Annotated in this window: 47 protein-coding genes, 1 pseudogene and 1 riboswitch (1 of these 49 running past the window's edge); of the genes and pseudogenes, 20 read left to right on the top strand and 28 right to left on the bottom strand. The window is 66.8% G+C overall.

The features are described from left to right. Positions 1-1,701 carry the 3' portion of a carbon starvation CstA family protein gene (locus V3B64_RS07935; RefSeq protein ID WP_329913913.1) on the top strand. It extends 381 nt beyond the left edge of the window, so 1,701 of the gene's 2,082 nt are visible here — the last part of the coding sequence; its start codon lies beyond the left edge, outside the window; its stop codon occupies positions 1,699-1,701. Beyond that, positions 1,701-1,925: a CstA-like transporter-associated (seleno)protein gene (locus V3B64_RS07930; protein WP_005410613.1), complete on the top strand. Its 225-nt coding sequence runs from the start codon at positions 1,701-1,703 to the stop codon at positions 1,923-1,925. Before V3B64_RS07935 ends, V3B64_RS07930 begins: the two co-directional genes overlap by 1 nt. A 204-nt stretch (positions 1,926-2,129) precedes the next feature. Here the strand turns inward: V3B64_RS07930 and V3B64_RS07925 are convergent, their stop codons facing one another. Further along, positions 2,130-3,380 carry a DUF819 family protein gene (locus V3B64_RS07925; protein ID WP_049421249.1) on the bottom strand — a complete coding sequence of 417 codons (1,251 nt, stop codon included), beginning with the start codon at positions 3,378-3,380 and terminating at the stop codon, positions 2,130-2,132. Between the two features lie 133 nt (positions 3,381-3,513). Between V3B64_RS07925 and V3B64_RS07920 the strand changes: the two genes are divergently transcribed. Beyond that, the gene (locus V3B64_RS07920; RefSeq protein WP_049401346.1) at positions 3,514-3,903 is read left to right on the top strand and encodes a VOC family protein; all 390 of its coding nucleotides are present in this window, start codon (positions 3,514-3,516) and stop codon (positions 3,901-3,903) included. 86 nt (positions 3,904-3,989) lie between these two features. On the opposite strand, the gene V3B64_RS07915 is transcribed toward V3B64_RS07920, so the two are convergent. Then, a complete protein-coding gene (locus V3B64_RS07915; RefSeq protein WP_329913912.1) occupies positions 3,990-5,276 on the bottom strand; it encodes a HAMP domain-containing sensor histidine kinase in 1,287 nt (428 codons plus the stop codon). After that, complete coding sequence (locus V3B64_RS07910) at positions 5,263-5,976, bottom strand: response regulator transcription factor (RefSeq protein WP_032129861.1); 714 nt, start codon at positions 5,974-5,976, stop codon at positions 5,263-5,265. The genes V3B64_RS07915 and V3B64_RS07910 overlap by 14 nt, the downstream gene beginning before the upstream one ends. Before the next feature lie 130 nt (positions 5,977-6,106). On the opposite strand from V3B64_RS07910, the gene V3B64_RS07905 reads away from it, so the two are divergent. The 4 genes from V3B64_RS07905 to V3B64_RS07890 all read left to right on the top strand — a co-directional run bounded on the left by V3B64_RS07905 (position 6,107) and on the right by V3B64_RS07890 (position 12,900). Next, positions 6,107-7,810, top strand: a complete 1,704-nt coding sequence (locus V3B64_RS07905) for a glycosyltransferase family 39 protein (RefSeq protein ID WP_121504620.1) — start codon at positions 6,107-6,109, stop codon at positions 7,808-7,810. Positions 7,811-7,921: 111 nt separating this feature from the next. After that, positions 7,922-8,689, top strand: coding sequence for a phosphatase PAP2 family protein (locus V3B64_RS07900; RefSeq protein ID WP_032129863.1), 768 nt, complete (start codon positions 7,922-7,924; stop codon positions 8,687-8,689). After that, positions 8,686-10,335, top strand: coding sequence for a phosphoethanolamine--lipid A transferase (locus V3B64_RS07895; protein ID WP_329894304.1), 1,650 nt, complete (start codon positions 8,686-8,688; stop codon positions 10,333-10,335). Before V3B64_RS07900 ends, V3B64_RS07895 begins: the two co-directional genes overlap by 4 nt. A gap of 600 nt (positions 10,336-10,935) precedes the next feature. Further along, positions 10,936-12,900, top strand: a complete 1,965-nt coding sequence (locus V3B64_RS07890; RefSeq protein ID WP_329913911.1) for a M2 family metallopeptidase — start codon at positions 10,936-10,938, stop codon at positions 12,898-12,900. A gap of 119 nt (positions 12,901-13,019) precedes the next feature. On the opposite strand, the gene V3B64_RS07885 is transcribed toward V3B64_RS07890, so the two are convergent. From V3B64_RS07885 to V3B64_RS07875, 3 genes are all read right to left on the bottom strand, one after another. Then, the gene (locus tag V3B64_RS07885) at positions 13,020-13,412 is read right to left on the bottom strand and encodes a hypothetical protein (protein ID WP_019338658.1); all 393 of its coding nucleotides are present in this window, start codon (positions 13,410-13,412) and stop codon (positions 13,020-13,022) included. An 83-nt stretch (positions 13,413-13,495) separates the two neighbouring features. Next, the gene (locus tag V3B64_RS07880; protein ID WP_329913910.1) at positions 13,496-14,392 is read right to left on the bottom strand and encodes a siderophore-interacting protein; all 897 of its coding nucleotides are present in this window, start codon (positions 14,390-14,392) and stop codon (positions 13,496-13,498) included. 141 nt (positions 14,393-14,533) lie between these two features. Next, positions 14,534-15,760, bottom strand: a complete 1,227-nt coding sequence (locus tag V3B64_RS07875; RefSeq protein ID WP_126928402.1) for a multidrug effflux MFS transporter — start codon at positions 15,758-15,760, stop codon at positions 14,534-14,536. A 300-nt stretch (positions 15,761-16,060) separates the two neighbouring features. Further along, positions 16,061-16,163, top strand: a riboswitch (glycine riboswitch). Positions 16,164-16,225: 62 nt separating this feature from the next. Between V3B64_RS07875 and gcvP the strand changes: the two genes are divergently transcribed. Further along, positions 16,226-19,093 carry an aminomethyl-transferring glycine dehydrogenase gene (gene gcvP, locus V3B64_RS07870; RefSeq protein WP_188485579.1) on the top strand — a complete coding sequence of 956 codons (2,868 nt, stop codon included), beginning with the start codon at positions 16,226-16,228 and terminating at the stop codon, positions 19,091-19,093. A 92-nt stretch (positions 19,094-19,185) separates the two neighbouring features. Here the strand turns inward: gcvP and V3B64_RS07865 are convergent, their stop codons facing one another. The 3 genes from V3B64_RS07865 to V3B64_RS07855 form a co-directional block, all read right to left on the bottom strand. Then, positions 19,186-19,596: a VOC family protein gene (locus V3B64_RS07865; RefSeq protein ID WP_329913908.1), complete on the bottom strand. Its 411-nt coding sequence runs from the start codon at positions 19,594-19,596 to the stop codon at positions 19,186-19,188. 103 nt (positions 19,597-19,699) lie between these two features. Further along, positions 19,700-21,067, bottom strand: a complete 1,368-nt coding sequence (locus tag V3B64_RS07860; RefSeq protein ID WP_121504626.1) for an amino acid permease — start codon at positions 21,065-21,067, stop codon at positions 19,700-19,702. 81 nt (positions 21,068-21,148) lie between these two features. Beyond that, a complete protein-coding gene (locus tag V3B64_RS07855; RefSeq protein ID WP_164162805.1) occupies positions 21,149-21,871 on the bottom strand; it encodes an AraC family transcriptional regulator in 723 nt (240 codons plus the stop codon). A 107-nt stretch (positions 21,872-21,978) separates the two neighbouring features. Here V3B64_RS07855 and V3B64_RS07850 point away from each other — a divergent pair, with 107 nt between their 5' ends. Both V3B64_RS07850 and V3B64_RS07845 read left to right on the top strand, forming a co-directional pair. Next, positions 21,979-22,281, top strand: coding sequence for a hypothetical protein (locus V3B64_RS07850; RefSeq protein WP_329913907.1), 303 nt, complete (start codon positions 21,979-21,981; stop codon positions 22,279-22,281). A 77-nt stretch (positions 22,282-22,358) separates the two neighbouring features. Further along, on the top strand, positions 22,359-23,156 hold the full coding sequence (locus V3B64_RS07845) for a hypothetical protein (RefSeq protein ID WP_132810610.1): 798 nt from the start codon (positions 22,359-22,361) through the stop codon (positions 23,154-23,156). A gap of 63 nt (positions 23,157-23,219) precedes the next feature. On the opposite strand, the pseudogene V3B64_RS07840 reads toward V3B64_RS07845, so the two are convergent. After that, positions 23,220-25,343, bottom strand: a pseudogene (locus V3B64_RS07840) (methyl-accepting chemotaxis protein). Between the two features lie 235 nt (positions 25,344-25,578). Between V3B64_RS07840 and V3B64_RS07835 the strand changes: the two are divergent. Beyond that, on the top strand, positions 25,579-26,541 hold the full coding sequence (locus V3B64_RS07835; RefSeq protein WP_329913906.1) for a L,D-transpeptidase family protein: 963 nt from the start codon (positions 25,579-25,581) through the stop codon (positions 26,539-26,541). Positions 26,542-26,545: 4 nt separating this feature from the next. Next, a complete protein-coding gene (locus tag V3B64_RS07830) occupies positions 26,546-27,220 on the top strand; it encodes a M23 family metallopeptidase (protein WP_329913905.1) in 675 nt (224 codons plus the stop codon). Here the strand turns inward: V3B64_RS07830 and V3B64_RS07825 are convergent. From V3B64_RS07825 to hflK, 5 genes are all read right to left on the bottom strand, one after another. Beyond that, on the bottom strand, positions 27,156-27,824 hold the full coding sequence (locus tag V3B64_RS07825) for a hypothetical protein (RefSeq protein WP_329913904.1): 669 nt from the start codon (positions 27,822-27,824) through the stop codon (positions 27,156-27,158). The genes V3B64_RS07830 and V3B64_RS07825 overlap by 65 nt on opposite strands. Positions 27,825-27,941: 117 nt before the next feature. Further along, entirely contained in the window at positions 27,942-29,234 is a 1,293-nt protein-coding gene (locus V3B64_RS07820; protein ID WP_006463282.1) for an adenylosuccinate synthase, read from the bottom strand. Between the two features lie 538 nt (positions 29,235-29,772). Then, positions 29,773-29,958 carry a DUF2065 family protein gene (locus V3B64_RS07815; protein WP_005410640.1) on the bottom strand — a complete coding sequence of 62 codons (186 nt, stop codon included), beginning with the start codon at positions 29,956-29,958 and terminating at the stop codon, positions 29,773-29,775. 67 nt (positions 29,959-30,025) lie between these two features. Then, the gene (locus V3B64_RS07810; RefSeq protein ID WP_010482785.1) at positions 30,026-30,889 is read right to left on the bottom strand and encodes a protease modulator HflC; all 864 of its coding nucleotides are present in this window, start codon (positions 30,887-30,889) and stop codon (positions 30,026-30,028) included. Continuing rightward, a complete protein-coding gene (gene hflK / locus V3B64_RS07805) occupies positions 30,886-32,019 on the bottom strand; it encodes an FtsH protease activity modulator HflK (protein WP_329913903.1) in 1,134 nt (377 codons plus the stop codon). The genes V3B64_RS07810 and hflK overlap by 4 nt, the downstream gene beginning before the upstream one ends. 153 nt (positions 32,020-32,172) lie before the next feature. On the opposite strand from hflK, the gene V3B64_RS07800 reads away from it, so the two are divergent. After that, positions 32,173-33,168 carry a YhdH/YhfP family quinone oxidoreductase gene (locus tag V3B64_RS07800; protein ID WP_329913902.1) on the top strand — a complete coding sequence of 332 codons (996 nt, stop codon included), beginning with the start codon at positions 32,173-32,175 and terminating at the stop codon, positions 33,166-33,168. Between the two features lie 88 nt (positions 33,169-33,256). Further along, complete coding sequence (gene pilH, locus V3B64_RS07795; RefSeq protein ID WP_005410644.1) at positions 33,257-33,628, top strand: twitching motility response regulator PilH; 372 nt, start codon at positions 33,257-33,259, stop codon at positions 33,626-33,628. Between the two features lie 172 nt (positions 33,629-33,800). Here the strand turns inward: pilH and V3B64_RS07790 are convergent, their stop codons facing one another. Then, positions 33,801-34,694, bottom strand: a complete 894-nt coding sequence (locus tag V3B64_RS07790) for a DnaJ C-terminal domain-containing protein (protein ID WP_106468840.1) — start codon at positions 34,692-34,694, stop codon at positions 33,801-33,803. 260 nt (positions 34,695-34,954) lie between these two features. On the opposite strand from V3B64_RS07790, the gene V3B64_RS07785 reads away from it, so the two are divergent. Then, a complete protein-coding gene (locus tag V3B64_RS07785) occupies positions 34,955-35,437 on the top strand; it encodes a peroxiredoxin (RefSeq protein ID WP_032127816.1) in 483 nt (160 codons plus the stop codon). Between the two features lie 29 nt (positions 35,438-35,466). Then, positions 35,467-36,042: a ferritin-like domain-containing protein gene (locus V3B64_RS07780; RefSeq protein ID WP_329913900.1), complete on the top strand. Its 576-nt coding sequence runs from the start codon at positions 35,467-35,469 to the stop codon at positions 36,040-36,042. 114 nt (positions 36,043-36,156) lie between these two features. On the opposite strand, the gene pbpC is transcribed toward V3B64_RS07780, so the two are convergent. The 9 genes from pbpC to prpB form a co-directional block, all read right to left on the bottom strand. Further along, positions 36,157-38,538: a penicillin-binding protein 1C gene (gene pbpC, locus V3B64_RS07775; protein WP_329913899.1), complete on the bottom strand. Its 2,382-nt coding sequence runs from the start codon at positions 38,536-38,538 to the stop codon at positions 36,157-36,159. 64 nt (positions 38,539-38,602) lie between these two features. Next, positions 38,603-43,510: an alpha-2-macroglobulin gene (locus tag V3B64_RS07770; RefSeq protein ID WP_329913898.1), complete on the bottom strand. Its 4,908-nt coding sequence runs from the start codon at positions 43,508-43,510 to the stop codon at positions 38,603-38,605. Positions 43,511-43,737: 227 nt separating this feature from the next. Next, complete coding sequence (locus V3B64_RS07765; protein WP_121504635.1) at positions 43,738-45,198, bottom strand: bifunctional 2-methylcitrate dehydratase/aconitate hydratase; 1,461 nt, start codon at positions 45,196-45,198, stop codon at positions 43,738-43,740. 124 nt (positions 45,199-45,322) lie between these two features. Continuing rightward, positions 45,323-46,501: a 2-methylaconitate cis-trans isomerase PrpF gene (gene prpF / locus V3B64_RS07760; protein WP_121504636.1), complete on the bottom strand. Its 1,179-nt coding sequence runs from the start codon at positions 46,499-46,501 to the stop codon at positions 45,323-45,325. Positions 46,502-46,674: 173 nt separating this feature from the next. Further along, positions 46,675-46,851, bottom strand: coding sequence for a type II toxin-antitoxin system RelE/ParE family toxin (locus V3B64_RS07755; protein ID WP_329913896.1), 177 nt, complete (start codon positions 46,849-46,851; stop codon positions 46,675-46,677). Then, positions 46,838-47,095: a type II toxin-antitoxin system ParD family antitoxin gene (locus V3B64_RS07750; protein WP_006384133.1), complete on the bottom strand. Its 258-nt coding sequence runs from the start codon at positions 47,093-47,095 to the stop codon at positions 46,838-46,840. Before V3B64_RS07750 ends, V3B64_RS07755 begins: the two co-directional genes overlap by 14 nt. 100 nt (positions 47,096-47,195) lie before the next feature. Next, positions 47,196-49,814: a Fe/S-dependent 2-methylisocitrate dehydratase AcnD gene (gene acnD / locus V3B64_RS07745; RefSeq protein WP_121504638.1), complete on the bottom strand. Its 2,619-nt coding sequence runs from the start codon at positions 49,812-49,814 to the stop codon at positions 47,196-47,198. Between the two features lie 97 nt (positions 49,815-49,911). Beyond that, positions 49,912-51,069, bottom strand: coding sequence for a 2-methylcitrate synthase (gene prpC / locus V3B64_RS07740; protein WP_014038133.1), 1,158 nt, complete (start codon positions 51,067-51,069; stop codon positions 49,912-49,914). Between the two features lie 36 nt (positions 51,070-51,105). Then, complete coding sequence (gene prpB, locus V3B64_RS07735; protein ID WP_005418360.1) at positions 51,106-51,999, bottom strand: methylisocitrate lyase; 894 nt, start codon at positions 51,997-51,999, stop codon at positions 51,106-51,108. A gap of 153 nt (positions 52,000-52,152) precedes the next feature. On the opposite strand from prpB, the gene prpR reads away from it, so the two are divergent. Further along, a complete protein-coding gene (prpR, locus tag V3B64_RS07730) occupies positions 52,153-53,736 on the top strand; it encodes a propionate catabolism operon regulatory protein PrpR (protein ID WP_329913895.1) in 1,584 nt (527 codons plus the stop codon). A gap of 78 nt (positions 53,737-53,814) precedes the next feature. Here the strand turns inward: prpR and V3B64_RS07725 are convergent, their stop codons facing one another. Together V3B64_RS07725 and pdxH are read right to left on the bottom strand one after the other, a co-directional pair. Continuing rightward, positions 53,815-54,162 carry a hypothetical protein gene (locus tag V3B64_RS07725; RefSeq protein WP_125895329.1) on the bottom strand — a complete coding sequence of 116 codons (348 nt, stop codon included), beginning with the start codon at positions 54,160-54,162 and terminating at the stop codon, positions 53,815-53,817. Positions 54,163-54,171: 9 nt separating this feature from the next. Next, a complete protein-coding gene (gene pdxH, locus V3B64_RS07720) occupies positions 54,172-54,771 on the bottom strand; it encodes a pyridoxamine 5'-phosphate oxidase (RefSeq protein ID WP_049401396.1) in 600 nt (199 codons plus the stop codon). Between the two features lie 40 nt (positions 54,772-54,811). Here pdxH and V3B64_RS07715 point away from each other — a divergent pair, with 40 nt between their 5' ends. Beyond that, positions 54,812-55,639, top strand: a complete 828-nt coding sequence (locus V3B64_RS07715) for a kinase (protein WP_329913894.1) — start codon at positions 54,812-54,814, stop codon at positions 55,637-55,639. A 6-nt stretch (positions 55,640-55,645) separates the two neighbouring features. On the opposite strand, the gene V3B64_RS07710 is transcribed toward V3B64_RS07715, so the two are convergent. Then, the gene (locus V3B64_RS07710) at positions 55,646-55,849 is read right to left on the bottom strand and encodes a dodecin family protein (protein ID WP_005410663.1); all 204 of its coding nucleotides are present in this window, start codon (positions 55,847-55,849) and stop codon (positions 55,646-55,648) included. A gap of 98 nt (positions 55,850-55,947) precedes the next feature. Between V3B64_RS07710 and V3B64_RS07705 the strand changes: the two genes are divergently transcribed. Beyond that, positions 55,948-56,490 carry a shikimate kinase gene (locus V3B64_RS07705; protein WP_032127802.1) on the top strand — a complete coding sequence of 181 codons (543 nt, stop codon included), beginning with the start codon at positions 55,948-55,950 and terminating at the stop codon, positions 56,488-56,490. Beyond that, the gene (gene aroB / locus V3B64_RS07700; protein ID WP_329913893.1) at positions 56,487-57,599 is read left to right on the top strand and encodes a 3-dehydroquinate synthase; all 1,113 of its coding nucleotides are present in this window, start codon (positions 56,487-56,489) and stop codon (positions 57,597-57,599) included. The genes V3B64_RS07705 and aroB overlap by 4 nt, the downstream gene beginning before the upstream one ends. Positions 57,600-57,671 lie beyond the last annotated feature (72 nt).

Below are 57,671 nucleotides of genomic sequence, written 5' to 3'. Positions count from 1 at the left end.
GCGGTGCAGGACTTCATGGTCCTGTTCCTGTCCAGCCGCCGCAATGGCCGCTCGCTGGGTGACCTGGTAAGAGAAGAGATGGGCCAGGTGCCCGGCACCATCGCGCTGTTCGGTGCGTTCCTGATCATGATCATCATCCTGGCAGTGCTGGCGATGGTGGTGGTCAAGGCGCTGGCCGAAAGCCCGTGGGGCATGTTCACGGTGATTGCGACGATGCCCATCGCGATCCTGATGGGCGTGTACATGCGCTACATCCGCCCCGGCAAGATCGGCGAGATCTCGGTGGTTGGCCTGATCCTGCTGCTCGCCGCGATCTGGTACGGCGGCAAGGTCGCCGCCGACCCGGTCTGGGGCCCGGCGTTCACCTTCACCGGCACCCAGATCACCTGGATGCTGATCGGCTACGGCTTCGTCGCCTCGGTGCTGCCGGTGTGGCTGCTGCTGGCCCCGCGTGATTACCTGTCGACCTTCCTCAAGATCGGCACCATCATCGCGCTGGCCATCGGCATCCTGGTGGTGATGCCGGAACTGAAGATGCCGGCGCTGACCCAGTTCGCCGCCAGCGGCGACGGCCCGGTGTGGAAGGGCGGCATGTTCCCGTTCCTGTTCATCACCATCGCCTGTGGCGCGGTCTCCGGTTTCCATGCACTGATTTCCTCCGGCACCACGCCGAAGCTGCTGGCCAATGAAGCGCACATGCGCTACATCGGCTACGGCGGCATGCTGATGGAATCGTTCGTCGCGGTGATGGCGCTGGTGGCGGCCTCGATCATCGATCCGGGCATCTATTTCGCGATGAACAGCCCGGCGGCGGTGATCGGTGCCGATGCGGCCTCGGCCGCGCACTACATCACCAACACCTGGGGCTTCACCATCACCCCCGAGCAGCTGACCGCGACTGCGGCGGCGATCGGTGAACCGACCATCCTGCATCGTGCAGGTGGCGCGCCAACACTTGCTGTAGGCATCGCGCAGATCCTGCACGAAGCGATTCCCAGTGGCAGCGACGCGATGATGGCGTTCTGGTACCACTTCGCGATCCTGTTCGAAGCGCTGTTCATCCTCACCGCGGTGGACGCCGGTACCCGTGCGGGCCGCTTCATGCTGCAGGACCTGCTGGGCAACTTCGTGCCGGCCCTGAAGAAGACCGAATCGTGGACCGCCAACATCATCGGCACCGCGGGTTGCGTGGCGCTGTGGGGCTACCTGCTGTACACCGGCGTGGTGGATCCGTTCGGCGGCATCCAGACGCTGTGGCCGCTGTTCGGCATCTCCAACCAGATGCTGGCCGGCATCGCGTTGATGCTGGGCACGGTGGTGCTGTTCAAGATGAAGCGTGACCGCTATGCATGGGTGACTGCGGTACCGGCGGTGTGGCTGCTGATCTGCACCACCTACGCCGGCTTCATCAAGATCTTCGACAGCAATCCGGCACAGGGCTTCCTGGCACAGGCACACAAGTTCCAGGCCGCGCTCGCCAGCGACACCATCACTGCACCGGCCAAGTCGGTGGAGCAGATGAAGCAGATCGTGGTCAACGCCTACGTCAACACCGGCCTGACCGCGCTGTTCCTGCTGGTGGTGGGCGCGGTGCTGGTGTATTCGATCAAGACCATCCTGGCGGCCCGCCGAAATCCGCAGCGTACCGACCGCGAGACCCCGTACGTGGCGCTGAAGCCGCATGAAATGGTGGATCTGTGATGAGTACCCAACTGGTTCCCGCCGGCCAGTACCAGGCGCACCGCCGCATCTGGCGGCGCCTGGTGCAGACCGCACGACTGTGCTGTGGCATTCCTGATTACGACAACTACGTCCGGCACATGCTGGAAAAGCATCCGGACCAGGAGCCGATGGACTACAAGACGTTCTTCCGCGAGCGCCAGGAAGCACGTTATGGCGGACGCAACGGTGGCCGCTGCTGTTGAGGGTCCGGTTCAACAGCGCTCGAGTGACGTTGAGTAGATCCACGCCATGCGTGGATGAAACCTGGCAAATATCGAGTTGAGTCCGGGGTCAGATCCGTTTCCTCCGGGAAACAGATCTGACCCCTTCCTTGTTCATGGATACCCATGAAATGCATCCACGCGTGGCGTGGATCTACGGAAGCATGACGCCAGGGCGGTCCGAACTCAGCCGGTGGCCATCCACTTCAGGATCAGGCCGGTGACGTAGGCCAGGCCCGTGCCGGTGGCATAACCCACCGTACCCAGCAGCACGCCCACCGGCGCCAGCGTCGGATGGAACGCCGCCGCCACCACAGGGGCCGAAGCGGCTGCGCCGATGTTGCCCTGCGAACCAATGGCGAAGAAGAACAGCGGCGCGCGCAGCAGCTTGGCCACCACCCACAGCACCAGCACGTGCGTGGCCATCCAGATCGCGCCGAGCAGGAACAGCCACGGCCGATCCAGCAGCGACAGCAGGTTCATCTGCATGCCGATGCAGGCGATCAGGAAGTACAGGAACACCGTGCCCAGCCGCGAAGCGCCAGCCGCTTCCAGCCGGCGGGCACGGGTGAAGCTCAGGCCCAGGCCCATCGCCGTGGACAGCAGGATCACCCAGACGAACTGGCTGTCCAGGCTGAACTGGCTGGCCCAGCTGACATTGGCCTTGAACCAGCCTGCCAGCGGCGCGGCGATGGCATGGGCCAGGCCAACGCCGCCCAGTGCCACGCCAACGATCACCATCAGGTCGGTCATGCTGGGAATGCGTGCGTTCTGTGCCTCGTAGGCACTGATGCGCGCCTTCATCTCGTCGATGGCACGGGTGTCGGCACCATTGCGGGTGTCGATCTGCTGTGCGCGGTTGGCCAGGAACAGCAGGATCGCCATCCACAGACTGGCACAGGCCACGTCAACCACCGCGAACTGGCCGAAGGTGGTGGCATCGGTGCCGAACACCTCGCGCATGGCGACCATGTTGGCGCCGCCACCGATCCAGCTGCCGGCCAACGCCGCCATGCCGGCCCAGGTATCACCGGCCACGGTTTCCGGATGGATCAGCTTCATCAGCTGGAACGAAACGATGGCGCCGAGCATGATGCCGGCGGTACCGGCACAGAACACGATCAGCAGTTTCGGACCAAGCTTGATGACGCCTTTCAGGTCGATCGACAGGGTCAGCAGGACCAGCGCGGCCGGCAGCAGCACGTCACGCGCGACCGGGTTGTACAGCGAGGTGTTGTGGCCATCGATGACACCGGCGGTGTTGTAGACGGCGGGGATGAAATAGCACAGCAGCAGGGCCGGCACCCAGGCGAAGATCTTCTTCAGCAGCGGGGTTGGACCACTGGCGGCCCAGAAGATCAGGGCCAGGGTGGCGGCAATCAGGCCCAGTCCAACGATGTCGTTGCTGATCAGGGCAGTAGCGGGTTCGGTCGGCATGGGATCCTCTGTCGATCGAAAGAGCGGAGAAAAAAAAGCGCCGCATAAGGCGGCGCAGATCGAGATTAACATTGTCTTCACGCCCGGTCATGCTGCAGTGCCGACACCCCCCATCCCGTCAGGGAGCCCACTCATGCAGCTTGGTGCCTTTTCGGTCAGCCTCTCGGTGAAGGATCTCGCGGCCTCCCGTGCCTTCTACGAAGCCCTGGGCTTCTCGGTCACCGGCGGCGATCCGGCACAGAACTGGCTGGTGATGCGCAGCAACGGCACGGTGATCGGGCTGTTCCAGGGCATGTTCGAGGGCAACCTGCTGACCTTCAACCCCGGCTGGGACCAGCACAAGCAGGAACTGCCCCACTTCCAGGATGTGCGTGAGCTGCAGGCAGAGCTGGATACCAGGGGCATCGAACTGGCGGTCCGCACCGATCCTGATGGCCAGGGGACCGGCTACCTGCAGTTGGCCGATCCCGACGGCAACGTGATCCTGATCGACCAGCACGTGGCGCGACCGAACGGGCGTTGAAGCGGACAGCCATTGCCTGGGTAGGCGTCGACCTTGGTCGACGAACGGCATGCCAACCAAGATTGGCATCTACACGAACGGCCGGATCAGCACGGTCGCGAGGCACTGAAATCGAGCGTGACACGCGTGCCACGCGGGTCGCAGGGCTGCAGCTGCAGGGTCCATCCGAGGTGCTCGCACAGCCGCGCGATCAGATCCAGTCCGATGCCGCCGCCACGATCGGCGCGTTCGCCACGGGCCATCCGCGCATGGATCGCTGCAATCTCCTCCGGGCTCATGCCATGTCCCGGGTCCTGCAGGGTCAGCACCGCCGACGAACTCAGGCGCAATTCGATGTGGCCACGGCCACTGTTCTCGATGGCGTTGCGCAGAAGGTTGCCGATCGCTGCCTGCACCACCGCCAGCGGCGCGACGATGTCCACCGGTGCGGCCTGGATGCCGATGCTCAGGTCCTTGTCGCCCAGCAGGTGGCGATGGTCGTCGACGATCTCCGGCAGCAGCTGGTCCAGCGCGATGCGCTCGGCACGCGCCGCCAGTCGCGCCGGATCACGCGCCAGCACCAGCAGCAGTTCGATCAGCTGCTCCACGCTCTGTGCGGTGCGCAGTACCCGCTGCATCTGCTGGCGCGCGCGCTCGGGCAGGCCCGGTTGCTCCAGCGCCAGTTCGGCGGCACCGGTCATCACCGCGATCGGCGTGCGCAATTCGTGGCTGGCGGTGCTGATGAAGACCCGCTCGCGTTCGACGAACTGCTCGTTGCGGTCCAGGTAATCGTTCAGCGCATTGGCAATGGTGTGCAGCTCTGAGCTGCCGCGCGGGTCGACCTCGATGCGCTGCCCCTGCACGCCCGGCCTGAGCGCGGCGATGTGTTGTGCCAGCAGGCTCAGCGGACGCACCATCCGCTCCATGCCGAACGAGGCCATCAGCACGGTAACGAAGATCATGATCACCCCGGCCAGCATCACCCAGCGCGTGGCGAACTGTTCCAGGTCATGGAAGTCGGAGATGTCCAGTACCAGCGCGACCCGTCCCATCGACTGGGTTTCACGCACCATCACCGCCGTCTCGCGGCCCTTGACCATTACGCCGTCGTGCAGCCCTGGATGCAGGGTACGCAGGCTATCGGGAAGGTTGACCGCGTCGAAGCGGTACAGGCTCAGCGTGTCCGAATCCTGCCAGCGATAGTGCGGTTCGTGCTCGACATGCTCGACGATGCTGTCGAGCTCGGAGTTGAGCAGCGCGCGCCAGGCGGCATGCTCGGCGTGCTCGTGCACGTAGTTGCCGACGCTGAACACCGCGATCGACAGCAGCGCCAGATAGCCCAGCAACCACCACACCACGCGCCGGTACAACGGCCCCGGCTTACGCGCCCTCATCAGCATTCCTGCCGGCGTCGGCACCCTCCACTACCGCCAACCGGTAACCCACGCGCGGCAGGGTGTGGATCAGCTTCTCGGCAAACGGACCGTCAACGCTGCGACGCAACTCGTAGACATGCGAACGCAGCAGGTCGCCATCCGGCGGCTCGTCACCCCACAGGGCGAACTCCAGCTGCTGTCGCGTCACCGCACCCGGGCTGGCCCGCATCAGCACTTCCAGCAGTTTGCGGCAGGCCGGGTACAGGTGCAGCACCTGGCCCTCACGCTGGGCCTCCAGCGTCGCCAGATCCAGCACCAGATCGCCCACCTGCAGGCGCTTGCGCGGGTTGCGGCCCTGCGCACGCAGCAGCAGCGCTTCCAGCCGCACCTCCAGCTCGGGCAGGGCGAACGGCTTGGTCAGGTAGTCGTCGGCACCGGCGCGGAAACCGGCGATCTTGTCCGGCAGTTCATCGCGCGCGGTCAGCATGATCACCGGCACCTCCGACGCGTGCTCGGCACGCAGCCGGCGCAGCACTTCCGGTCCCTCCATGCGCGGCAGCATCCAGTCCAGGATCACCGCATCGTAAGGGTGGCTGCCGGCCAGGTGCAGGCCGGTGATGCCATCCGGGGCCACGTCCAGCACATGCCCGCGCGACTCGAAATAGTCGAACAGGTTGGCCACCAGCTGGCGGTTGTCCTCGATCACCAACAGACGCATGCACGAAACATCCACGGAAGTTCGTACCATGGTAGCGCCGCCCATGTCGGAATGCGGTCGTCCCGCCCCCTTCTGACGCTTTTCCCACCCCCGCCACCTCAGAATGGCCGTTTTGCTCCCGGAGCCTGCCGTGCCCGTAGCCCTGCCCCGCCGTTGGCGCCTGCCCCTGTTGTGGCTGCTGATCATTGCTGCATTGGCAGCGGGCATCGGCCTTCGGCAGCCGCAGCCACCGGACGAGCCGCGCTTCGTGCTGGCCGCACGGACCATGGTCGAGAGCGGGCAATGGCTGCTGCCGCATCGTGGCAGCGAGCTGTATGCCGAGAAACCACCGGTGTTCATGTGGCTGCAGGCGGCCGCCTACGAGGTGGTCGGCAGCTGGCAATGGTCGTTCCTGCTGCCGTCATTGCTGGGCGCCCTGCTGAGTCTGTGGCTGGTGTCGGATCTGGCACGGCGGCTGTGGTCGCCGCGGCATTCCATCTATGCCCTCGCGGCGCTGTTCTGCACGCTGCAGTTCGGGCTGATGGCCAAGCGTGCGCAGATCGACATGGTGCTGGTGGGGATGACCACCGTCGCCCTGTGGGGCTTGATGCGGCACCTGTGCGAACGTCGCAACCTGCCCGCGCTGTGGCTGGCCGGTTTCGCCGCCGGTGTCGGCACGGTGACCAAGGGCGTGGGTTTCCTGCCGCTGCTGCTGGTGCTGCCCTGGTTCGGCTGGTGGCTGTACCAGCGCCGTCGCGGGCACCGTGTGGAGGGTCCGCACCCGGCAACGCTGCTGTGGTTGATCCCGGCGTTCCTGCTGGGCGTGGGCGTGTGGCTGGCGCCGCTGGGCTGGGCCCTGCTGCATACGCCCAGCGCCGAACTGCAGGCCTACGCGCACGAGCTGTTGTTCAAGCAGACCGGCACCCGCTACGCCAATGCCTGGCACCACCGGCAGCCGGCCTGGTACTACCTGCAGGTGATCCTGACCCTGTGGCTGCCGGGCAGCCTGCTGCTGCCGATGCTGTTCAAGCCCTGGTGGCGCCGCATCCGTCGCGGCGATCGCCGCCAGTGGCTGCTGCTGGGCTGGGCCGTACTGGTACTGGTGTTCTTCAGTGCCAGCCCGGGCAAGCGCGAGGTGTACCTGCTGCCGATGCTGCCGGCGATGGCACTGGCCGTGGCGCCGCTGCTGCCCGGCCTGCTGCGCCGCGTGTGCGTGCGCCGCTACCTGTTCGGCTACAGCGTGGTGCTGATGCTGGCCACCGGCGTACTCGGCGTGATGCTGATGACCGAGCACCCATGGGCGTTGGCGCAACTGCAACGCCGCGCCATGCCCGAGACGTTGCTGCCGGTGCTGGGCGATGGCCTGCTGACCTTCGCCATTGCCCTGGCCACGCTGATCGTGTGGCTGCGGGTACGCCGTGCCGCGACGCTGGTACTGCTGACCCACGGCATGCTGTGGATGCTCTACGGCCTGGTGCTGATGCCTGCCCTGGACCCCTTCGCTTCGGCGTCGGCACTCATGCGCCGGGTGGGCGCGCGGATCGGACCCGACGCCGAACTGGCGCTGGTGGCCTGGCGCGAGCAGAACCTGTTGCAGGCCGACCGGCCGGTGCGCGAGTTCGGCTTCAAGCGGCCCTGGGCCGAGCAGTGGCACGACGCCGGCCCGTGGCTGGCCGAGGCACCGGACAAGCGCTGGCTGCTGGTGCTGGACGATGCGATGAGCCCGTGCGTGGACCCGAGCAAGGTGATCGATATCGGTATTGCCAACAGGAATCGCTGGCAACTGCTTCCCGGTACCGCGTGGGACGCGGAATGCCACGCCGAACGGGCCGGCGCGACCGCTGAAGAAGACTGAACGCTGACACGTGCCGGGCAAGCATTAACCCGGCACGAACGAGCGTCCGACCCTTCTCCGACATCCAGGTGACGAGCATGGCCGCGGATTCCCGACCCGCCCTTTCCCAGCATGCCCGTCCGTCCCCTTGATTCGGTAGCGCCGCTTGCGACATCGCCACTGGCGTCAAAATTCGCCGTAACTCACCTCTGGCTGCCTGTCGCACTCGGTCTGCCCGTGTTTACGCTGCTGATGGGTTTCGGCGGCGACCAATGGGTGGCCGATCACCTGTTCCGCCTTGAGGGTGGCCATTGGGCGCTACAGGACGCCTGGGTCACCCGCACGGTGGTGCACAAGGCCGGCAAGTGGCTGAGCACGGCTGCTGCGCTCGTGGCGATCCTGCTGTGCTTCCACCACTGGCGTAAGGGTCGCGATCACACCCTGCGGTGGGCGCTGCTTTATGTCGTGATTGCCATGGCCCTGGGCACCGGTGTGATCTCCCTGCTGAAGTCGCTGGTGCCGATGGAATGCCCCTGGGACCTGCTGCGCTACGGCGGCCACCAGCCGTTCATCGGGCTTTTCACGGCGCGCCCCGCAGGCATGGCCGCGCAGGCCTGCTTCCCGGCGGGCCACGCCAGCGCGGGTTATGCATGGTTGTCCCTGTACTTTTTCGCCCTGCTGTGGCGCCCTTCATGGCGCTGGGCCGGGTTGTGGATCGGCCTTGGCACCGGCCTGGTATTCGGCGTGAGCCAGCAACTGCGGGGCGCGCATTTCCTTTCGCATGACGTTGCTACTGCGTTGATCTGCTGGCTGCTTTCGCTGGGCCTGTATCTGATCGTCAAACGCGTCCTGGCCCGCCGTCAGCTGGACCGTCCCCACCGCCAGGAGGCAAACGCATGAGTGCATCGGTCCAACGCCCCGCCCGCCTTCCCGCGTTGGCGAACCTTCGCCGCTGGCGGCCGCAGCTGTCCACCGAAGCACTGATCGCACTGACCAGCCTGTTCTTCGCAGTGGCCGGCAACGGCCTGTTCTGGCACAGCGCGATGGCCAGCCACCCGGGCAGCCTGCGCTACGCGCTGTCGCTGCTGCTGTTGCTGCTCGGTGCGCACGGCGTGCTGCTGGGCATCCTGGTCTGGCGCTGGAACGCCAAGGTGGTGATCAGCCTGTTGCTGCTGGTGACCGCCTTCGCTGCGCACTACATGAGCCGTTACCACATCTACCTGGATGCGGACATGCTGCGCAACGTGCTGGCGACCGATCCCAAGGAAAGCCGCGAGCTGATGACCGTGTCGCTGCTGTGGCCGGTGTTGTTGCTGGCAGTGCTGCCGATGGCGGTGCTGTGGCGCGTGCAGCTGCGCCGCCGCAGCTGGGGCCGCAGCCTGCTCTGGCGCGTCGGCTTCCTGGTCGTGGCGGCAGTGACCGCGGTGGGCGGCGCATTGATCTCGTTCCAGGATGTCTCGGCACTGATGCGCAACCAGCGCGAAGTGCGTTACCTCGCCACCCCGGCCAATGTGCTGCTGGGCATGCCGCGTGCACTGCGTGGCGACAACCCGGTGCAGCGCGCACCGAAGTTGCCGATCGGTACCGATGCCAAGGCCACCCCGCGCGCGCCGGCCAGCAAGCCGCGCCTGCTGGTGATCGTCATGGGCGAGACCGTGCGCGCGCAGAACTGGGGCCTCAACGGTGGCCGCAACACCACCCCGGAACTGGCCCAGGCCAGTGTGGTCAATTTCCCGGACATGCATTCGTGCGGTACCAGCACCGAGGTTTCACTGCCGTGCCTGTTCTCGCCATGGGGCCGCCATGACTACGACGAGAAGAAGATCCGCGCGCACCAGTCGCTGCTGCACGTATTGAACCGCGCCGGCATCGCGCCGCTGTGGCGTGACAACCAGTCTGGCTGCAAGGGCGTGTGCGAAGGCCTGGACTTCCAGTCATTGTCCGATGCGACCACCCCGGGCCTGTGCGCTGACGGCCGCTGCATGGACGAAATCCTGCTGCAGGACCTGGCCACCCAGGTACGTGCAAAGCCGGGCGACCGGGTGGTGGTGCTGCATCAGCTGGGCAACCACGGCCCGGCCTACTTCGAGCGCTACCCGCCCGCGTTCCGCCGCTTCACCCCCACCTGCGATACCCGCGACATCGGCCGCTGCTCGCGCGAAGAGATCACCAACAGTTACGACAATGCCGTGCTGTACACCGATCACTTCCTGACCAAGACCATCGGTACGCTGCAGGGCATGCAGGACTACGACACGGCGATGATCTACCTGTCCGACCACGGCGAGTCGCTGGGCGAGAAGGGCCTGTTCCTGCATGGCGTGCCCTACGCCATCGCCCCGGCCGAGCAGACCCGGGTACCGATGACGATGTGGTTCTCGCAGGGCTTCGCCAGCAGCCGCGGGCTGGACCTGCAGTGCGTGCGCAAGCGTTCGGCGGCCTACACCGACCACGACAACCTGTTCCCGTCGGTGCTGGGCCTGATGCAGGTGAAGACCTCGCTGTACGAGCGCGACCGCGACGTGTTCGCCAACTGCGAGGGTTGAGGGTTGAGGGTTGTTCGGCAGGGCTTGCAGCCCTGCACCTGCAGAGGCAACCGCAACCGCCGAAGCAACAGCAACAGCGCGCATTCCGTGGGATGGCGAGGTGGGTCCGGTGGCGGGGGACGCCGTGAATCCGTCCCTGGAGGCTTGGCAGCCGCATCCATGCGGCTGACACCCCCGCCACCGGACCCACCCCGCCTTCGACAGTCTTCCGCGATCTCCTGGAACGATCTTGGGGTCGGATCCGCTTTCCGGAAGAAAACGGACCCGACCCCATTTTGATTTTCGATATCTGACAGATGTGTCGACCAAGGTCGACACCTACCAACAGCCGCCACGATCTGTCAGAGGTGGGGCGGTATGGGCTTGCAGGACCGTTGGCGCCATGGATGGCGCCATCGAGCCCCCATGGACGGGTTTACGGCGTGTCCTGCAAGTCCACACCGCCCCGCCATCCCACGGAATCCCCGCTGTTGACGTTGCCTTTGCCGTTGCTTGAAGGCCTCTGCGGGTGCAGGGCGCAGCTCTGCCGACCTTTGCCACTTGCGGTGGCGGCGACTGCCCACTAGCCTTCGGCCGTCGTTCACCACCCAAGGACCGCCCGTGAAACACCGTCATCTCCTGCTGGCCTCGGCTGTCGCCGCCGCCACGCTGGCCCTGGCCGCCTGCAAGAAGGAAGCTGCCCCAGGCACCGATACCGCCAGCAGCAGCACCCCGGCCGGCGAAACCGCCGACCAGTTCGTGGCCCGCATCAATTCCGAGTTCAAGGCCGCCTACCCGGAGATGACCTCGGCGCAGTGGCTGTCCTCCACCTACATCAACAGTGATTCGGAGCGCATCGCGGCCAAGGCCAACGAGCGCTCGCTGACCCAGCTCAACAGCTGGATCGAACAGGCCGCCAAGTTCGACGGCAAGCCGATGAGCGAGGACAGCAAGCGCGCGATCCACCTGCTGAAGCTGATGTCCTCGATGCCGGCACCGCGTGACCCTGCCAAGCTGGCCGAGCTGACCCAGATCGCCACCCGCATGGAAGGCAGCTACGGTGCCGGCAAGTACTGCACCGATGCCAACGATCCCAACTCCTGCCGCCAGCTGGGCGAGCTGGAGCAGGTGCTGGCACGCAGCCGCGACTACGACAAGCAGCTCGACGCCTGGCAGGGCTGGCACAGCACCACCAAGAGCATGCGCGGCGACTACCAGAAGTTCGTCGGCCTGGTGAATGAAGGCGCCAAGGGCATGGGTTTCACCGATGCCGGCCAGATGTGGCGCAGCGGCTACGACATGCCGCCGGAGCAGATCGGCCCGGAAACCGATCGCCTGTGGGAACAGGTCAAGCCGATGTACGAGCAGCTGCACTGCTACGCACGCGGCAAGCTGGACAAGACCTACGGCAAGGACAAGGCCGAAGTGGGCAACGGACTGATCGCCGCGCACCTGCTGGGCAACATGTGGCAGCAGGACTGGTCGAACCTGTGGGACCAGCTGGAACCGTACCCGGGTGCCGGCAGCCTGGACATCACCGCTGCGCTGGAAAAGCAGTACCAGACCAACCTGAGCGCGGCGCTGGCCAAGGCCGGCAAGGATGCCAACGTGGCAGCGCAGTACAAGGCGCAGCGCGAGGCCGAACTGCGTACCGCCAGGCAGATGACCGAACGCGCACAGGACTTCTACGTGTCGCTGGGCATGCCGTCGCTGCCGCAGTCGTACTGGGAACGCACCCAGTTCATCAAGCCTGACGACCGCGACGTGGTCTGCCACGCCAGCGCCTGGGACATGAACATGGAAGGCGACGTGCGCACCAAGATGTGCATCAAGCCGAACGAAGAGAACTTCACCACCATCTACCACGAGCTGGGCCACATCTATTACGACCTGGCCTACAACCCGCTGCCCCCGCTGTTCCAGGGCGGTGCCAACGATGGTTTCCATGAAGCGATCGGCGACACCATCGTGCTGGCGATGACGCCCAAGTACCTCAGCTCGATCGGCCTGGTCGATGCGCCGACCGAGAGCCGCGAAGCGGTCATCAACAACCAGATGCGCATGGCGCTGTCGGGCGTGTCGTTCCTGCCGTTCGGGCTGATGATCGACCGCTGGCGCTGGGGCGTGTTCGATGGATCGATCACCGCCGACAACTACAACAAGGCGTGGTGGGACCTGAAGGCCAAGTACCAGGGCGTGGCTCCGGCCAGCACCCGTGGCGAGGAGTTCTTCGATCCGGGCGCGAAGTACCATGTGCCGGGCAACACCCCGTACACCCGCTACTTCCTGGCGCGCATCCTGCAGTTCCAGTTCTACAAGGGTCTGTGCGATGCGGCCGGCTACAAGGGCCCGCTGCATGAGTGCACCTTCTACGGCAACAAGGAAGCCGGCCAGAAATACTGGGCGATGCTGAGCAAGGGTGCCAGCCAGCCGTGGCAGGCCACGCTGAAGGAGCTGACCGGTACCGACAAGCTCGATGCCGGCCCGATGATCGAGTACTTCACCCCGGTCAACGAGTGGCTGAAGCAGCAGAACGAAGGCCAGATGTGCGGCTGGCAGGCCAACGCGGCCCCGGCGGCGAAATGAGAAAAGGGGCGGGTCCGCGAGGATCCGCCCCTTTCTGGTAGTGCCGGCCGCTGGCCGGCAACTACGCGATGAAGACCCAACGGGCAGCCGGCCAGCGGCCGGCTCTGCCGAAATGCCTGTCAGCTGTTCTTCTTCGCGGCCATCGCCGCGGCCAGCTCGGCCTTGAATTCCTCGAAGGTCTGGCCCTTCTCCTGCGCTTCGGCCTGTGCGGCATCGCGCAGCGCATCGGAGTACATGAGGCGCACCGGCGTGCCGTTGCGCTCGTGCAGTTCACCGGCCTGCATGATCAGCGCCAGCACCTGCGCAGCGCTCTCGCTGTGGCCAGCGATGCGGCCGTCCATGCCCAGCACCCATTCGCCGTCACGGCGCACGACACCGGCCAGCAGGGTGCGCTGCGCATCGCGCAGCTCGGCATGCGGTTCCACCGGCGATGCCTGCGCGGCGGCCTTGTTGGCGGCCTGCTTTTCCTGGCGACGGCGCTGGTCGCGGCGGGTCTTGGAGCTGGTGGACATGGTGCGGTACCGCTGCGAAGGGGGGCGCAAGGATAGCGCACCCCGCCCGCAGCGCTGCTTCACGCGTGCTCGATCCAGCATGGTCAGTCCAGCACCTTGCCGTGCCGCCAGTAGCCCATGAAGGTGATCGCGCGGCGGTCCAGCCCGCAATCGCGCACCAGGTGGCGGCGGATCGCCATCACCGCCCCCGCCTCGCCCGCCACCCAGGCGTACAGCGGCCCGGCCACGCAGGTGTCGGCCTGCTCCCAGAGGATCTGCGTATCGACGTCGATCTCCTCCAGCGCATCGCCAGCAGCCACGCTCGAGGTCGCTGACAGCCGTTCCTGGACCGCCTGCAGCAGCGGCTGGCCATAGGCGGCCTGCCCACGCGGCAACCACACCAGCTCGGCGGTGCCCGGCGCTTTCAACGGCACCGCATCGCCGGCCTGAGCCACTTCCAGCAATGCCAGCGTGCGCGGCGGATCAGGCATGGCCGCCAGCTCTTCGAGGATGCCCGCCACCGCAGGTAACGCCGTTTCATCGGCCACCAGCAGTACCTGGCCGACACCGGCCGGTGGCTTCCACTCCCAGCCTTCGCTGCTCTCGGCACAGTCGGCATCGGGGGCCAGCAACACCACGCGGTCGCCCGGCCGGGCATGCATGGCCCAGCGCGAAGCGGGGCCGGTCACGCCGTGAATGACGAAATCGACATCGACCTCGCCCTGCTCCGCACGCAGCTGGCGGATGGTATAGGTGCGCATCGGCGGGCGCTGATCGTCCGGCAGGGCCCGATAGCGTGGGTACCAGTCGTCACCGCTGGGGACCTGCGGCACCTCCTGGCCGGGCAAGGGGAAGAACACCTTGATGCGCTGGTCCGGGCCTTCGGTTTTCATCCGCGCCACGTCGGCACCGGTGAACACCATGCGGTCCAGGGAAGGGGAAAGAACGCGGCGCTCCTTCAGCGCCACCTCGAACAGGCGGTAGGTCTGCTGCGCAGCCATGGGGGAACCTCATGCAACGACATCGGATTGGCTGGCTGTCGTGCACCCACGCACCGGCTGGCTGGAGTGCCCAGCCTAGTCCGGTGATTTCCCGTCGCAAGCGTTGCGGGCGCCACGGCCCGCCCTACCCCTGCGCGCTGCTCAGTGACCCGTGCAGGCCGCCTGCGCCGCGCGTTCGCGCTGGTGTTCCCAGTACCAGAACACGAAGCCGGCGCCGAAGAACGCCGCCTGGCCCAGGGCCAGGTGCAGCGGGCTGGCGCTCAGCAGCGGCGACACCACGCCGGCCACTACGGTGCTGATCATCAGCTGCACGAAGGCCTGCAGCGACGAGGCCAGGCCGCGCTGGTGCGGGTACATGTCCAGCACCGCCAGCGCCAGGATCGGGAAGATCAGCGCCATGCCCATGCCGCCCAGGAAGATCGGCAGCACTGCCCACGGCAGCACGAACTGCGGCGACAGCGCCACGTAGCCAACGTTCAGCAGCACCGACAACGCGCACAGGCCGAACCCAATGGACACCTGGCGGGTGGGCGTGGTGTGCCCAGCCATGCGCCCGGACAGGAACGAGCCGGTGGTCATGCCACCGATGGTGGGAATGAACAGCCACGCAAAGCCGCCCTCGCCCAGGTGCAGGTGCTGCATCACGAACACCGGCGCCGAGGAGATGTACAGGAAGATGCCACCGAAGCCGATGCTGCCGGCCAGCGCCAGGCGCAGGAAACGCGGGTTGAAGCCGATGCGCACGTAATCACGCATCAACGTGCGCGGCGACAACGGCACGCGTGCTTCGACCGGATGGGTCTCCGGCAGGTAGCGCGCAGTGGCCGCCAGCAGGACCAGGCCGAACACCACCAGGAACCAGAAGATCAGCGGCCAGCCGGCGCCACTGAGCAGGATCCAGCCACCGATGATCGGCGCGATGGCCGGGGCGATACCGAACAGCATCGACACCTGGCTCATCAGCCGCTGCGCGTCGTGGCCGTGGTACAGGTCGCGGATCACCGCGCGGCCGACGATCATGCCGACACCCGCCGACAGGCCCTGCAGCGCACGGAACGCCAGCAGCGTGGTCAGGTCGGTGGACAGCGCGCAGCCAACCGAAGCGCCCACGAACACCACCAGGCCACCGAGGATCACCCACTTGCGGCCCCAGGCGTCGGACAGCGGCCCGTGCGCCAGGCTCATCAGGCCGTAGAACAGCAGGTACACGCTGATGGTCTGCTGCACCGCCACCTCGTCCACCGCCAGGCGCTGGGCCAGCTGCGGGAAGGCCGGGAAGATGGTGTCGATCGAGAACGGGCCGAACATGGCCAGGCCGGCAAGCAGCAGGGCCATGCGGCGGGTGGAGGGAGCAACAGCGGCGGTCATGGGGAAGGCGTCCGGCAAGGCCATGCGTGGCACGCACGGCGGGCGCCGGTCCCCTTGCAGCAGGGACGGCGCCAGATGAATTCGGGTATCCGCCCATCATAGGTGGGGAATGCGCCCGATGCCATGCAGCGGTGCACAAAACGCACGGCCGGGCCATCGGCCATTCAGGCGCGGCGGGCGGGCCCGGAGTCGGCCGGCGCGCCCGCAACGGGCTATAATCGGCGGGCAACACGGTGGGAGAAGCGGAACACCGCTGCCGAAGGCGCAACGCCCGTAATCGCTCAGGCCCGATACCACCCGTAACAGAACTCTGGAGAGACCGGTTCGATCCGGCGCCGAAGGGGCACGAAGCCGCGGTTTTCCGCGCTTCCAAACTCTCAGGCAAAAGGACAGAGGGGCGCCCCGCAGACCGCCGACCGGCGGCTTGTGCCCGTGCGTGTGCCCTTTCCTGACGGATCCTTCGCCATGTCCCAGAACACCCCTTCCCTGCGTGAGCTCGAGCATCATTCCGCGTTCGTCGAGCGCCACATCGGCCCCAACGATGCCGAGATCGCGCAGATGCTCGACGTCGTCGGCCACGCGTCGCTGGATGCGATGACCGATGCCATCGTGCCGGCCAAGATCAAGTCGCCGGCGCCGCTGGCGCTGCCGGAATCGATGACCGAAGTGCAGGCACTGGCCAAGATCCGTGCGATCGCCGACAAGAACACCGTGCTGCGCAGCTTCATCGGCCAGGGCTACTACGGCACCCACACGCCGAACGTGATCCTGCGCAACATCCTGGAAAACCCGGCCTGGTACACCGCCTATACCCCGTACCAGGCGGAAATCTCGCAGGGCCGCATGGAAGCGCTGATCAACTTCCAGACCCTGTGCGCCGACCTCACCGGCATGGAAATCGCCAACGCCTCGCTGCTGGACGAAGCCACTGCCGCCGCTGAAGCGATGACCCTGGCCAAGCGTTCGGCCAAGTCGAAGTCGGACACCTTCTTCGTGCACGACGCCGTGCACCCGCAGACGCTGGAACTGCTGCGCACCCGCGCCGAGCCCATGGGCATCGTGCTGCGCGTCGGTACCCCGGCCGAAGCACTGGAAGCGGAAGCCTTCGGCCTGCTGCTGCAGTACCCGGATACCTTCGGCCAGGTCGGCGACTACAAGGCGCTGGTCGATGCCGTGCACGCACGTGGCGGCCTGGTGGCCGTGGCCACCGACCTGCTGGCACTGACCCTGCTGGCCGCCCCGGGCGAATGGGGCGCGGACATCGTGGTCGGCAACAGCCAGCGTTTCGGCGTGCCGTTCGGCTTCGGTGGCCCGCACGCTGCCTTCATGGCCTGCCGTGACGCCTACAAGCGCTCGATGCCGGGCCGCCTGATCGGTGTCTCGATCGATGCCCAGGGCAACCCGGCCTACCGCCTGACCCTGCAGACCCGCGAGCAGCACATCCGCCGCGAGAAGGCTACCTCCAACATCTGTACCGCGCAGGTGCTGCTGGCGGTGATGGCCTCGATGTATGCCGTCTACCACGGCCCGGAAGGCCTGACCCGCATCGCCCGTCGCACCCACCGCCTGGCCTCGATCCTGGCCGCCGCGCTGGGCAAGGCCGGCGTGCAGGTCGGTGGCGACTTCTTCGACACCCTGCATGTCACCGGCGTGCACGCCGATGAGATCCACGCCAAGGCCCGTGCCGCCGGTTACAACCTGCGCGCGATCGACAGCGACTCGGTCGGCATCAGCCTGGACGAAACCGCCACCCGTGCCGACGTGGTCGCGCTGGCCGCCGTGTTCGGCGCGCAGGCCGACGTCGAGGCGCTGGACGCCAGCACCGCCGATGCGCTGCCGGCCGGCCTGCTGCGCCAGTCCGCGTTCCTGACCCACCCGGTGTTCAACACCCACCACAGCGAGCACGAACTGCTGCGCTACCTGCGTTCGCTGGCCGACAAGGACCTGGCGATGGACCGCACGATGATCCCGCTGGGCTCGTGCACGATGAAGCTCAACGCCACCGCCGAGATGATCCCGGTGACCTGGCCGGAGTTCTCGCAGATCCATCCGCTGGTACCGGCCGACCAGGCGCTGGGCTACAAGGAACTGATCGACACGCTGGAAGCGATGCTGGTCGAATGCACCGGCTACGACGCAGTCAGCCTGCAGCCGAATTCCGGCGCGCAGGGCGAGTACGCGGGCCTGCTGGCGATCCGTGCCTACCACCGTTCGCGCGGCGAAGACCATCGCGACATCTGCCTGATCCCGGACTCGGCGCACGGCACCAACCCGGCCTCGGCGCAGATGTGCGGCATGAAGGTGGTGGTGACCAAGACCGATGCCAACGGCAACGTCGATGTCGAGGACATCCGCCTCAACGCCGAGAAGTACAGCGACCGCCTGGCCGCGATCATGATGACCTACCCGTCCACGCACGGCGTGTTCGAGGAAGAGGTGGTCGAGATCTGCGAGATCATCCACAAGCACGGCGGCCAGGTGTACACCGACGGCGCCAACATGAACGCCCTGGTCGGCGTGGCCAAGCCGGGCAAGTGGGGTTCGGACGTTTCGCACCTGAACCTGCACAAGACCTTCTGCATCCCGCACGGCGGTGGCGGCCCGGGCGTTGGTCCGTGCGCGGTCAAGGAGCACCTGGCCCCGTTCCTGCCAGGAAAGCTGGGTGACCACGGCCCGGTTGGCATGGTCAGCGCGGCCAGCTTCGGCAGCGCCTCGATCCTGCCGATCAGCTGGATGTACATCGCGATGATGGGCACCGAAGGCCTGCGCAAGGCCACCCAGGTCGCGCAGCTCAACGCCAACTACATCGCCAAGCGCCTGGCCCCGCACTTCAAGACCCTCTACACCGGCCGCAACGGCCTGGTGGCACACGAGTGCATCCTGGACGTGCGCCCGCTGGAGAAGACCAGCGGCATCGGCGCCGAGGACGTGGCCAAGCGCCTGATCGACTTCGGCTTCCACGCTCCGACCCTGAGCTTCCCGGTGGCGGGCACGCTGATGGTCGAGCCGACCGAGAGCGAATCGCTGCACGAGCTGGACCGCTTCATCGACGCGATGATCCAGATCCGCGAAGAGATCACCGCGATCGAAGACGGCCGCCTGGACCGCGAGGACAACCCGCTGAAGAACGCGCCGCACACCGCCACCGCGGTGACCGCCAGCGAGTGGACCCACGCTTACCCGCGCGAACTGGCCGCCTTCCCGCTGGCCAGCCTGAAGCAGAGCAAGTACTGGCCGCCGGTGGCACGCGTCGACAATGTGTACGGCGACAAGAACGTGATGTGCGCCTGCATCCCGGTCGATGCCTACAAGGATGATGAAGTCGAGGCTTGATTCCTCACTGCATCGGTAAAGAAAACGGCCCGCGCAAGCGGGCCGTTTTCATGAGGGCGTGTGGACCAAGGTCCACACCCACCCACATCCGATCACGGGTCCGGCATCTGCCCCAGGCTCAACTGCCACGACACGCCGAAGCGGTCCTGCACCCAGCCGTAGCGGTTGCTGAAGTCATAGTCGCCCACCGGCATCAACCAATGGCCGCCGTCGCCCAGCACGCGTGCCGCACGCTCGAACTGCTCGGCGCCGGAACACTCGACGAACAGCGAGATCGACGGTGAGAAGGTGAAATCGTGCACGTCCAGGCTGTCGAAGCACAGGTAGTGGGTTCCACCGAGCAGGAAGATGGCCTGGCGGACCTGCCCGGGCACGCCGGCACCGGCGCCGTCCGGATGGCGCTGCATTGCCAGCAGGCGGAAATCGGCGAAGGCCTCGGCATACAGAGCCAGGGCCGCTTCGGCCTGGCCGGTGAACATCAGGAAGGGGCGGCTGCGCAGCATGCGGTACTCCTGGTCGACGGGCCGCGGGCGGCCCACACGATCAGGATGGCACGGCGGATGTGCAGCCCCCGTGGTAGTGCCGGCCGCTGGCCGGCAGCTTCAGTCACGCCTCGCGCATGCGCCGGGCGATGGCGCTGCTGGCGGCGATCGTGGCAGTCAGTGCCACCATCGACAGGAACTGCAGGCGGGTGTGCGACTCGCTCAGCAGCAGGCCGAAGATCAGTGCCAGGATCGCCAGCGCACAGACGGTCAGCCACGGGAATCCGGCCATGCGGAACGGCAGGCGGGTGCCGAGGCGGTCGGCCCGGCGGCGCAGCACCAGCTGCGAAACCAGCGACAGCGTCCAGACCAGCAGGCAGGTGGAACCGACGATGTTCAGCAGCACCGGCAGTACCCGGTCCGGGAACAGCAGTTCCATCACCGTGGCGGCAAAGCCGAACAGCACGCTGGCCAGCACGGCGATCACCGGTACCTGGCGCGGGTCGGTCCAGCCCAACACGGCCGGGGCTTCGCGGCGCTGCGCCAGCGAGTACATCATGCGCGAGGCGCCGTAGAGGTTGGCATTGAGTGCCGACAGCAGTGCGATCACGGCGATCAGGGTGATGGCCGTACCCGCGCCCGGGATGCGGGCGATATCCAGCACCGCAGCGAACGGCGACTTCAGCGCCTCGCTGGTCCACGGCACCACGGCGATGATCACGCTCAGCGAGCCGATGTAGAACACCAGGATGCGCCAGGCCACGGTGCGGATGGCACGGGCAATGCTGCGCTCGGGATCTTCGGTTTCGGCGGCAGCGACGGCTACGATCTCGGTGCCGCCAAAGGCAAAAACGACAACCAGCAGCGCCGCGCCGATGCCGGCCAGCCCCTTCGGCGCGAAGCCGCCATGCTCGGTGAAGTTGCTCAGGCCCGGCGAGGTCACCTGCGGCAGCCAGCCCATCAGCAGCGCCACGCCGATGGCGATGAAGGCCAGGATCGCCGCCACCTTGAGGATGGCGAACCAGAATTCGAACTCGCCGAAGTTCTTCACTCCCAGCAGGTTGATCGCGGTGAAGAACAGCATGAAGGCCAGCGCCGCCATCGGTACCGGTATCGCCGGCCAGACCGTGGCAAGAAGCCCGGCCGCGCCTACCGCCTCGGCGGCGATCACGATCACCAGCTGCACCCACCACAGCCAGCCCACGGTGGCGCCGGCGGTGGCTCCCATGGCATCAGCGGCATAGACCGAGAACGCGCCACTGGTCGGCTTGGCCGCCGCCATCTCGCCCAGTGCGTTCATCACGATGATCACCAGCGCACCAGCGACCAGATACGACACCAGAACCGCCGGGCCGGCCGCCTGTACACCCACGCCCGAGCCGAGGAACAGGCCGGCGCCGATGGCGCTGCCCAGGCCCATCATGATCAGCTGGCGGGGCTTGAGCGAGTGCCCGAGGCGGGACGGCGAAGCGGTCGGAATCGAGTTGGGCATCGGCAGGGCTGGCGGCGGCTACAGGGGCGACACCTTACCCTGTCCCGTGCCCACGGGGATAGGCACAGCGCAGCAGGCGGCTCAGGCCAGCGCCGGCTCGCCGACGTTGCCACCAATACGGGCCCGGTAGGCGCGCGGCGAGAAACCGGTTTCAGCCTTGAACTTGCGGGTAAAGGCGCTCTGGTCGCTGAAACCGCAGGCCTGGCCGATGCAGGCGATGCTGTCGTCACCGTGCAGCAGGTGCATGGCCATCTGGATCCGCAGCCGGGTCAGCACCTGCTGCGGGGTCATCTGGAACACCTTGCGGAAGCTGCGCTCCAGCTTGGACAGCGAGAAGCCGGTGATGTCCAGCAGGGTCTGCATGCGCACGTTTTCGGCGTAGTGCGCGTTGAGGTGGGCCAGCGCCAGCCGCAGCTGCTCGTACTGGGTGCCCAGGCTGTCCTTCTGGCCAAGGTCGCGGGAAATGCCGATCAGGCCCTCGATGGTCCCATCGACCACCAGCGGGCGCTTGCAGGTCAGGCACCAGCCCGGTTCGCGGTTGGCGAACAGGTGCAGCTCCATCAGGTTCTCGATCACCTCGCCGGACAGCACGCGGGCGTCCTGGTCGACGTAGTCCGCACTGAGGCCGGTCGGGTAGATTTCAGCCGCGGTACGCCCGATGACGTCCTTGCGCGCGCGCAGGCCCAGCCGCCGCAGCATGGTCTGGTTGACGTGGGTGTAACGCCCCTGAAGGTCCTTGATGAAGAACAGCACATCCGGGATGGCGTCGAACAGGGCTTCGATGTCGGCGGGCTCGACTCGCATGCCACAAGCATAGCCGAGGCCCCTTGCCGGTGCGATCACCCTTGCGGGACTTGCGCTTAACGCCGCCAGGCCCACCGTGGGGACCAGCCCCCACCGGAGAACCGGCCATGCCCCGCGGTGACAAGTCCGCCTATACCGAAAAGCAGAAGCGCCAGGCCGAGCACATCGAAGAGAGCGAGCGCGAGCGCGGTGCCAGCGAAAGCACCGCAGAGCGCATCGCCTGGGCCACTGTGAACAAGCAGGACGGCGGCGGCAAGCGCAGTGGCAGTGGGCGCAAGGTGGCAAAGAAGGTCAGCACCAGCGCCTCACGCAGTGCTGCCGCGAAGAAAGCGGCGAAGACCCGTGCGGCGAGGAAGACCGCGCGAAAGGTGGCGGCGAAGAAAGCGGCACGTACCCGCGCCAGCAGCTGAGCCCGTCAATCGGGATTGCAGCCCGCAGATCAGCCATACTTCTCCAAGCCGCTGGACGCGGCAAAGGGGAATCATCCATGAATGTCCAATGCTCCGCAGCTTTGGCGGCCCTGCTATCGATGGCACCCGCTGCGCATGCGATCACCGCCTCTGACCCACCCCACGAATCCCGTCAGGCTGCGACCGCGACTGCGGACGCCGATATTGCGCGGATCGAATCTCTCGGCCGGTCATTGTTCGAACATGATCTTGCCGCCGAACGCGCAACCGACGCACTCGTAGCGAAGGGAATGCGCAAGGATGACCGCGTTGCTGGATGGGTCACCGAACAACGCGACAACCGCTATGTCGTCAGTATCCTCGGAGGTGACAGTAGCGTGCTGTATCGGGTAGTCACCGACGACAAGGGAACGCTTGCCGGTCCTGTACAGACCCTGTCGCCACCCGAGCCACTATCGCCTTATGAGGCCGGCGCGGCAGCTGCGCGTGCACTGGCATTGAGCAGCAAGTTTCAAGCGTGCTCGAAGAACTACAACACGGTCGTGCTACCGAACGTGGACGGCACGGCAAATGCCTGGAGTGTCTACCTGCTTCCCGGCACATTCGATCCTGCAGCGGTGCCTCTGGGGGGAAGCCATCGCGTGGAAATCGCGGATGAAAAGATCACTTCCAGCCGGCCTTACACCCTCTCCTGCATCACGCTGCAGCGCCCACCGCGGAAGGGTGCCATGATGGTGACCCACCTACTCGATCCAACGCCGACCGAGGTCCACGTTTACTGGAGTCTCTGGGCACGCGCGCCACTGTTCGTGAGTACGGCCAAGGACGTGATCTGGAAGATTGAGAACGGACATATCAGCAAAGTCGTGGACTGACATCCGGTCACACCATGGACGCCCATGGTGTGACCGGCACCACAACGCTTACCGCGCAGCAGCTCAGGCTGCGCGACGCGGCACAACCGAAGCTGCGTCGCCTTCCACCTTGAACACCGACACCGACGTGGTCAGTGCATGCGCCTGTTCTTCCAGTGCGCGGCTGGCGGCGGTGGCTTCTTCCACCAGCGCAGCGTTCTGCTGGGTCACCTGGTCCATCTGCACCACCACCTGGTTGACCTGCTCGATACCGGCGGCCTGTTCCTTGCTTGCCGCTGCGATGTCGCTCATCAGCTGGGTGGTGCGCGAACTTGCCTGGGCTACGCGGGCGATCGCGGCTTCCGATTCAACGGTCACTGCCAGGCCGCTCTTCACCTTGGCAGCGGCATCTTCGATCAGTTCCTTGATCTCCTTGGCGGCGACACCGGCACGCTGCGCGAGCGTGCGCACTTCGCTGGCAACCACGGCAAAACCACGCCCCTGCTCACCTGCACGCGCCGCTTCCACCGCAGCATTCAGCGCCAGGATGTTGGTCTGGAACGCAATGCCGTCGATCACCGTGGAGATTTACGAGATGCGTGCCGAGGACTGGTCGATCTCACCCATGACCGAGGCCATCTGTGCCATCGCCTGCTCGGTCTCGCGCACGGCGGCACCGGCCGCATGCGCTTCACTGTCGGCCTGACGCGCCAGCTCGGCGTTCTGGCGCACGGTGGAGGTCAGTTCCTCCATCGATGCGGCCGCTTCTTCCAGATTGGCTGCCTGCTGCTCGGTGCGGCGCGACAGATCATTGTTGCCGGCGGCCAGTTCCTGCGCCGCGTTGTTGATGCTGTCGGCAGCCACCTGGATGCCACGCACGATGCCGGTCAGCTGTGCGGTGGTGGTGTTGGCATCGTCGCGCATGCGTGCGAACACGCCGTCGTACTCGCCGTCCATGCGTGCGGTCAGGTCGCCGTGCGAGATCGCGCGCAGCACGTCGGAGACATCGGCGATGCTGGCCTGCGAACTGGCCATCATGCCGTTGAGATGTTCGACCATCGCCTTGAACTGGTACTGGAACGCAGCGGCATCACCACGCATGCTGAAATCACCAGCGCGTGCGGCGCGGGCCAGTTCATCGATCTGCGCGTTGATCGCCATCAGGCTCTGCTTCACCGCGGCCAACGTACGGGTCAGCGTGCCCTTCTCGCCCGGGTAGTCGGGCAGGTCGCGGCTGAGGTCGCCGATGGCGTAGCGCTGCATCACTTCGGCCATCAGCAGCTCCACCTGCACGTGCGATTCGACCAGGCTGTTGGTGGCCTGCACCATGCGGCCGAAGTCACCGGGGAACGCCGTGGCGTCCATGCGATAGCGGATCGCGCCCGCCTCATGCTGCTCAGCCATCTGCAGCTGTGCGCCGATCGCCGCCTGCACGCTCTGCCGCACGCTGGCCATCGCCTCGCCCAGCTGAGTCAGTTCGTCACGGCCGCCAAGGCGGAACTCCTGGTCCAATTGTCCCTTGGACAGGCGCTCGGCCAGGTTCACCGCGCGGGCCAGCGGACCGGTCAGGCTGCGGCCGATCATCACCGAGGCACCAATGCCCACCAGCAGCGCGACGCCGCCCAGCACCAGCAGCTGCAGCAGGCTGCGCTCACCCAGGCGGATCGCCTCGGCGGCGGCATCACGGCTTTCCTTCTCTTCGAAGTCCACGCCATCGGACAGCGCCTTGTTCCAGCCGTTTGCCGCTTCCTGCACGGGGCCCAGGGTCAGCGCTACGGCGCCCGGGTAGTCGCCCTGCTCCATCAGTTCGCTGGTCTGCTTGTTGAGCGGGCGCGCAATGGCACGCTTGGCGGCGATGGTTTCAGCGATGGCCTTGCCGTCGGCGTCGCTGGGCAGCGCCTGGTAGGCGGTCCAGCTGGCCTCGTAGCGCTTGACCAGATCGGCGATACGCTGCTCGTCGTGGCCGCGGTCATCGCCCTGGCGGATCAGCATCTCGCGGCGCACCACCATCATCTGGTTGTTGGCATCAAGCATCTGCGACAACAGGCGCACCTTGGCTATGCTGACGTCGACCACCTGCTGCATCGCGCGCTTCTGCACGACACTGGCGGTGGCGCCGGTGGCCACCACGGCGGCAACCAGCAGCAGCAACAGGCCAAAGCCCAGCCCAAGACGCCAGGCAACCCTGACGTTCCTCAAGTAGTTCATGGGGGTATCCAAAACGGGGGGATGCGCCCTTATCGGCGGCCCGGCAGGCAATCTTGATCGCCGTCCGTCGACGGCGTCGGCCACCGTTCACCTTGGTGAGCCCCCTGCGCAGCAGCACCTGCGCGCTGGACACGGCTGCAATACCCATGGCTGCTCATGCGGGCATCAGATCCCTTTCACGGTGGCTCGGCGGCTGCTGCGGGCAAGGTGGTGGCGTGACCTGCTGGAGATCCCAATGCCCTTGCCCGTGTCCCGATCCACCCTGCTCGCTCTCTCGCTGCTGGCGTCGCCGGCGTTCGCGCAGGCACCGCCCCCTGGACTGCCCGCCCCCATTGCCGAGAAGGCCGGACCGGACACCGCAGCACGTTCCGCCCTGCATGCCCAGGTGCTGCTGGATCGCGCGAACTTCTCCCCTGGCCAGATCGATGGCGAGGTGGGCAGCAACCAGCGGCGCGCGGTGTCGGGTTTTCAGGCGGCGCATGGGCTGACCGTAACCGGTGAACTGGATGACGCTACCTGGAAAGCTCTGCAGGCCGATACGATCGAGCCGCTGGTCAGCTACACGCTGACTGCTGAAGATGTCGCCGGCCCGTTCCAGCCCATACCGAAAGGACCCGCCGCCCAGGCCAAGCTCACATCGCTGGGCTACGGCAGTGTGGAAGAAGCCCTCGGCGAGCGCTTCCATGCCTCCCCTGAGCTGATGAAGGTGCTCAATCCCGGCGTGGACCTGACCAAGGCTGGCAGCCGCATCCAGGTACCCAACATCGCACTGGCCGCATTGCCGAAGGCGGCGAAGATCGTGGTCGACAAATCCGACTCCACGCTGCAGCTGCTGGATGCGCAGGGCAAGGTGATCGCACAGGTGCCGGTGTCGTCCGGCAGCCAGCACGACCCGTTGCCGATCGGCGAATGGAAGATTCTGGGCGTTTACCGCGACCCGCCATTCCACTACAACCCGAAGCTGTTCTGGGATGCCCGCAAGGGCGAAAAGAAGGCCACCCTGCCACCGGGTCCGAACAATCCGGTCGGGCGGGTCTGGATCGATCTGTCCAAGCCGCATTACGGCCTGCATGGCACGCCCGAACCCGGCCATGTGGGCAAGACCGAATCGCATGGCTGCGTGCGCATGACCAACTGGGATGCGCTGCGCGTGGCCGATGCCGTGGATACCTCGGTACCCGTGGTGATGCAGGAGTGAGCCGATGCGCCTTTCGCAACTGATCGTGCTTGGCGTTCTGCTGGGGCTGGGTGCAGGCTGGTGGCTACACCGCGATGCGGGTGATCCGGTACCCGCCCCGCTGCCGCAAGCGCAGCCGGCAGTGACTGCGGCGCCGGCGAAGGAATCTGTAGCGCCACCCGCAACCGCCCCTGCCGCCAGGGTCGCGCCGTCAGTCGCGCAGGCTGCGGATGCGCCGTCCGGTCTGCTGCTGCCGGTGCAGGGCATCCTGACCTCCCAGCTGCGCGATACGTTCACCGATGCACGCAGCGAAGGCCGCGTGCACGATGCCATCGACATCATGGCCGACGCAGGTACGCCGGTACTCGCGGTGGCTGATGGCATGGTGGAGAAGCTGTTCGACAGCGAGCGCGGTGGCCTGACGATCTACCAGTTCGAGCCCAGCGGGCGCTGGTGCTACTACTACGCGCATCTGCAGCGCTACGCCGATGGCCTGGCGGAGAAGCAGGTGATCAAGCGCGGAGAGGTGATCGGTTACGTGGGCAGCACCGGTAACGCCAGCGCCGAGGCCCCGCACCTGCACTTTGAGGTGCACCTGCTGGGCCCGGAAAAACAGTGGTGGAAGGGAGAGTCGATCAATCCGTATCCGCTGTTGAAACAGGCGGCTTCGACGCCTGACGCTGCCAGCGCCGCAAGGTGATGGTGAATGCCACCAGGGCAGCGCCCGGAATCAGCAGGAACAACGCCGCCACCTTCCAGAAGAAGAACGGCCACAGCCACGCGTAGTCCAGGTCGGTCAGCTTCAGTACGTCCATCGGTGGCAGCAGTTCCACCGAGGCCACGCGCCCCGCCAGCGCGGGCTCGACCTCCAGAACGGTCACCCGCAGCCACGAACGCCCGCGCGGCAGCGCATCCCCCCGGCCATAGCCGAAGTACGAGGCGGCAAATCCACCAGGCTCAACCGATTCCAGCGCGCGGGTAATGCCGGAGCCCGGCACGCCCGAACGCGTTTCGGCGCGGAAGTCAGTTTGATCTGTCGGGGTTTCCGCGCGCAGGCGCACCTCAGGATCGATCGCCGTGGCAGTACCGTCATCCGCGTAACGCAGGCGCAGCCGCAATTGGTCATCGATGAAGCGGTAGACCGTGACCTCGGCCGTCGCACCCGGGCTCAGCACCAGAGGCAGCACCTGCGTGCGTGAGGCCATGTGGTTGGCGATCGCGCCCAGCACCAGCACCGCGCAGGCAAGCGCCCACAGGCTCCACAGCACCCACAGGGTGATCCGCACCACCGTTACGCCCTTCACGCTGACATCCGGGTCATCACGTCACCTCCCTGCCGGCCGTGCCGACACAGTAACGAAAAAGCCCCGCTTTCGCGGGGCTCTTCCTGTCACCTACGCCGGGCAGCGCCCGACGCCACCTCAGGCGAACGGATCCTGCAGGACCATGGTGTGGTCGCGATCCGGGCCAGTGGAGACGATGCTGATCGGGCAGCCGGCCAGCTCTTCCAGCGAACGCAGGTAGGCACGTGCGGCCGGCGGCAGCTCGTCCCAGTTGGTGATGCCGTGGGTGTTCTCGCTCCAGCCCGGGAACTCCAGGTACACCGGGGTGCAGTCTTCCCAGCCCTGCGCGTCCAGCGGCGCGTACTCGGTGCGCTTGCCGTTGTATTCGTAGGCGATGCAGACCTTCAGCTTTTCCATGCCATCCAGCACGTCCAGCTTGGTGATGCACAGGCCGCTGATGCCGTTGATGGCCACGGCGCGCTTCAGCGCGACGATGTCCATCCAGCCGCAACGACGCGGACGACCGGTCGACGCACCGTACTCGGCGCCGCGGTCACGGATGCCCTGGCCGACTTCGTCGTCCAGTTCGGTCGGGAACGGGCCGCCGCCAACGCGGGTGGCGTAGGCCTTGGCGATACCCAGCACGTAGTCGATCGAATCGGCGCCGACGCCGGAACCGGCCAGTGCACCACCAACAGTGGTGTTGGAGCTGGTGACGTACGGGTAGGTGCCGTGGTCGATGTCCAGCAGCGCACCCTGCGCGCCTTCGAACAGCACTCGCTTACCCTGCTTGCGCAGGTCGTGCAGGATGCCGGCCACGTCGGACTTCATCGGCTGCACGTATTCGCCGAAGGCCAGCGCTTCGTCGAAGGTCTTCTGGAAATCGACCGCATCGGTGTTCAGATACTTGGTCAGCACGAAGTTGTGGTAATCCAGCGCAGTGCGCAGCAGTTCTTCCAGCTGCTTCGGGTAATGCAGGTCGGCGATGCGGATGCCGCGACGTGCCACCTTGTCTTCGTAGGCCGGGCCGATGCCACGGCCGGTGGTGCCGATCGCCTTGCCGCCGGCTGCGCGCTCGCGCGCCTGGTCCAGGGCGATGTGGTACGGCATGATCAGCGGCGCGGCCGGAGAGATCTTCAGGCGCGAACGCACTTCCACGCCGGAGGCTTCCAGCTCGGCGATTTCCTTCTGCAGCGCGGCCGGCGAGATCACCACGCCGTTGCCGATCAGGCACAGCGCATCGTCACGCAGGATGCCCGACGGGATCAGGTGCAGGACGGTCTTCTTACCGTTGATGACCAGGGTGTGGCCGGCGTTGTGGCCGCCCTGGAAGCGCACGACGGCGCCGATTTCCTCAGTGAGCAGATCGACGATCTTGCCCTTGCCTTCATCGCCCCACTGGGCACCCAACACTACGACAGACTGACCCATGACGGGCTCCTCATATGTTGCGGCCATCGGGGCCGCGGACGGTTGAACCGTGGCGGGGCTGGCCAGCACCTTGAGGGCGGCTCCAAACGGGGAGCAGCCGGCGATGGAAGGCCCAGACACGGAAAAAGCCGAACGGGGAGGCCCGTCCGGCTTTTGTGCATTATCCGGGTTTCCGGGGTCGGGTGCCACCTTTCCGACGGACGGCTTCACCGGCCGGTCAGCCGCCCCGCCCGGTCGTGCCGGCCGTTGGCCGGCAATGCCAACCAAGGTTGGCATCTACCAGAGCCGGGCCACGCATGTGCCGGCCGGTCAGGCACCTCCCGGTAGTGCCGGCCGCTGGCCGGCAATGCCAACCAAGGTTGGCATCTACCAGAGCCGGGCCACGCATGTACCGACCGGTCAGGTGCCTCCCGGTAGTGGGGGGGGGGGGGGGGGGGGGGGCGCGGGGGGGGGGGGGGGGCGGGGGCGGGCGGCGCCCCCCCCCCCCCCGCCCCCCCCCCCCCCGCCGCCCCCCCCCCCCCCCCCCGCCACTACCCTTTCAATGCCGCGCCCACCACAGCAGGCTCAGGCCGGCCAGCAGCACCAGCCCGCCAAAGCTGCGCAGGGCTGGGCTGGGCAGGTCCAGCAGGCGTTCGGCCATGCGCTTCCAGGCGAACGGGGCGACGAACAGGAACAGGCCTTCCAGCACCGCCACCAGGCAGACGGCGGCGAACAGATCTTTCATGGGGGACTCCGGAAAAAGCACAGGGCCCGGCTTCTGGCCGGGCCCCGTGGGGTACTGCCCTGCGACCTCAGCGGTCGTTCTTCAGGTACTGCAGGAACGGGTCGTTCTTGTCGAGCACGATCACGCCGTTGCCGTCGGTCATGGAGCCACGGTAGGCCTCCAGGCTGCGGTAGAAAGCATAGAACGACGGGTCGGCCGAGCCGGCCTTGCCGTAGATGCGCGCCGCATCGGCGTCGCCTTCACCGCGCAGGCGCTGTGCATCACGCTCGGCCTCAGCGATCAGCACGGTGCTGTCACGGTCGGCCTGGGCGCGGATGGTCAACGACTGCTCCTCGCCCTCCGCACGCAGCTTGGCCGCTTCCTGCTTGCGCTGGGCGCGCATGCGCTCGTACACGTCATTGATCACCTGGCTGTCGGTGGGCAGGTCCACCTGCTTGATGCGCAGGTCGATCATCTGCATGCCGAGGCCGGCCACCGCTTCGTTGATCCCCTTCAGCTGCTCGGCGATCAGCTCGCTGCGGTCGCCGGAGACCAGCTGCTGCAGGGTGCGCGAGTTGATCTGGTTGCGCAGCGAGTCGGTGATGATCGGTGCCAGGCGGGCATTGGCGATGCGCGGATCGCCACCGGTGGCACGGAAGTAGTCACCCACGTTGGAGATGTAGCCGATGGCGAAGAAGTCGACGCTGACGTCCTTCTGCTCGGCGGTGAAGTAACGCGCCGGGGCGGTGTCGAGCACCTGGAAGCGGCGGTCGAAGACCTTCACCGTTTCCACCACCGGCACCTTGAAGTGCAGGCCCGGCTTGATGTCCGAACGCACCACCTTGCCCAGGTTCAGCACCATGGCAGTCTGGTCCTCACGGACCACGTACACCGAGCCAAGCAGGCCCAGCACCACCGCCACGATCACGGCAATCCAGATAGGACTCTTCATCGGCTGCCCTCCTCACGGCCGCTCGGTCGCCCGGTCGGGCGGCCCACCGGCCGGCCCGGATCACGGGAAGCTTCCGCCGCTGCACCCGGCAGCGACGGCATCACCACCTCCGGATTGGTCACTCCCGGCGGGGCCGAGGTGGTGGGACGGGTATCGCCGGTCATCGGCACGTAGATCAGCTGGCGGCCATCGCCACCGATCACCTTGCGGTTCTCGCTCAGCACCTGCTGCACGGTCTCCAGCCACAGGCGCTTGCGGGTCACTTCCGGGGCGTCCTTGTACTGGGCCTGCAGCAGGCTGAAGCGCTGTGCGTCACCCTCGGCCTTGGACACCACGGCCTGCTTGTAGCCTTCGGCGGTGGTACGGGCACGCGAGGCCTGGCCTCGGGCTTCCGGCACGACCTTGGCGGCGTAGGCCTGGGCTTCGTTGATCAAGCGTTCCTTGACCTGCTGGGCACCGTTGACCTCGTCGAAGGCCGGCTTCACTTCTTCCGGCGGACGGGCGTCCTGCAGGGTCAGGCCGGTCACGGTCAGGCCGGTCTTGAACGCCGTCAGCAGCGCCTGCAGGCGCTCCTCGGCGGCCACGGCCAGCGGGCCACGGTTGTTCAGTACCGCGTTGAGGTCGGCACGGCCGACTTCCTCGCGCACCGCACTCTGCGCCGACTGCTCCAGCACCTGGTTGGCATCGACCGTGCCGAACAGGTACTGCTGCGGGTCGTCGATGCGGTACTGGACGTTCAGCGAGACGTTGACGATGTTCTCGTCGCGGGTCAGCACCGGCACCTGGATCGAGAAGGTCTTGATCTCGGTGGCATTGACCTTGGTGACCGATTCGATCGGCCACGGCAGCTTGAAGTTCGGGCCGGGCTGCAGGATGCGCGAGAACTGGCCGAAGCGCAGCACCACGCCACGCTGCTGTTCGCCGATCAGCTGGAAGCTGGAGAACAGCACCAGCAACACCACGGCTGCCACCACCCAACGCATGATGCCACCGTCGAACAGGTCCTTCAGCGGCCCGGGCAGTCCGCCCCAGCCACCACCATTGCCACCGCCGCGCGACCCGAAGGGCCCGCGTCGATTGTCCTCGGGGCCTTGTCCGCCCTTGTTGCCGCCGGGTGTATTCCAGGCCATGCACGCTCCATCAAGATTTGGGCTGCGGCGCGGGCCCTTCCCGCACCACCAGCCGTGAAACCATCACCGATCATACAAGATGGGGCGGATCGGCAGGATCGAAAGGGGGGCAACGGGGTAAGGTGGCGTTTTCCTCGAAGTCAGGCAACGCCGATGGCCCCCACCACCCCGTTCACCGCCTTCCGCATCGAAAACGACGCCGCCGGCTACCGCAGCGGCCTGGCCCAGCTCAATGTCGACGACCTCAACCCCGGCCAGGTACTGATCCGCGCCCACTGGTCTTCGGTCAACTACAAGGACGCGCTGGCGGGCACCGGCAAGGGCAGGATCCTGCGCCGCTTCCCGCTGGTCGGCGGAATCGATGTGGCCGGCGCCGTGGTGGCATCCACCGACCCGGCCTGGCGTGAAGGCGATGCGGTACTGGCCACCGGCTGCGGCCTCAGCGAAACCCGCGACGGCGGCTACAGCCAGTATGTGCGGCTGGAATCGAGCGCGGTGATCGCGCTGCCGGCCGGGCTGAGTGCCCGCGAGGCAATGGTGCTGGGCACCGCCGGCTTCACGGCGGCGCTGGCGCTGCTGCGCCTGCAGGACAACCGGCAGACCCCGGAGCTCGGCCCACTGGCGGTCACCGGCGCCAGCGGCGGTGTCGGCGCGCTGGCGCTGTCGATCTTCAGCCGTGCCGGCTATACCGTGCACGCGGTCAGTGGCAAGCCGGAGCAGTCCGACTTCCTGCACGGCATCGGTGCCGCCGAGGTGCTGCCACGCTCGGCGTTGGCCGATACCGGCCCACTGCAGTCGGCCCGCTTCGGCGGGGGCCTCGACAATGCCGGAGGCGACATGCTTGCCAGCCTGCTGGCGCAGACCGTGCCCTACGGCAGCGTGGTCAGTGCCGGCCTGGCAGCCAGCCCGACGCTGGATATGACGGTGATGCCGTTCATCCTGCGCGGCGTGTCACTGCTGGGCGTGTCCTCGGCCAATGCACCGCGTGGGCTGCGCGAAGAAGTGTGGTCGCGGCTGGGCAGTGACTGGAAGCCGCAGCACCTGGAACGCATCTGCACCGCCGAAGTCGGCCTCGATGGCCTTCCTGCCGTATTCGAACGGATGCTGGCGGGCGGTTCGCTGGGCCGCACCGTGGTGCGGATCGACTGAACGTCGCAGGCAGGCGACGGACGGCAGATGCGCCCCTCCCGCCAGTAATGGGCCCGCACTACACTGCGGGCATTACATGGGGAACAACATGGCACGCATTCTGATCGTCGACGACTCACCGTCGCAGCTGTTGGGGATACAGCGCATCGTCGAGAAGCTCGGGCACCAGATCCTGACCGCCACCGATGGCGCCGCCGGGGTCGAAACCGCCAAGGCCGAGCTGCCCGACCTGGTCCTGATGGACGTGGTGATGCCCAACCTCAATGGCTTCCAGGCCACCCGCACCCTCGCCCGCGACGAGGCGACCCGGCATATTCCGGTGATCCTGGTGACCACCAAGGACCAGGACACCGACCGCATGTGGGGCATGCGCCAGGGCGCCAAGGCCTACATCACCAAGCCGTTCTCGGAAGACGAGCTGTCCGAGGTGCTGGAGCGGGTGTTCGCCGGGCAGGGCTGAGCCCGTCCTGGCGGTGCCAACCCTGCTTGGCCCACCGCTCTCCCCCCCCGGGTAGGTGCAAACCTGTGTTGGCACGTTTCTGTAGAGTCGAGCCATGCTCGACTCATCAAGAGCAGTCGAGCATGGCTCGACTCTACATGTTAAAGCCGCCGGGCATGGCCCGGCGCTACCTTCAGATCGTTTCGCCGAAGGCCTTGGCCAGATTCCGGTAGGCCTTCTTCTGCGCCTCGTCGGTCGCGGCCGGGGCCACGATCTCGATCTCGACGATCTGGTCGCCATCCGGGTTGCCCGGCAGGCCACGGCCACGCAGACGCAGCTTGCGGCCGGCATCGGAATCGGCCGGAATCTTCAATTCCACCGCTCCACCCAGGGTCGGCACGCTGATGCTGGTACCCAGCGCGGCCTGCCATGGGGTCACCGGCAGCGTATAGAGGATGTTGCGGCCATCGACCTCGAACTGTGGGTGGGCGGCATATTCCACTTCCAGCAGCAGGTTGCCGCCATGGTTGCCCTGCCCGGCCAAGCGGATCACCTGCCCCGGGCGGATGCCCTTGGGCACGCGCACGTCCAGCTGCTTGCCGTTGACGGTGATGCGCAGGCTGTCGCCGCTGTAGGCCGCTTCCAGCGGAACCGACAGCTTGGCGCGGGTATCGCGGTTGGGCGCGTGGCCCTGGCTGCTGAAGCCCGGCCCCGGACCAGCGCCACCACCGCCACGCTGGCGCGCGAACAGGCTCTCGAAGAAGTCGCTGAAGCCGCCATTGGGGCCGCCACCGCCGAATACTTCCTCGAAATTGAAACCGCCAGCACCACCATAGTTCGGCGGCACGTTGAACTCCTCGCCCGGGCGATAGCCCTGCGCGCGCAGCTGGTCGTAGGCCGCGCGCTTTTCCGGATCGCGCAGCGCCTCGTAGGCCTCGTTGACCGCCTTGAACTTGTCTTCGGCCCCGGCCTCCTTGCTGACGTCCGGGTGGTACTTGCGTGCCAGCCGGCGGTAGGCGGTCTTGATCTCCGCCTCGCCCGCGCTCGGTTCCACCCCCAGGGTGGCGTAGTAATCCTTGAATTCCATCCAGCTACCTCGATCTGCTTCGGCCGCGCCGGTGGCGCCGCCCCGGGTTCATTCTACGCGCCGGCATGCTACGCCGCCCCTCGTGCGGCCACGGTGAGGCCGACTGATCCTGCGCAATGCGGCTGCCATCCCCATGCGCCACGCTGTGGCTGGAAGCCCCCGCCGCAAAGCCTCAAGATGGGGCCTGCACACGGGTTTTCCAATGTCTTGACGCCCCTGTCCCATCCGGCCCACTAGCCTGCCCCAGCAAGGAGTTCCCCATGACCATCCATGTCGGCGACCGCATTCCGGAAGTGACCCTCAAGCGCATCCGCGAGGGCATCGAAACGCTCGATACGCATTCGCTGTTCGACGCACGCAAGGTGGTGCTGTTCGCCGTGCCCGGCGCGTTCACCCCGACCTGCTCGGCGCGCCACCTGCCCGGCTACGTCGAGAAATTCCAGGCGTTCCGCCAGCGCGGCATCGATGTCTACTGCATGGCGGTCAACGACCCGTTCGTGATGAAGGCCTGGGCTGCCGACCAGAGCGTGCCCGACGGCCTGCTGATGCTGTCCGACGGCAATGCCGAACTGACCCGTGCGCTCGGCCTGGAGCTCGACGCCAGCGCCTCGGGCATGGGCATCCGCTCACGCCGTTTCGCCCTGTACGTGGTGGATGGCGTGGTGCGTGCGGCCTGGATCGAGCAGCCCGGCCAGTTCGAAGTGTCTTCGGCCGAATACGTGCTGGAGCACCTGCCAACCTGATCTTCCACCGCAAGAGGAAACGGCCAGCCATGTCCACCAAGCCAGCCAAAGCCGCAAAGCCTGCCGCAAAGGTGCCCGGTATCAGTGACCGCAAGACCCTGCGCGAACGCGCCCGTCGCAATATCGAAGACGGTGCGATCACCGACAGCTACAGCGCCGACCGCAAGGTCGTGATCAAGCTGCTCAACGATGCGTTGGCCACCGAGTACGTATGCGTGCTGCGCTACTACCGGCACTACTTCATGGCCAAGGGCATGCTGGCCGACGCGGTGAAAGCCGAATTCCTCGAACATGCACAGCAGGAACAGGCGCACGCCGGCAAGCTGGCCGAGCGCATCGTCCAGCTCGGCGGTGAGCCGGACTTCAACCCCGATACGCTGACCGCGCGTTCGCATGCCGAATACAAGGAAGGCAGCGACCTGCGCGACATGGTGCGCGAGAACCTGGTGGCCGAACGCATCGCCATCGACAGCTACCGCGAGATGATCAACTTCATCGGCGGCCGCGATACCACCACCAAGCGCATCCTTGAAGAGATCCTCGCGCAGGAAGAGGAACACGCCGACGAGTTCGCCGACCTGCTGGATGGGTGGATCGGGGAATGATCTGGTAGATGCCCACCTTGATGGGCGTCTTTGCCGCGTGCCAACCAAGGTTGGCACCTACCAGAGCACGGCGGTGTCGTTGGCGTTGGACCGCGCGCCGACCTAGGTCGGCATCTACCTGAGAACGTTGAACCGCACCTGCGTCCACGCGCCATCCGCCGCCAGTGCGGTCAGCGTATGTGTGCCCGGCTCGGCGAACTCGCGCTGCATCAACTGCGCGCCTCGGGTCTGCGCGATCCAGCGGCCATCCAGCAGCCAGTCCACCGCCTGCTCGCTGCCCAGCGCGCGCAGCTGCAGGCGCACGCCATGTTCGGCATTGGGTGCACGCGCCAGTGCAGCGCCATCATTGAGGCCATCGATGTGCAGGGCCACGCTGGCCTCACGCCCGTCGTCGCGGCAATCCGGCGACAGCGCCGGCAACTGCGAGGCAGCGCGTGTGGCCTTGGGCAGCCACGGTGACAACAACGCCGGCCAGCGCGCGATCTCGCGCGCTACTTCCTCATGTGGATTGCGGCAATCGGCCGATACACGCAGGCCGGTGTGCGCATCAGCCAGGTAACGCTGCCGGCCCGGTTGCCAGCGCCGCGCCTCGCGCTCGGGGAAGGTCGGTGGTGCCGCGCCGTCCAGCAGATAGGCCGACATCCGCCGCTGGCACAGTGCCGTCGGCAGGCCTTCGGCGCGTTCGCCGGTGGGCCAGCAGATATCTTCCTGGCTGACACTTGCCGGCATCGGTGCAGCAGCCGAATCGCCGCGCTGGCGCGGCAGGCTGTCCACCACTTCGAACATCAGCGGCAGCGCAGTCACCGCGCCGTACTGGCCCGGTAGCGGTGTGCCGTCCGGCCGGCCCACCCACACGCCCACGGTGTAGTGGCGCGTGCTGCCGATTGCCCACGCATCGCGGTACCCGTAACTGGTGCCGGTCTTCCACGCCACACGCGGGCGGCCACCGACATCGAACGTACCGACGCTGTAGCCTGGGCGCGGGTTCGATTCCAGCATTTCGCGCACGATCCAGCTGGCGCCGGGCGAGGCCAATCGCCGCTCGATCATCGGTTCGTCATCGGTGTAGCGCACGCGTCCGGCAATGCCGTTGCGGTTGAGCGCGGCGAACGCACCGACCAGATCTTCCAGCCGCGCACCGGTGCCGCCCAGAATCAAAGACAGGTTGGGCGTGCTGCCCGGCGGGAAACGCAGCTGGATGCCGGAGTGCGACAGGCGCGCGGCGAAGCGCGCGGCCCCGACCCGCTGCAGCAGGTCCACCGAGGGCACGTTGAGCGACAGGCGCAACGCACTGGACGCGCCGATCGGCCCATTGAAGGCCATGTCGAAGTTGCCGGGCCGGTAGCTGCCGAAACTCTGCGGCGCATCGACCAGCAGGCTTTCCGAATGGATCAGGCCATCGTCCAGCGCCATTGCATACAGGAACGGCTTGAGCGTGGAACCCGGCGAACGCCAGGCCTGCACCATGTCCACGTGGCCCAGCCGCTGGCGGTCACCGAACGCCAAGGTGCCGACATAGGCACGCGCCTGCAGGGTCTGGTTGTCGACCACCAGCAAGGCGGCCGAGGTGCGCTCGGGCAGCGTCGAGAAATAGCTGGCCACGCGTTCTTCCAGCGTGCGCTGCAGGCCGATGTCGATGCTGCTCTGGATGCGTGCCTGGCCGGGGTACGCCGAGTGCAGTCGCTGCGCCAGCAGTGCGGCATGCAGTGGCGGCCGCAGCGAGCGCGCCACCACGTTCTCGATGCGCGCATCCTCCACTTCCTCCGGCGTCCACGCGCCCAGTTCGGCCATGCGTGACAGCACCTTGTCGCGCGCCTTCTGCGCGGCTTCCGGATGGCGGTCCGGGCGCAGCCGGCTCGGCGCCTGTGGCAGCACCGCCAGCAACGCGGCTTCGGCATGCGACAGCTGCGCCGCCGGCTTGCCCAGATAGGCCCAGCTGGCCGCTTCCACGCCCTCGATGGTGCCGCCATACGGCGCGCGCTCCAGATACAGGGCCAGGATCTGCTGCTTGCTCAGGTGCACTTCCAGCTGCACCGCGCGCAGCATCTGCTTGAGCTTTCCCCAGGGCGTGCGCGTATGCGGGTCGAGGATGCGGGCGACCTGCATGGTCAGGGTCGAGCCACCGGAAACAATGCGGCCGCCGCGCAGCAGCTGGCCGCTGGCACGCAGGATCGCCAGCGGGTTGATGCCCGGATGGCGCCAGAACCAGCGGTCTTCGTAGGTCAGCAGCGCCTGCAGGTACAGCGGCGAGACACTGTCGATCGATGCCGGGTAGCGCCACACGCCCTCGGCATCGGCAAACGCGCGCAATGGCGTGCCGTCGGCAGCCACCACCAGGGTGCTGGTATCGCGCTGCTTCGGCAGCGGCGGCGGGAAGGCGAAATCCAGCACCAGCAGCAGCGCCAGCGTGGCAGCCGTGCCCCAGCGCAGCCACGGCCACAGCGGCCGCAGCCGGCGGCGCAGGGCCGCCAGCCGGGTCGTCGTCGTGTTTCTCATTGCAGCGTGCCGGATTGGAGCTTGCCAGCGGGACGGGCCGCGCCGTCGCGGCCCGTCCGCGCGGTCACGGCTGCACCACCGTGATCGTGGTCGGGTTGCTGCGGCCGACGCCACGCAGCTGCGGCCGGTACATGTCCTCCACCAGCGGCGGCGGCACCGAGTAGGTTCCCGGCGTCACCGCACGCACCAGGTAGAACACGTTGGCCTTGCTGCCACGCGAGAGCTTCAGCGCGGCCACGTAGCGGTCGTCGCGGAACTCCTCGTGCTTGGTATCGGCAGCTTCTCCGCGGTCGCTGATGGTGATGCCATCGACCACCACGTCGGCCCACTGCTTGGCGTCGCCCAGGTTGAAGTTCTCGATCTCCAGGCCGGCCGGCAGCAGGTCGGTCAGCAGTGCATCGGGCATCGTGGTGTCGGCGGTGACGGTCACGCGCACGATCAGTGCTTCGCCTTCCTTCAGCGGGCGCGGCGACCACGGCTTGCCATCGGTGCCGTAGTAGCTGCGTTCGACACCCAGCACACTGTTGTCCGGCGCCGGTGCGCTGCGCGGGATGCCCGCCACGTCGATGCTGGCGAACATCGGCGGCTGGCCCTGCGGGGTGAAGCGTACGCCGCTGGCCAGTTCGCTGGCGCTGAAGTTGCGGCCGAACAGCTTGCGCTCGCCGATGGCTTCGGTGTTGCCACCAATCACCAGCTCACCGGCCACCAGCGCCTTCTGGTTGGCGGCGAGCGCCTTGCCGAGGCGGGCAATCGCCACCTGTTCCTGCGTGCTCAGCCACATCCAGCCGGCATTGCGGCGGGCATCCAGGCCACGGCCGAGATCGACCGCACGCGCGTCCCACGCGGGCTTGGCCAGCTTGTTTTCGTGGGTCAGCGCGATCATCAGCGCGTCATCACGGATGGCGCTGCCGTAGTCGCCGAAGTACGACGGGCGTTCGCTGCTGGACTTGGCGAAGGCCGCCGCCAGCGCGGCCTGGCCACGCTTGGCATCGCCCTGCAACGACAGCGCCACGCCCAGATGGACCAGCGACAGGCCACCGACCGCCTTGCTGCGCTCGTTGTCGTACAGCGTGCGCAGGGTACCCAGCGGCGCACGGTTGACCCGGGCCAGCACGTAGCCCGAATACGCCTGGTTGGCGAACTTCAGCTTCTCGCGGTCGTCCTGGCCGTAGAACTGGTTGCCACCGGACAGCAGGTCCTCGCTGAGCCGGTTCAGTGCCTTCTGCAGCACGTTGTCCGGCACCGCGAAACCGGCGTCCTTGGCATCGAGCAGGAACTCGGTGATGTACGGGGTCAGCCACGGGTTCACGTAGCCGTCGTCACCCCACATCGAGAAGTTGCCGTTGGCCACCTGCATCGACGCCAGGCGACCGAACGCACCTTCCATGCGTTCGCGACGGGTCTTGGCATCCAGGCCGTCGGCACCGAGCATCGACGATGTCGCCTGGTCCAGGATCAGCGCGGCGTAGCCCTTGCTGGTGGTCTGCTCGGCACAGCCATACGGGTAATTCAGCGCGCCCTGCAGTGCACTGGCGAACGGAATCGGCGGCAGCGGGCTGACCAGCAGGCGGGCATTCACCGACTCGGACATCAGGCCATCGGTCAGGCTGTTGTCGAGGCTGACCGCGGCCAGCGGATCGAGCGTGCGCACCTGCGAACGCAGCACCTGCGGCCACGCGGCACGCACCGGCAGTTCGTAGCGGCGGTCGGCCTTGAAGCCGTTGCCGTCCACACGTACGCGCACCTTGGCCACGCTGTGGCCCTCACGCGCGGACAGCGGGAAACTCAGCGTTGTCTTGGCATCGGCATTCAACTGCACGCTGCGGCTGCCCTCGCCCAGGTTCAGCGGGCCTTCGCTTTCCACCTTCACGTTGAACTGGCCCGGCTTGCCGGTGAAGTTCTGCACGTCCAGGGTCACCGTGCTGCGGTCGCCCGGGGCCAGCACGCGCGGCATGCTGGCTTCGGCCAGGATCGGCGCGCGCACCACGGTTTCCACGTCGCGCTTGCCGTACTGGTCATCGCTGTAGACCAGCGCCGACACCCGCAGGGTACCGTTGAAGTCCGGCACCTTCAGGCGGATGCGGGCGATGCCCTTGGCATCGAGCTGCACCGGGCCGGAGAACAGATCCACGGTCTGCACGCGCGCGGTCGGGCGCTTGGCCTGCGGCAATGCCTGCAGCGCCATGTCGCCACCGAACTTCAGCTTGCCGGCACCGCCGTCAAAGCTCTCGATCACCCGGCTGTAGATGTCATAGGCATCAATGCCGAGGCGACGCTGGGCGAAGAAGTGCGCACCGGCATCGGGCACCGGGAAGCGGGTGATGTTGAGGATGCCCACGTCCACCGCCGAGACGGTGACGTGCGCCATCTTGCCGGCCAGCTGCGGTGCACTGACCGTCACCGGCAGGTCCTGTTCCGGGCGCATCTGCTTGGGCGCCACCAGGCCGACCGCCACGGTGCGGCCCTTGCGGTCCATCGGCACATGCACCACGCCCACGGCACGGGCCGGGGTGATCTTGCTCGGCGCACTACCGCCGCGGAACACCAGTGCGGTGATGTAGACGTCGTGGCGCTCCCAGTCGGCGGTGACCGGAATCTTGAAGGTCGAACCCGGCTTGGCGTCGATGTCCTGCACGTACAGCATGCGGTCGGTCTCGACCATCAGGATGCCCTTGCCGGCATGCGGCGGGGTCACCGTCACTTCCAGGGTGTCACCGGCCTTGTAGCCGGTCTTGTCCAGGCCCAGCTTGACCTTGTCCGGGCGCGCGTCCAAACCGCGGTTGTCGTCGCCCCAGCTCCAGCCGGCACGGAACGGGTAGCGGCTGGTCAGGCTGGTGGACGGATCGAACACGTCCACCCGGTACTCGCCCCACTCCACCGGGAAATCGAAGGCGACCGCGCTGCTGCCGGCGTCGACGGTGCGGGTTTCCTTGTTCTCGAAGCGGCGGGTGAAGTCGTAGTCCCAGCGGTTGTCGTTGAAGGTCCAGTGGTAGTCGCGCAGCTCGCGCACCAGGGTGATCTTCAGGCCCTTGGCCGGCTGCGGCTTGCCGGCGGCATCCACGCGCATCAGCTCGAAGCGTGCATTGCCGTTGGAGTCGGCGCCATCCTCGGGGTTGAACAGCGGGCGCACGCCGACCAGCGCGTTGGCCGGCCACATCACCCGCTTCAGGGTACGGGTGACGGTACGGCCACCGGTTTCATACAGGCTGCCGGACAGCACCACGGCGATCGGTGCCTTGGCCTTGGCGGCCTCTTCCGGCAATGCCACATCCTCACGCAGCTGGCCGTTGGCCGGCAGCGTGGTGTCGATCACGTCCTTGGCTTCGCGCGGCAGCTGCAGGGTCGGGTCACCGAAGAAGTAGCCCGGCAGGCCTTCGACCGGCTGCTGCTCGGCGGCCACCGCCATGCGCGCAGTGAAGCGGTTGCCGTCGGCCGGCGCCCCGTACAGGTAGGCGCCATTGGCCTGCAGGCGCAGGTCCTCACCCGGCTTCAGCGTCTTCTGCGCGCTGTCCAGGTCCAGCTTCATGCGCTCGGGCAGGAACTCCTCGATGCGCAGGGTCATGCCCTGGATCGCTTCCTTGCTCGCCGGGTCGGTGCGGAACTCGACCTGCCAGCGCCCGGTCGGCGCCTCGGCGGGGATCACCTGCTCGAAGTTGATGTAGCCCTGCTCGCCCGGCTGCAGGCGGGTCTCGCGGAAGGTCTTGCCGTCGGGCTGCTTCAGGCGCAGGAACACCGGCTGAGCCTTGACCGGCTTGCCATCGTTGTCGCGCAGCAATGCGGACAGGCGCACGGTTTCGCCCGGGCGATACAGGTCGCGCCCGGACCAGGCATAGACGTCGAACCAGGCATTGTCACGGCCGGCCACGGCGAATTCGCTCAGGTCCAGCGCCGGCTGGTTGAACGGCAGGAAGCTGGTGTCCTTGCCTGTGCTGGCGACCAGCACGTGGGTGGCATCCAGCGTGTAGTTCAGCAGCGCATTGCCGTTGCCGTCGGTGCTGCCCTTCAGTACCACCTCGCCCTTGGCGTCGAGCACGCGCAGGTCGATGCCCTTCAGCGGCGCGCCGTCCTTGAGGCCGGCGGTGTGCACGAACAGCTTGTCCTTGTAGGCACGGGTATGCAGGCCGATGTCGCTGACCGAGAAGAACGCGGTATCGAACTCGCCTTCGTAGTCACCGGTGCGCTTGAGCAGGGCGAAGTACAGGCCCGGCTCCTGCAGTTCCTTGATGTCCTGGGTCGGCAGGTAGGTCAGCACCCGCTCGTTCTTCTTGCCGCCGAGGATGAAGCGGTTGACGTAGACCGGCTCGGCCAGCTTGTTGATCGGGCTGCGCTCGTAGTCGCTGCTCAGCTCCCAGCTGCCGCGGCGGCCACCGCGCTGGTACTGGCTGAAGAAGGTCGGCAGGTCCTTCTCGCGCACGCGCAGGAATTCGACGTCAACCTCGGGCACGTTCACCGAGACCACCGGCAGGCCACGGCTGTCCTTCGCCGGCAGCACGCTGCCCTGCGAGGCGAACCCGACCACCGGCTTCAGCTCGCCGCTGAACACCTTCTGCTTCAGTTCCTTGCCCAGGCGACTGCCATCGGCGGCCAGCAGGTCCGGCGAGACCACCAGGCTGAACTCCTTGCCAGCCTCGACGAACGGGTAACGCAGGGTCAGGCCGTCATCGGACAGCGTCCAGCTGCTGTCGTCGGTGCCGACCTTCTCTTCGAAGCGCACCAGCTTGTCGAAATCCTGGGTGCCCACCAGTGGGCGCGAGAATTCCAGCGCCAGCGACAGGCCGTCATTCTTCTGGTCCGGGTAGGCGCGCAGCAGGGTGAATTCCTTCACCTGCTCGGCCTGGGTGGTGATCGCTTCACCGCTGGCCTTGGGCAGCTGCCCGCTGTCGTTGCGGCAACCGGCCAGGCCCAGCAACAGGCCTCCTGCCAGTACCGCCGCCGCCCATCCCCACCGCTTCCGCCGTGCCGGACCGCTCATGTCGTCACTCCTTGATCGAGGCGGCCATTATAGGCAGGCCGCGTCAAGGTGTTGACGCGAATTCGGCAATTGCCCGGGCGGGTAGTGCCGGCCGCTGGCCGGCGGAACCGGTAGTCGCCAACCTTGGTTGGCGTCGGCTGTGCCAACCAAGGTTGGCACCTACCAAAGCAGGTGCAGCTACGTGCCCGGCAAGCAGGCGTGGCATCAGATCCGCCGAAGCGCGTTCCCTACCCCGGCAGGTACAGGTCCACGTAGTCGGTCACCGCCATCGCCGCCAGCGCCACTGGGTCCAGCGAGGCGGCCAGGATGCGCTGCTGCTGGGCGGTCGGGAAGCGGTGGGCCAGGTGCCGGCGGAACTTGTCCATCAGCAGCGGAATGCCCTCCCCGCGGCGCCGGGCGTGGCCCAGCGGATACTCCACCAGCACCTCCGGCAGTTCACTGCCATCGTTGAAGCGCACGCTCAGGCCGTTGGCGATGCTGCGCTTGTCCGGGTCCAGATAGTCGGCGCTGAGCTGCGGATCCTCGTGGCAGGCCACCTTTGCGCGCAGCGCGTCGATGCGCGGATCGGCGGCGACGTCGTCCTCATAGTCCTCGGCCACCAGCCGCCCATGCAGCAGCGCGATGGCGATCATGTACTGCACACAGTGGTCGCGGTCGGCCGGATTGTGCAGTGGGCCCCTCTTGTCGATGATGCGGATGCAGGCTTCCTGGGTGCGGATGGCGATGTGCGCGATATCCTCGACCTGCCGCCCCATCGCGCGCAATTGCTGGTGCAGCGCGATCGCTGCCTCCACCGCAGTCTGGCCGTGGAACTCGGCCGGGTAGCTGATCTTGAACAGCACGTTCTCCATCACATAGCTGCCCAGCGGCCGCTCCAGCGTCAGTGCCTGTCCATGCATGGACACAGCCTCGAAGCCCCAGGTCGGTGCACTGAGCACGCTCGGATAGCCCATTTCACCCGTTGCCGCGATCAGCGCCAGGCGTACGCCACGGCTGGTGGCATCGCCGGCGGCCCAGCTCTTGCGCGAACCGGTGTTGGGCGCGTGCCGGTAGGTCCGCAGCGCCTGGCCATCGACCCAGGCCAGCGACACTGCATTGAGCATGCGTTCGCGATCCAGCCCGAGCAGCTGCGCCACCACAGCGGTGGTGGCGACCTTGACCAGCACCACATGGTCCAGCCCGACCCGATTGAAGGAATTGTGCAGGGCCAGTACACCCTGGATCTCGTGCGCCTTGATCATCGCCAGCAGCACGTCGTGCACGGTCGGCGGCGGGCGGCGCAGGGCCTGCGCGTTGCGACCCAGCCAATCGCAGACGGCAAGGATGCCGCCCAGGTTGTCCGACGGATGGCCCCATTCGGCCGCCAGCCAGGTGTCGTTGAAATCCAGCCAGCGCACCATCGCGCCGAGGTTGAAGGCGGCCTGCACCGGATCCAGCACGTAGTGCGTACCCGGCACGCGCGCACCGTTGACCACGCTGATGCCCGGCACCAGAGGACCGAGCAGCTTGCTGCAGGCCGGGAAGGACAGCGCTTCCAGCCCGCAGCCCAGCGTATCAAGCAGGCAGTGGTGCGCGGTCTGGAACGCCAGCGGTGAGTCGATGCGTGCGTCGCGCACGTAATCGACGATGTCCACCAGCAGCGCATCCCACGCTGCACGCTCGTTGGATGGGGTGGGGCTGTCGGACATCGTCGATCTCCTCGTTACGGTGCACGGTTGCCCGTGCACCATGCCAACCAAGGTTGGCATCTACCAAAGCAATTGGTCACTGCGGCCCGGTAGTCGCCAACCTTGGTTGGCGTTTACCAACGCATCACTCGGCCGGCACCCGCACCTTGCCTTCCATCAGCACGCGGGCACTGCGGCTCATGATGGCCTTGCTTACTGTCCACTGGCCGTCAACGAGGCCGGCCTGCGCACCCACGCGCAACGTGCCGGAAGGATGACCGAAGGTCACTGCCTCGCGTTCACCACCACCGGCCGCCCGATTGACCAGGGTGCCCGGGATCGCTGCTGCGGTGCCGATCGCCACGGCGGCGGTACCCATCATCGCGTGGTGCAGCTTGCCCATCGACAATGCGCGCGCATGCAGATCGATGGCCGAGGCCGGAATGGCCTTGCCGCTGGATGACACATAGTCCTGCGCCGGTGCAACGAACGCCACCTTAGGCGTGTGCTGGCGGGTCGCAGCGTCTTCCAGGTTCTTGATCAGACCCATGCGCAAGGCGCCGTAGGCGCGGATGGTCTCGAATTTCTGCAGCGCGGCCTTGTCTTCGTTGATCGCCGGCTGCAGCTCGGTGCCGCTGTAGCCCAGATCGGCAGCGTTGAGGAAGATCGTCGGGATGCCAGCGGTGATCATCGTCACCTCGAAGCTGCCCACGCCGGGCACTTCCAGGGTATCGACCAGATTGCCGGTCGGGAACATCGCACCCGCATCGCCGTCATCGGACGGATCGATGAATTCCAGCTGGATCTCGGCCGCCGGGAAGGTCACGCCGTCCAGCTCGAAATCGCCGATCTCCTGCACTTCGCCATCGCGCATCGGCACGTGCGCGATGATGGTCTTGCCGATGTTGGCCTGCCAGATGCGCACGGTGCACAGGCCGTCACGCGGTACCCGGGCCGGATCGATCAGACCGTTGGCGATTGCGAACGGACCCACCGCAGTGCTGAGATTGCCGCAGTTGCCGCTCCAGTCGACGAAGGCGGTGTCGATCGCCACCTGACCGTACAGATAGTCGACATCGTGATCCGGCACTGAGGCGGTGGAGATGATCACGCACTTGCTGGTGCTGGACGTTGCACCGCCCATGCCGTCGGTCTGCTTGCCGTACGGATCAGGCGAGCCGATCACGCGCATCAGCAGCGCATCGCGTGCGGCGCCCGGCACCTGTGCGGCTTCGGGCAGGTCCTGCAGGCGGAAGAACACGCCCTTGCTGGTGCCACCGCGCATGTAGGTGGCCGGAATACGGAGTTGCGGGAGGAAGGTCATCGTCGAATCCACGCGTTTGAATTTCAGGAAATGTCTTGCATCAGTGCGTCAAGACCACGATCAATGCACCACACACGCATGATGTCCACGCGGTCCGGTAGATCGAGGTAATAGACGAGGTAGCGTTCGAAGCCCGGAACCAGCATGAAGCGCAACGGCACCGGCAACTGTGCTCAGAGGTCGGCGTGCCGGGTGGAACCCGAGCCAGGAAACACCGCGATGCGTTGAAGCGTGGCCTCCAACTCGGCGAGAAAGCGCCGACCCAGCACCAGCCCACCCTGCCGTGCGAACCATAGCGCGGCATCGGCTGCGTCGGCTTCGGCCCTGGGCCTCCATTCAATCGCCTTCACGCTCCATCCTTTCGGTCAGTTCGCGACGCATCCGCTCGAATGTGGCCGCAGTCACCGGAACGGCAGGCCCAGAAGCCAGCCCCTCGGCAATCAACTGCTTGAGCAGCTCTTCAGCCTTGCTGCGCTGACGCTGGCGGATCAGGTCACGCACATAATCCGACGTACTGGAGTAGCCGCCTTCGCGCACTTCCTCGTCCACGAACTGCTTGAGCGGATCGGTCAGCGAAATGTTCATGGTGGCCATGAAACTCTCCTTTGGCAGTTTTTGCCAAGTCAGTGTGCGCCCTGCCCTGGTGTCGGACAAGTCCGCCCCCGGCCTCCGGGGGCAGGCATTCAGTCCGGCATCACGCCACCTTGGCGCCTTCCAGGAAGTCCTGGGCGAAGCGCTGCAGCACGCCGCCGGCCTCGTAGATCGCCACTTCCTCGTCGCTGTCCAGGCGGCAGGTGACCGGCACGAGCACGTCCTGGCCGTCGCGGCGGTGGATGACCAGGGTCAGCTCGGCGCGCGGGGTGCGCTCGCCGATCACGTCGAAGGTCTCGGTGCCGTCGATGCCCAGGGTCAGGCGGGTGGTGCCCGGCTTGAACTCCAGCGGCAGCACGCCCATGCCGATCAGGTTGGTACGGTGAATCCGTTCGAAGCCTTCGGCCGCGATCGCCTCCACGCCGGCCAGGCGCACGCCCTTGGCGGCCCAGTCACGCGAGCTGCCCTGGCCGTAGTCGGCACCGGCGATGATGATCAGCGGCTGCTTGCGGTCCATGTAGGTTTCGATCGCTTCCCACATGCGCATCACCTTGCCTTCCGGCTCCACGCGCGCCAGCGAACCCTGCTTCACGCTGCCGTCGTCGTTGCGCACCATCTCGTTGAACAGCTTCGGGTTGGCGAAGGTGGCGCGCTGCGCGGTCAGGTGGTCACCGCGGTGGGTGGCGTAGGAATTGAAGTCCTCTTCCGGCAGGCCCATCTTCGCCAGGTACTCACCGGCGGCACTGGACGCCAGGATCGCGTTGGACGGCGACAGGTGGTCGGTGGTGATGTTGTCCGGCAGCACCGCCAGCGCGCGCATGCCAGACAGCGTGCGCTCACCGGCCAGTGCGCCCTCCCAGTACGGCGGACGGCGGATGTAGGTGCTCTGCGGGCGCCAGTCGTACAGCGGGCTGACCGCCGCACCGTGCTCCACGCGCACGTTGAACATCGGGTTGTAGACCTTGCGGAACTGCTCCGGCTTCACCGAGGCCTTCACCACCGCGTCGATCTCGGCATCACTCGGCCAGATGTCCTTCAGGCGCACCTCACTGCCATCGGCATCCACGCCCAGCACGTCCTTCTCGATATCGAAGCGCACGGTGCCGGCGATGGCATAGGCGATCACCAGCGGCGGCGAAGCCAGGAAGGCCTGCTTCGCATACGGGTGGATGCGGCCATCGAAGTTGCGGTTGCCCGACAACACGGCGGTGGAATACAGGTCGCGATCGATGATTTCCTGCTGGATCTTCGGGTCCAGCGCACCGCTCATGCCGTTGCAGGTGGTGCAGGCGAAGGCGACGATGCCGAAGCCGAGCTTTTCCAGGTCCGGCAGCAGGCCGGCCTCTTCCAGGTACAGCTGCACCGCCTTCGAACCCGGCGCCAGCGACGACTTCACCCACGGCTTGCGCAGCAGGCCACGCTCGTTGGCCTTGCGCGCCAGCAGTGCGGCGGCGATCACGTTGCGCGGATTGGACGTATTGGTGCAGCTGGTGATGGCGGCGATGATCACCGCGCCGTCGGGCATCAGCCCCTGCGCCTGCTCGGCCTTGCCCGCTTCCAGCTTGGCTTCGTCGGCGATGCCGCGCTCGGCCAGCTCGGCGGTCGCCACGCGCTTGTGCGGGTTGGACGGGCCGGCCATGTTGCGCACCACGCTGGACAGGTCGAAGCGCAGCACACGCTCGTATTGTGCGGTGGCCAGGTCATCGGCCCAGAGGCCGGTGGTACGGGCGTAGTTCTCCACCAGCGCCACCTGCGATTCCTCGCGGCCGGTCAGGCGCAGGTAATCGATGGTCTGCCCGTCGATGTAGAACATCGCGGCGGTCGCGCCGTACTCCGGGCACATGTTGGAAATGGTGGCGCGGTCACCGATGGTCAGTGCCGCAGCACCCTCGCCGAAGAATTCAAGATACGCACCGACCACGCGCTCCTTGCGCAGGAACTCGGTCAGCGCCAGCACCACGTCGGTGGCAGTGATGCCCGGCTGCGGCCTGCCGGTCAGCTCGACACCGATGATGTCCGGCAGACGCATCCACGAGGCGCGGCCCAGCATCACGTTCTCGGCTTCCAGGCCGCCAACACCAATCGCGATCACGCCCAGTGCATCCACGTGCGGGGTATGGCTGTCGGTACCCACGCAGGTATCCGGGAAGGCCACGCCGTCCTGCACGTAGACCACCGGCGACATCTTCTCCAGGTTGATCTGGTGCATGATGCCGTTGCCCGGCGGAATCACGTCCACGTTCTCGAACGCCAGCTTGGTCCAATCGATGAAGTGGAAACGGTCTTCGTTGCGGCGATCCTCGATGGCGCGGTTCTTCTCGAACGCCTGCGGATCGAAACCACCGCACTCCACCGCCAGCGAGTGATCGACGATCAGCTGCACCGGCACCACCGGATTGACCTTGGCCGGGTCACCGCCCTTGTCGGCGATCGCATCACGCAGGCCAGCCAGGTCGACCAGTGCGGTCTGGCCGAGGATGTCGTGGCAGACCACGCGTGCCGGGAACCACGGGAAGTCGAGGTCGCGGCGGCGCTCGATCAGCTGCTTCAGCGAATCGCCAAGCGTAGCCGGATCGCAGCGACGCACCAGGTTCTCGGCCAGCACGCGCGAGGTGTACGGCAGGGTGGCATAGGCGCCAGGCTGGATCGCATCGACAGCGGCGCGCGCGTCGAAATAATCCAGCGTGCTGCCGGGGAGGTTCTTGCGGTAATCGGTATTCATGGGCTGGCGGAGTGCTTGAGGCGGGCCGGGTGCCGGCGGTGCGGCGGCGAAAGCATCCGGCCGGCACGGGGCCGGCCGGATGGGTACAGCAGGGGGATCAGACGCGCTTGTCGATGGCGACGAAGTCGCGGTCTTCCGGACCGATGTAGTTGGCGCTCGGGCGGATGATCTTGCCGTCGATGCGCTGCTCGACGATGTGCGCGCTCCAGCCGGCGGTGCGGGCGATCACGAACAGCGGGGTGAACATCGCGGTCGGCACGCCCATCATGTGGTAGCTGACGGCACTGAACCAGTCCAGGTTCGGGAACATCTTCTTGATGTCCCACATCACCGATTCCAGGCGCTCGGCAATGTCGTACATCTTCATACTGGACTGCTCTTCGGACAGCTCGCGGGCCACGTCCTTGATCACCTTGTTGCGCGGATCGGAGACGGTGTACACCGGGTGGCCGAAACCGATCACCACTTCCTTGCGCTCGACACGGGCCTTGATGTCTTCCTCGGCTTCATCCGGGTTGTCGTAGCGCTTCTGCACTTCGAACGCCACTTCGTTGGCGCCGCCATGCTTCGGGCCGCGCAACGCGCCGATGCCACCGCAGATCGCGCTGTACATGTCGCTGCCGGTGCCGGCGATGACGCGGCAGGTGAAGGTCGAGGCGTTGAACTCGTGCTCGGCGTACAGGATCAGCGAGGTATGCATCGCCTTCACCCACGATTCCTGCGGCTTCTCGCCGTGCAGCAGGTGCAGGAAGTGGCCACCGATCGAGTCATCGTCGGTTTCCACGTCGATGGCGCGGCCGTTGTGGCTCCAGTGGTACCAGTACAGCAGCATCGAACCGAGGCAGGCCATCAGCTTGTCGGCGATGTCACGCGCGCCCGGATGGTTGTGATCGTCCTTCTCCGGCGCCACGCAGCCGAGCACGGACACGCCGGTGCGCATCACGTCCATCGGGTGCGCCGACGGCGGCAGTTCTTCCAGCGCCGCCTTCACCGCGGCCGGGATGCCACGCAGCGACTTCAGCTTGGCCTTGTACGAAACCAGCTCGGCGCGGGTCGGCAGCTTGCCGTGCACCAGCAGATAGGCGATTTCCTCGAACTCGCTGGTGTTGGCCAGGTCCAGGATGTCGTAGCCACGGTAGTGCAGATCGTTGCCACTACGGCCCACGCTGCACAGCGCGGTGTTGCCGGCGGCGGTGCCGGACAGGGCGACGGACTTCTTCGGCTTGAAGGTCGGGGTTGCGGTCGTATCGTTCATGTTTCCCTCCGAAAACTTGATGGTGCAGGGTACTGCTTATTTCTTGGCGGCGAACAGTGCATCGAGCTGCTGCTCGAAGGCGTGGTAGCCGATGCGGTCGTAGAGTTCTTCGCGGGTCTGCATGGTCTCCACCACATTGCGCTGGTGGCCATCGCGGCGCACCGCCTGGTAGACGTTCTCGGCAGCCTTGTTGGCGGCGCGGAAGGCAGACAGCGGGAACAGCTGGATGGCGACGCCGGCCGAGGCCAGTTCATCGCGGCTGAACAGCGGGGTGGCACCGAATTCGGTGATGTTGGCCAGCACCGGTACCTTCACCGCGTCGACGAAGCGGCGGTAGGTGTCCAGGTCGTAGGCGGCCTCGGCGAAGATGCCGTCGGCACCCGCCTCAACGCAGGCGATGGCGCGCTCGATGGCCTTGTCCACGCCGTCCACCTGGATGGCGTCGGTGCGCGCGATCAGGAAGAAGTCCGGATCGGTCTTGGCATCGGCAGCCGCCTTCACGCGGTCGACCATTTCACCCTGCGAGACGATCTCCTTGCCCGGGCGGTGACCGCAGCGCTTGGCGCCGACCTGGTCCTCGATGTGGCAGGCGGCCGCGCCGGCCTTGATCAGCGACTTCACGGTGCGCGCGATGTTGAACGCGCTCGGGCCGAAGCCGGTGTCGATGTCGACCATCAGCGGCAGGTCGCAGACATCGGTGATGCGGCGCACGTCCACCAGCACGTCTTCCAGGGTATTGATGCCCAGGTCCGGCAGGCCCAGCGAGCCTGCGGCAACGCCGCCGCCGGACAGGTAGATGGCACGGAAGCCGGCGCGCTTGGCCAGCAGGGCATGGTTGGCGTTGATCGCGCCGATCACCTGCAGCGGCGATTCGGCAGCCAGCGCCTCACGGAAGCGGGCACCGGCGGAGAAAGGGGCGGAAGCGGTCATGCGGCAATCCAGGTTGAAGAACGGATGGGTAGGCGCAAGCACCATGCCAAGCTGCAAGCCGTTGATTTCACGGACATGACCGTCACTCAACAGTGAAACATATGAAACACTGAAACAGATGTATCATGAAACATCTCGCCCGTACCCGCCGCCATGTATCTGCCCCGCTCACCCCTGCGCCATGCCGATGCCGACCCCGGCCGCCCGGTGATCTGGACGGTCAGCGTCTCGCGACTGACCGGCCTGCTCGGCGACGTCATTCCCGAGTTCGACCGCCGCGCGCGCATCGAGCAGATCAACCTCGGCTTCGAGGAAGCGGTGGAGGTGATCGGCCAGCGCCTGCGCCGCGAGCATTGCGATGTGGTGATTGCCGGCGGCTCCAACGCCGCCTGGCTGCGCGGCCGGTTGGAGCTGCCACTGGTGCCGATCCAGGCCAACGGCTTCGACCTGATGGAAGCACTGGCCCGTGCCCGCCGCATCGCCAGCCGCATCGGCCTGGTCACCCACGCCAGCGACGTGCCGGTGTTCAGCAACTTCCAGCAGAGTTTCGGCCTGGATATCGAGCATCGGCGTTTCGTCACCCGCGAGGATGCGCGCGACTGCATCGCCGATCTGCGCGCCAACGGCATCGAAGTGATCGTCGGCACCGGCATGGCCATCGACCACGCCGAACAGGCCGGCCTGCCCGGGGTGCTGCTGTACTCCGCCGACTCGGTGCGACAGGCGTTCGAACATGCGCTGGAACTGACCCAGACCCTGGCACGTTCCAGTGGCAATCGGCCTAGCCCACGTCGGCGCCTGGCAGCGCGCGCCGATGCGCATGAACTGCTCGGCGACAGCGACGCGATGACGCAGGTGCGCGCGCAGATCGCGCTCTACGCCCCACATGACAGCACCGTACTGGTCAGCGGCGAAACCGGCACCGGCAAGGAACTGGTGGCGCGCCAGCTGCACGCCGCCAGCGGCCGTCGAGGCCGCTTCGTCGCGTTGAACTGCGGCGCGATCAGCGAATCGCTGCTGGAAGCGGAGCTGTTCGGCTACAGCGATGGGGCATTCACCGGCGCACGCCGTGGCGGCCGTGTCGGCCTGATCGAGGCCGCAGACGGTGGCACCCTGTTCCTGGACGAAATCGGCGAACTGCCGCTACCGCTGCAGACCCGCCTGCTGCGCGTACTGGAAGAACGCGAGGTACTGCGCGTGGGCGCCACCGAACCGACCCCGGTGGACCTGCGCGTGGTGGCCGCCACCCTGCAGTCGCTGGAGCAGCGCGCAGCAACCGGCAGCTTCCGTCGCGACTTGTATTACCGCTTGGCCGCACTGCGCATTGCCCTGCCGCCGCTGCGCGCGCGGCGCAGTGATATCCCGCTGCTGGCGCAGCACTTCTTCCGCCAGCTGCGTGGCATCGATGCGCCACTGGATGAGGATGCGCTGGCGGTGCTGACCGCCGCCAGTTGGCCAGGCAACGTGCGTGAGCTGCGTAATCTGGTGGATCGGCTACGCATCCACTGGCAGCCCGGTGAAGGGCTGATCGATGCTGCGCGACTGCTGCAGCTGGCACCCGAACTGGTGAATGAGGGCGCTGTAGCATTGCCGGTGGAAAGCAACGGGAAGCGCCCGCCGCGTGCGCAGCTGGAGACGCTGCTGCAGGAACATCGCAATGATCGCGAGGGGATGGCGCAGGCGCTGGGCGTCTCACGCACCACGCTGTGGCGCTGGCTGCGCGCGGAGGGGTTGTAACCACTCGTTGCCTGGTGGGTGCGAACCTTGGTTCGCACCGCTCTTCCGTCAAGCATCTCATCCACGCATGGCGTGGATCTACCTGGCCAGCAGCAGCTCGATTTCCTCCACCTGCACCACCGGCACCTGCCACGGGTGATGCGGCACGATGCCCTGTTCGAAGATGCGCTGCAGCCGCTGCGGATTCCGAGGCAGGCAGAATTCCAGGCGCACGCTGTCGACCACTTCGGTGCGGCCCGCCTCACCCTGCACGGGCGACGCACCCACGCGCGGGCGGAACTGCTCGAACCCCGGCGCCGACCACCACATCCCGTGCTCGTAGTCGCCGGCCGCCAGCGCGTCCACCGCGAGGATGCCCTGCTTCACTGCATCCAGTGCTGCCGACGGCACGAACACCACCACACGGTACAGCGGCAGGCGTTGCATCAGGTTGCCTTACGGATACAGCAGGCGCTTGCTCCAGCGCCCTTCGGCACCGGCTTCATAGCACCAGCGTTCGTGCAGGCGGAACTGCGCGCCATACCAGAACTCGATGCGGTCAGGCACCACGCGCAGGCCGCTCCAGCCCTCCGGGCGCGGCACGTCCTTGCCCTCGAAGCGGGCTTCGACCTCGGCCACGCGCGCATCGAATTCCTCGCGCGTTGCCAGCGTCTTCGACTGCTGCGAGGCCCAGGCGCCGATCTGGCTCATGCGCGGGCGGCTGGCGAAATAGGCATCGGCTTCAGCATCGGCGACCTGCTCGACACGGCCTTCGATGCGCACCTGGATACCCGCCTCGCGCAGGCTGCGCCACAGGAACAACAGCGCGGCCTGCGGATTGGCCTGCAGCTCCTGGCCCTTGTGGCTGTCCAGGTGGGTATAGAAGACGAAGCCACGCTCGTCGAAGGCCTTCAGCAGCACGGTACGCGCCGAGGGACGGCCCTGCGTATCGGCGGTGGCCACGGTCATCGCATTCGGCTCGACCTCGCGGCTCTGCTTGGCCTCGTCGAACAGGCCGGCAAACGTGGACAGGGCTTCGGCGTACAGGTCGCTCATGATTGCGTTCTTCTCACACGGATTGGGCTATTGTGGCTGCATGGCCGCTGCTGCGTATATGCCCCAGGTGAAAGGATTCCCCGAAACATTGGCCGAACAGGCGCTGGATGAAGCGCTGGGCAGCGGTGCAGCGATTCCAGTATTGGCGATCAGCGGCCTGCAGGGGAGCGGCAAATCGACGCTGGCCGCGCAGGTGGTGGCGCGCGCCCAGGCACGCGGCCTGAACGCGGCCACGCTGTCGATCGATGACGTCTACCTCACCCGTGCGCAGCGCCAGCGACTGGCCCGCCAGGTGCATCCGCTGCTGATCACCCGCGGGCCGCCCGGCACCCACGACCTGCCGCTGGCCCACGGCGTGCTGGACGCGGTGGCCGCACGCCAGCCCTTCGCGATGCCACGATTCGACAAGCTGGCCGATGAACGCCTGCCCGAGGCTCAGTGGCCGCAGCTGCAGCAGCCATTGGACCTGCTGGTGTTCGAAGGCTGGTTCCTCGGCACACCGGCGCAGGATGACAACGCACTGGACAGCCCGCTGAACGCACTGGAGCGCGAGGCCGACGCCGATGGCCGTTGGCGCCGCTGGTGCAACCAGGCGCTGGCCCGCGACTACCCGGCGTTGTGGCAGCGCTGCGACCGCCTGTGGTTCCTGCAGCCGCCGGATTTCTCGGTGGTACCACGCTGGCGCTGGCAGCAGGAGCAGAACCTGCAGGCCGCGCAGCCGGGCCGGCACGGCATGAGCCGGCCTCAGCTGGAACGCTTCGTGCAGTACTACGAGCGGGTCAGCCGGCAGGCACTGCGCGCCCTGCCCGCCCTGGCCGACCACGTGGTGGTGCTGGACGGCCAGCGCCAGGTGCAGGACGTACGCTGAGCGCGCCTATTCCACCAGGAAGGTTACACGCAGGTTGACCCGCCATTCGGTGATTTCGCCGCTGCCATTGGTGACCACCTTGGTCTCGTTCACCCAGGCGCCCTGGATGCCCTTGACCGTCTCGGAAACCTTCTTCAGCCCGCTGCGCACGGCGTCTTCCACGCTTTTGGGCGAGGAGGCGGTGATTTCGATGACCTTGGCGACCGTCATGGCCTGTACTCCGGCTGGCGCGGGAGACCCCGCAGGAACGCCTACCCTGACGTGAAGAACGTAAAGGCAAGGGCACGGAGGTGTTAGCATCAGAGGGCATGAATCCTGCTCCGAACCTGATCCTGATCGGCCCGATGGGCGCCGGCAAAACCTGCATCGGCCGCCGCCTGGCCGAGCGCTTCACGCTGGACTTCGTCGATGTCGACCAGGCCATCGTCGATGCCGCCGGCGCCAGCATCCCGACCATCTTCGAGCACTCGGGTGAAACCGGCTTCCGCAGCCATGAGCGCGAAGCCTTGGCCCGTGTGCTGGAAGGCCGCGGCCAGCTGGTTTCCACTGGTGGAGGCGCCGTACTCGATCCGGATAACCGCGCCCTGATTGCCCAGCGCGGCTTCGTGGTCTACCTGCGGGTCAGCGTGGCCGCGCAGCTGGAACGCCTGGCCCGCGACAAAGGCAGGCCACTGCTGCAGCGCCCGGACCGCGAGCAGGTGCTGCACGATCTGGCTGCTCACCGCGACCCGCTGTACCGCGAACTGGCCGACCTCACCCTCGATACCGACCCGTACACCGCTGCCGACGCGACCGCCCACCTGGTGGTCAAGCTGGCCACGCAATGGCAGCGCCAGGACCTGACCGCATGACTTCCCCCGCCCTGCTGCAGGTCGCCGTTGACGGCGACCGCCCCTACTCCATCACCATCGGCGCTGGTGCCCAGACCGACGGCACCGCGCTGGCCTCGCATGTGCGCGGCCGCCACGTGCTGCTGCTCAGCGACAGCGAAGTGGCTCCGCGCTACCTGGCAGCCGTGAAGCAGACGCTGCTGGCCGCACGCCCCGACCTGATCGTCGGCGAGCACGTGCTGGCCGCCGGCGAAGCCTCCAAGACCCTGGCCGAATTCGGCCGCGCGATCGAAGCGCTGGCCGCGCTCGGCGCCACCCGGGATGCCTGCGTGTTCGCCCTCGGTGGCGGCGTGGTCGGTGATCTCGCCGGTTTTGCCGCGGCCTGCTGGATGCGCGGCGTGGACTGCGTGCAGCTTCCGACCACCCTGTTGGCGATGGTCGATTCGTCGGTGGGCGGCAAGACCGCGGTCGACATTCCGGCCGGCAAGAACCTGGTCGGCGCATTCCATCCGCCGCGCGCGGTCATTGCCGATACCCGCGTGCTGGCCACCCTGCCGCCGCGCGAGCTGCGCGCCGGCCTGGCCGAAGTGGTGAAGTACGGCGCGCTGGGCGATGCAGTGTTCTTCGAATGGCTGCAGCAGCATGCCGATGCGCTGCTGGCCGGCGAAGACAACGTGCTTTCTGAAGCCATCGCGCGCAGTTGCCGGCACAAGGCCGCCATCGTCGAGCGCGATCCGTTCGAGAAGGGGGAACGTGCCCTGCTCAACCTGGGACACACCTTCGGCCACGCCATCGAGACCGAACAGGGCTACTCCGCCCCCGGCCGCGATGCGCTGAACCATGGCGAGGCGGTGGCGGTGGGCATGGTGCTGGCGGCGAAGCTGTCCACCGACCTGGGCCTGGCCGACGATGCCGACCGTGCGCGCCTGCAGGCCCTGCTGGAGCGTCTGGGCCTGCCGGTGACGATCCCGGCGGGGCTGGACCCGCAGGCCCTGCTCGGCCGCATGCGGCTGGACAAGAAGAACGTGGCCGGCCGCCTGCGCCTGGTGCTGTGGCGTGGCATGGGCCGCGCCGAAGTGGTGCCGGACGTGGATGAGGCAGCGGTGCTGAAGGTGCTGTCGGCCCGGTAGTGCCGGCCAACGGCCGGCACCAGCGCGTTGGGGCCGGGGGCCCCCTGGCCCCGCGACACTCGGCGCCCTGCC

The sequence above is a fragment of the Stenotrophomonas sp. SMYL86 genome (assembly GCF_036320025.1).
Classification (GTDB): domain Bacteria; phylum Pseudomonadota; class Gammaproteobacteria; order Xanthomonadales; family Xanthomonadaceae; genus Stenotrophomonas; species Stenotrophomonas maltophilia_A.
This window is presented reverse-complemented; position numbering and strand designations above follow the sequence as displayed.

Excerpts from the sequence above, each read along its gene's own strand:
- V3B64_RS07930 (WP_005410613.1), top strand. The coding sequence starts at position 1,701 with ATGAGTACCCAACTGGTTCCCGCCGGCCAGTACCAGGCGCACCGCCGC.
- V3B64_RS07925 (WP_049421249.1), bottom strand. The coding sequence starts at position 3,380 with ATGCCGACCGAACCCGCTACTGCCCTGATCAGCAACGACATCGTTGGA.
- V3B64_RS07920 (WP_049401346.1), top strand. The coding sequence starts at position 3,514 with ATGCAGCTTGGTGCCTTTTCGGTCAGCCTCTCGGTGAAGGATCTCGCG.
- V3B64_RS07915 (WP_329913912.1), bottom strand. The coding sequence starts at position 5,276 with ATGAGGGCGCGTAAGCCGGGGCCGTTGTACCGGCGCGTGGTGTGGTGG.
- V3B64_RS07910 (WP_032129861.1), bottom strand. The coding sequence starts at position 5,976 with ATGCGTCTGTTGGTGATCGAGGACAACCGCCAGCTGGTGGCCAACCTG.
- V3B64_RS07900 (WP_032129863.1), top strand. The coding sequence starts at position 7,922 with ATGCCCGTCCGTCCCCTTGATTCGGTAGCGCCGCTTGCGACATCGCCA.
- V3B64_RS07895 (WP_329894304.1), top strand. The coding sequence starts at position 8,686 with ATGAGTGCATCGGTCCAACGCCCCGCCCGCCTTCCCGCGTTGGCGAAC.
- V3B64_RS07885 (WP_019338658.1), bottom strand. The coding sequence starts at position 13,412 with ATGTCCACCAGCTCCAAGACCCGCCGCGACCAGCGCCGTCGCCAGGAA.
- V3B64_RS07880 (WP_329913910.1), bottom strand. The coding sequence starts at position 14,392 with ATGGCTGCGCAGCAGACCTACCGCCTGTTCGAGGTGGCGCTGAAGGAG.
- V3B64_RS07875 (WP_126928402.1), bottom strand. The coding sequence starts at position 15,760 with ATGACCGCCGCTGTTGCTCCCTCCACCCGCCGCATGGCCCTGCTGCTT.
- gcvP (WP_188485579.1), top strand. The coding sequence starts at position 16,226 with ATGTCCCAGAACACCCCTTCCCTGCGTGAGCTCGAGCATCATTCCGCG.
- V3B64_RS07865 (WP_329913908.1), bottom strand. The coding sequence starts at position 19,596 with ATGCTGCGCAGCCGCCCCTTCCTGATGTTCACCGGCCAGGCCGAAGCG.
- V3B64_RS07860 (WP_121504626.1), bottom strand. The coding sequence starts at position 21,067 with ATGCCCAACTCGATTCCGACCGCTTCGCCGTCCCGCCTCGGGCACTCG.
- V3B64_RS07855 (WP_164162805.1), bottom strand. The coding sequence starts at position 21,871 with ATGCGAGTCGAGCCCGCCGACATCGAAGCCCTGTTCGACGCCATCCCG.
- V3B64_RS07850 (WP_329913907.1), top strand. The coding sequence starts at position 21,979 with ATGCCCCGCGGTGACAAGTCCGCCTATACCGAAAAGCAGAAGCGCCAG.
- V3B64_RS07845 (WP_132810610.1), top strand. The coding sequence starts at position 22,359 with ATGAATGTCCAATGCTCCGCAGCTTTGGCGGCCCTGCTATCGATGGCA.
- V3B64_RS07835 (WP_329913906.1), top strand. The coding sequence starts at position 25,579 with ATGCCCTTGCCCGTGTCCCGATCCACCCTGCTCGCTCTCTCGCTGCTG.
- V3B64_RS07830 (WP_329913905.1), top strand. The coding sequence starts at position 26,546 with ATGCGCCTTTCGCAACTGATCGTGCTTGGCGTTCTGCTGGGGCTGGGT.
- V3B64_RS07820 (WP_006463282.1), bottom strand. The coding sequence starts at position 29,234 with ATGGGTCAGTCTGTCGTAGTGTTGGGTGCCCAGTGGGGCGATGAAGGC.
- V3B64_RS07815 (WP_005410640.1), bottom strand. The coding sequence starts at position 29,958 with ATGAAAGATCTGTTCGCCGCCGTCTGCCTGGTGGCGGTGCTGGAAGGC.
- V3B64_RS07810 (WP_010482785.1), bottom strand. The coding sequence starts at position 30,889 with ATGAAGAGTCCTATCTGGATTGCCGTGATCGTGGCGGTGGTGCTGGGC.
- hflK (WP_329913903.1), bottom strand. The coding sequence starts at position 32,019 with ATGGCCTGGAATACACCCGGCGGCAACAAGGGCGGACAAGGCCCCGAG.
- V3B64_RS07800 (WP_329913902.1), top strand. The coding sequence starts at position 32,173 with ATGGCCCCCACCACCCCGTTCACCGCCTTCCGCATCGAAAACGACGCC.
- pilH (WP_005410644.1), top strand. The coding sequence starts at position 33,257 with ATGGCACGCATTCTGATCGTCGACGACTCACCGTCGCAGCTGTTGGGG.
- V3B64_RS07790 (WP_106468840.1), bottom strand. The coding sequence starts at position 34,694 with ATGGAATTCAAGGATTACTACGCCACCCTGGGGGTGGAACCGAGCGCG.
- V3B64_RS07785 (WP_032127816.1), top strand. The coding sequence starts at position 34,955 with ATGACCATCCATGTCGGCGACCGCATTCCGGAAGTGACCCTCAAGCGC.
- V3B64_RS07780 (WP_329913900.1), top strand. The coding sequence starts at position 35,467 with ATGTCCACCAAGCCAGCCAAAGCCGCAAAGCCTGCCGCAAAGGTGCCC.
- pbpC (WP_329913899.1), bottom strand. The coding sequence starts at position 38,538 with ATGAGAAACACGACGACGACCCGGCTGGCGGCCCTGCGCCGCCGGCTG.
- V3B64_RS07770 (WP_329913898.1), bottom strand. The coding sequence starts at position 43,510 with ATGAGCGGTCCGGCACGGCGGAAGCGGTGGGGATGGGCGGCGGCGGTA.
- V3B64_RS07765 (WP_121504635.1), bottom strand. The coding sequence starts at position 45,198 with ATGTCCGACAGCCCCACCCCATCCAACGAGCGTGCAGCGTGGGATGCG.
- prpF (WP_121504636.1), bottom strand. The coding sequence starts at position 46,501 with ATGACCTTCCTCCCGCAACTCCGTATTCCGGCCACCTACATGCGCGGT.
- V3B64_RS07750 (WP_006384133.1), bottom strand. The coding sequence starts at position 47,095 with ATGGCCACCATGAACATTTCGCTGACCGATCCGCTCAAGCAGTTCGTG.
- acnD (WP_121504638.1), bottom strand. The coding sequence starts at position 49,814 with ATGAATACCGATTACCGCAAGAACCTCCCCGGCAGCACGCTGGATTAT.
- prpC (WP_014038133.1), bottom strand. The coding sequence starts at position 51,069 with ATGAACGATACGACCGCAACCCCGACCTTCAAGCCGAAGAAGTCCGTC.
- prpB (WP_005418360.1), bottom strand. The coding sequence starts at position 51,999 with ATGACCGCTTCCGCCCCTTTCTCCGCCGGTGCCCGCTTCCGTGAGGCG.
- prpR (WP_329913895.1), top strand. The coding sequence starts at position 52,153 with ATGTATCTGCCCCGCTCACCCCTGCGCCATGCCGATGCCGACCCCGGC.
- V3B64_RS07725 (WP_125895329.1), bottom strand. The coding sequence starts at position 54,162 with ATGCAACGCCTGCCGCTGTACCGTGTGGTGGTGTTCGTGCCGTCGGCA.
- pdxH (WP_049401396.1), bottom strand. The coding sequence starts at position 54,771 with ATGAGCGACCTGTACGCCGAAGCCCTGTCCACGTTTGCCGGCCTGTTC.
- V3B64_RS07715 (WP_329913894.1), top strand. The coding sequence starts at position 54,812 with ATGGCCGCTGCTGCGTATATGCCCCAGGTGAAAGGATTCCCCGAAACA.
- V3B64_RS07710 (WP_005410663.1), bottom strand. The coding sequence starts at position 55,849 with ATGACGGTCGCCAAGGTCATCGAAATCACCGCCTCCTCGCCCAAAAGC.
- V3B64_RS07705 (WP_032127802.1), top strand. The coding sequence starts at position 55,948 with ATGAATCCTGCTCCGAACCTGATCCTGATCGGCCCGATGGGCGCCGGC.
- aroB (WP_329913893.1), top strand. The coding sequence starts at position 56,487 with ATGACTTCCCCCGCCCTGCTGCAGGTCGCCGTTGACGGCGACCGCCCC.